Raw genomic sequence first — 54,610 nt, 5'->3', positions numbered from 1 at the left:
GGGCCTGATGCCCGATGAGAAGTGGGACGCCACTTTCAATGCCGGCTCCGGCAAGCAATCCGCTTCGCGCTGGCCGCTGGCCCTGGTGCTGGTTGCCACGCTGGCAGTAGGCGCTTTCGGCCTGATTGCCGCCATTTCCCGCCTCTTCGACCTGCTCTACACAGGCGGCGTCTACGGCTGATGTTTCGCAACGTCTTGTTTCAATTGTGTGTTCCGTTCGGAAATGTTTGACCTATACTCACAAACACCAAAGAACTTCCTGATGGAGAAATCATAATGAAAATTCGCAATCTGCTCCTGCCTGCACTGCTGGCAGTCGCCGCCACCGGCGCGCACGCCGAACCTAAGCGTCCGGTCTGCAATGAATGCGGCACCGTGACCAACGTTCGCATGATCGAGAAAGATGGCGAAGGCGGCGCAACCGGCCTGATCGCTGGCGGCATCGCCGGCGGCCTGCTGGGTCACCAGGTTGGCGGCGGCACCGGCAAGACGCTGGCAACCGTAGCCGGTGCAGCGGGCGGCGCATACGCCGGCAAGAAAATCGAAGGCAAGATGAACAAGGTCAAAGAGTGGCACGTGACCGTGAAATACGAAACCGGCAAAGTCGGCACCGTCATCCTGGGCCACGATCCTAACCTGCGTAACGGCGACCACGTGCGCCGCGAAAACGGTAACCTGAACCGTATCTAAACTTCATCCGGGCCGAGGCTGCGCGGCATCAGCTGCTGCAGCCAGGCCGTCACCGCCCGTACCCGCGGCGTCTCACGGTGTTTCGAATGGAAGACCACGAACACCGGCTTCTCCAGCATCAGATCCGACAGCTTCTTCAGCCCGTCATAGCGCGCCGCCAGATAATCCGGCAGCAGTGCGGTTCCTGCGCCTCCCAGCACCGCTTCCACTTGCACCAGCAAGCTGTTTGAGCGCACCGTTGCCTGCCGGTCATGGAAGGCACGTTGCAGTGTTTGCGTTTCCGGGAAGCGCGCACCGGTCGCATCGTAGCTGACCAGTGAGCCACCATGTGCAGCTGCTTCGCCTTCGCCCGCGCCGTATAGCGCATACCTCAGCGTACCGGCGCGTAGGGCAATCAACTGCTCATCTTCCGGCGGCGCCAGACGCACCGCCACGTCAGCTTGCTTGTGGCTGATGCTCAGCACCGCCGATGTCGCGACCAGGTCGACGCGCAGCGCCGGATATTCGCGCAGCAAGGCGCCCAGCGCTGGCGCAATCAGCTGCGCCGAAATCCCTTCCGGCGCAGTGACGCGTACCAGCCCATGCACAGCGTCGCGCGCATCGGCCCGCCCTGCCTGTCCGCGCCGGCCGCCAGCGCCGCCCGCGCCTCCGAGGCCGACCGCCTCCACCAGCTCGCCCATCTCCTGCGCAGTCGCCACGACCTCGCGCCCGCGCGGCGTGAGCACAATTCCGTCCTGATTCTCTTCGATCACTTGTGCGTCCAGCGCCAGTTCGAGACGCTGCAAGCGGCGAATGACCGTATTGCGCGTCAGCCCCAGGGCGCGCGCCGCCCCGCCCCACGAGCCTTCCCGCGCGAGAACAGCAAGCGTCAGCAGGTCATCCCAGGACAATGGCTTTTTTTTGACAGCGCTGGCAGTTTTCTTCTCTTGGTTTGCCACGGTGCGGCTTTCTAGAATGGGCCTCATCGACTAACAGGAGCAAGCTATGCAAGCAGCCGTCTACCGCCGCACCGGCCCCGCAGATGAGGTTTTGAGTATAGTTCAACTGGCCAGGTGCCGTCCCGGCCCCGGCGAGGTGCGCATTCGCGTGGCTTTCTCCGGCGTGAATCCATCGGACGTGAAAGCGCGCGGCGGCGTCAGCACAGCGGCGCTGAGCTTCGACTACGTGGTACCGCACAGCGATGGTAGCGGCATCGTCGATACGGTCGGCGAGGGCGTCAGCGAGTTCACGCCCGGCGCGCGCGTCTGGTTCTATCTCGCACAGTGGCAGCGCCAGCACGGCTCCGCTGCCGAATACATCTGCTTGCCCGCGTCGCAGGTCGTCGCGCTGCCGGATGGCATATCGCTCGAAGCAGGCGCCTCGATCGGCATCCCGCTGATGACGGCATGGTACGCAGTGCACGCCTACGGTAGCTTCGACGGCAAAACAGTGCTGGTCACCGGTGGCGCTGGTGCGGTTGGCTTCTACGCTATCCAGCTGGCACGCCGTGCGGGTGCACGCGTGATCGCCACCGTCAGCAGTGCCGGCAAGGCGGCCCTGGCACGCGAAGTAGGCGCCAGCCATGCGCTCGAATACGGCGACAGCGCAGCCCTGGCACAGCAAGTGCGCGAGCTGACCGGCGGTGCGGGCGTGGACGTCATCATCGAAGTCAACGCAGGCCACAACGCATCCATACACGCGGACCTGCTTGCACATGGCGGCCGGGTCATCATCTACGGTTCGCAGGCCGCCGAGATTCCCGTCAGCTACCGCGGCATGATGCGCGTGTTCGCCAGCCTGCACTTCTTCATTGTGTATTTCCTCACGCCCGACGAACGGCGCCGCATTGCGCTTGAGATCAATACCTTGCTCATCGCAGGCGGCTTACGTCATCTGCCGGCCGTCATCTTCCCGCTACACGACGTCGCCGCCGCCCATCAACATGTCGAAACGGGCCGCATCGGCAAAGCGCTTGTGCAGATCGCCGTGTGAACCTCCGGCGTGCCGCGCTTATGTGCGGCGCGCCAGCAGCAGGCCAACGCCTGCGCCAGCCAGCAGCCCCGCGCAACCGCGATTGAAAATGCGCTTGCCGCGCGGCCGGGCGAACCACTGGCGCAGGTGAATGCCCATCCAGGCATACATCACTAGCGCCACCGTCTCAAGCAGCAGGAACAGCGCACCCAGCACCGCGAACTGCGGCGCCATGGCACGGGAGGGATCGACGAATTGCGGCAGAAAAGCCGTGAAAATAAGGATCGCTTTCGGATTGCCGGCTGCGACCAGGAATTCCTGCCGCGCCAGCGGCCACCATCCGACCGATGCCTGAGTGGCAGCGCCCTCCTCGCCCGGCTGCGCGCGCCACAGCTGCCACGCCAGGTAGAACAGATAAATCGCGCCTACGGTCTTGATCCCGTAGAACAGCAGCTCGGACGTGTGCAGCACCACCGCCAGCCCAGCCGACGCCAGCGCAATCATGCCCATGAAGGCCAGCAGCCGCCCCACGCCGGCACTGCACGAGAGGCGGAAGCCATAGCGCGTCGCATTACTCACGGAGAGCAGGTTGTTCGGCCCCGGCGCCATATTCAGCGCGAAGCAGGCCGGTACGAACATCAACAAGGTCGGCATATCCAAGTTTGCCTCCGTGGCAGAGTGCATCAACGACTGGCTAGGGTAACATCCTTCAAACCCTGCTGCGCAATCTGCGGCGACATCATCTCGAAGTTCTTGATCGTGACAGCCCAACCCTGATCCGCGAATTCCACGCGCGCCCCGCTCTGCGTCATGAAAACGCCCTTGGACTGGGCGTACATGCGTTCGCGCTTGTGGCCACCCAACTGCACAAAGAAACTTTGCCTGCCTTGCTGCGTGAAGTAGATCCTGTCGCCTGTGCTCAGGTTATAGCCATGGTTGAAGTCTTCAAACTCGCCGGCACTCAGCCGGTAGTCGCCGGCTGCATATGCCGCACCTGTGCTGGCGAGGGTAAGCGCCGCCAGAGCGCTGAACAATACTTTTTTCATCATCTTTCCTTGTGGTTGCCTGGTCGCTCCCGCCACTGTTTATCGTGCGGGAGCAGCGGTAAGGTAGCCAATGAATCCGCATGCTTACAGCCGAATCTGACGAATCGCGGATTTGGAGGGTCCAATCGCAGGCAGACCCGATAAATGGCGGCGACTCCCTGCTACTATTCAGCCGGCGCCGCATTCCGTCGGCGCACCCACTGCAGGAGAACCGAAGTGCGAGACACGATCCCTCCCCAATTCCCCGCCGAATGGCAGCCGCTGGTCGACAAGGCGGCGCTTGCAATCCGCGCGCTGGCAGTCGATGGCGCCGCAAAAGAGAAATTCCTCAACGATCCACTGCTGCGGCCAATTACTCAGCGCGTGGCGCAGCGCTACGTCGCAGGACGCACCATCGAAGAGGCGCTGGAACGCGCCGCTTCCATCAACCGCGCAGGGCATAAGGCGTCGATCGAATACATGGGCGAGAGCGTGCGCGACGCAGCATTCGCAAACGCGGAGACTGAAGTCTTCCTGCGGCTGATCCGCGCAGCCGGCGAGCGCCAACTGGATTCCACAATTTCCTTTGACCTGTCGCACGTGGGCTCGCTGATTTCGCCTGAACTAAGCTACCAGAACACGCGCCGCATGGCACGCGCTGCGGCCGGGCATGGGCTGGAGCTGATTATCTCCATGGAAGCCTCCGACCGCGTGGACGACATTTTCGCGGTCTATCGCCGTCTGCACGAAGAGGATGGCCTGAACACCGTCGGCATCACCATGGCCGCCAAACTGCTTCGCAGCGTGGACGACTTGCCGAAACTGATGGCCCTGCCGGGACGAATCCGTTTGGTGAAAGGTGCTTTCTTCGAGTCCGAGGCGATTGCGTGGCCGCGCAACAGTCCGGAGCTGGCCGCAGTTTATTGCCGCTTTGCGAAAGATCTTCTGGCGAGCGGACACACATGCTCCATCGCGACGCACGATCGCAGTATTCAGGCGGAGCTGACCGGCTTCATCACGCAGCAAGGCATCCAGCAAGGTCACTACGAATTCGAATCGCTGATCGGACTCGGCACGGAGCAGGTCGCCAGCCTGCAAGCGCGGGGCTTTCCAACGCGCGAATATGCGGTATTCGGCGAGGACACTTTTCTCTACGTCCTGAACCGCATTTCCGAAGAACCGATACGCGTCTACCAGGCGATCATCGACGCAATGGGGGCTGCATGAGCGCCAGCCCGAGCATCGCACCGCGCGCGCCAACGAAGGCGCGCCGTGGCCTCGTCACTTGGCGAAACCTCATCGTCGCGGCAACGCTCGCGATCGGCGCCTCCGTCTCGCATGCACAGTCGGTGGCGTTCACGTTCGATGACGGCCCCAATCTGGAGGCGACGCCGCGCATGACGGCGCAGGAACGCAACGCGGCGATGTTGGCGGCGCTGGCCAAACATCACGTGCAAGCCGCATTGTTTGTCACTGCCGGCAACGGCGCCATCAAGCCGGAAGGCCTGGCGCTGGCGCAGGAGTGGGGCAAGGCGGGCCATGCGATCGGCAATCACACCATGACGCACCCGGACCTGCACAAAATCGCGCTGCAGCAGTATGAGCAGGAGATGCTCGATTGCGACAGGATCATCAGTGGCCTGCCCGGCTACCAGAAATGGTTCCGCTTCACTTTTCTGCGCGAAGGGAACACGCCGGAGAAGCGCGATGGCATGCGCAGCTTCCTGCAGGAGCATGGCTATCGCAATGCCTATGTGAGTCTCGATACCAGCGACTGGCGGCTGAATGAAAAGCTGGTTGAAACGCTGCGCGCAAATCCAAACGCTGACGTCAGCGCAATCCGCACAGCGTATCTCTCGCACGTGCGCCAGCGCGCCCTGGCCTACCGCGAGCTATCGCAAAAGCTCCAGGGCCGCGATATCGCACAGGTCATGCTGATGCACCACAACCTGATCAACGCGATGTGGCTAGATGATGTGATTACGCAGTTCGAGCAGATGGGCTGGAGTATCACAACTCCTGCCAAGGCATTCGCCGATCCAGTCTACCAGCTGCTGCCGGAACGTGCGGTTCCGGGACAGAGCTTGCTGCTGTCCATGGCGCGCACGCTGGGGTTGGGGAAATTTGAAGGGTGGGACAGGCTTGTTGATGATGGCGATTATGAGATCGCCGCTCTCGACAAAGCTAAGCCTTGAACCATGGGGTCAGGCGCGAACAAGTGAACAACGATACGGCCGTTGTCCACTTGTTCGCGCCTGACCCCGGCAAGCCTTAGAACTGGTCTTCCGGCAGGCCCAGGACGCCGGCGCTGCCGTCGACGATGGCGGTGCGCAGGCTGCTCGATTGCGACAGGATGTGGTCTGCGAAGAAGCGGGCGGTGGTGATTTTGGCTTTGTAGAAGCCTGCGTCGCCTTCGCCTGCGCCCAGCTTGCGCTGCGCGATCTGCGCGGCGCGAGCCATCTGCCAGCCGCCCAGCACGATGCCGGCCAGCTTCAGGTACAGCACGGAGCCGGAGAACACGGCCTTGATATCGCTCCTGGTGTTCTGCACCACGAAGTCCACCACGTCGGACAGGTCGTTCAGGCCCTGCTCCAGGTTCTTGCGGATCGCGGCGAAATCGGCGCCATCGCTCAGTTCAGCAGCGGTAGCACGCGCCTGAGCGATCAGGCCCTTGGCAATGGCGCCACCATCGCGCACGGTCTTGCGGCCAACCAGGTCATTCGCCTGGATCGCGGTGGTGCCTTCGTAGATGGTCAGGATCTTGGAATCGCGGTAGTGCTGTGCTGCGCCGGTTTCTTCGATGAAGCCCATGCCGCCATGCACCTGCACGCCATCGCGCGTCACGTTCTCGGACATCTCGGTGGACCAGCCTTTGATGATCGGCACCAGGTATTCGTAGATCGCCTGGTTCTGCTTGCGCACTTCCGCATCAGCGTGATGGTGAGCGTAGTCGTAGTGGGCCGCACCAACGTAAGCCAGCGCACGCGCGCCTTCGACCTGGGCGCGCATCGACATCAGCATGCGGCGCACGTCCGGGTGGTTGATGATGGTCACGCCAGTCGGGGAACCATTCAGGTCCTTCGACTGCACACGCTCCTTGGCGAAGGCCACAGCCTGCTGGTAAGCGCGTTCCGCCACGCCCACGCCCTGCATGCCGACGCCGAAGCGGGCTGCATTCATCATGATGAACATGTATTCCAGGCCGCGGTTCTCTTCGCCCACCAGGAAGCCGGTGGCGCCACCGTGATCGCCAAACTGCAGCACGGCGGTCGGGGAAGCCTTGATACCCAGCTTGTGTTCGATGGAGACGCAATGCACATCATTGCGCTCGCCCAGCGAACCGTCGGCATTGACCATGAACTTCGGCACGATGAACAGCGAGATACCCTTCACGCCTTCCGGTGCGTCCGGCGTACGCGCCAGCACCAGGTGGATGATGTTCTCGGCCATGTCATGCTCGCCGTAGGTGATGAAGATCTTGGTACCCGAAACCTTGTACGAACCGTCGCCCTGCGGCACAGCGCGCGAACGCACCGCGGCCAGGTCGGAACCGGCTTGCGGTTCGGTCAGGTTCATGGTGCCGGTCCATTGACCCGTCACCAGCTTTTCCAGATAGATCGCCTTCTGCTCGTCGCTGCCTGCGGTCAGCAGCGCTTCGATCGCGCCATCGGACAGCAGCGCCACCAGTGCGAAGGACAGGTTCGAGCCGTGCAGCATTTCCACGCACGGGGTGCCAACCAGCTTGGGCAGGCCCTGGCCGCCGAATTCGGTCGGATGCTGCAAGCCCTGCCAGCCCGCTTCAGCGAACTGCTTGAAGGCTTCCTTGAAACCCTTGGAGGTCGTTACCTTGCCATCAGCCCAGCTGCTTGGTTCTTTGTCGCCCGCGTGATTCAGCGGAGCGATCACGCCACTGACGAACTTCGCATTCTCTTCGAGCACGGCTTCCGCGGTTTCCGGCGTAGCGTCCTCGCAGCCCGGCAGCGCGTTCACGCCGGACAGGTTGGCCAGTTCGTTCATCACGAACAGCATGTCTTTCATTGGGGCTTGATAGCTCATGTGAGTCTCCAAAGCGGTGGGCCGCTCATATTTTTAAAACCAGGGGCAAAAAACGAGTGGCTGCCACAGGGTGGCAGCCACTTGGGTTACGACTGTGGTTATTAACCCAGTTCTTTGACCAGCTGCGGCACAACTTCAAACAGATCGCCAACGATGCCGTAGTCCGCCACGGAGAAGATCGGTGCTTCAGGATCTTTGTTGATGGCGACGATGGTCTTGGAGTCCTTCATACCAGCCAGGTGCTGGATCGCGCCGGAAATACCGACGGCAATGTACAGCGACGGCGCCACGATCTTGCCGGTCTGGCCAACCTGCCAGTCGTTCGGCACGAAGCCTGCGTCCACGGCAGCGCGCGATGCGCCCATTGCTGCGCCCAGCTTGTCGGCCAGCGGTTCCAGGATCTTGAAGTTGTCGCCCGAGCCCATGCCGCGGCCACCGGACACGATGATCTTGGCAGCGGTCAGTTCCGGACGATCGGACTTGGCCACTTCGCGGCTCACGAAAGCGGACTTGCCGGAATCGGCAACAGCAGCCACGCTTTCCACGCCAGCGGAACCGCCGGTAGCGGCAGCGTCAAAGCCGGTGGTACGCACGGTGATGACCTTCACTTTGTCGGACGATTGCACGTAGGCGATCGCGTTACCGGCGTAAATCGGACGCTCGAAGGTGTCAGGCGAATCGACCTTGGTGATTTCGGAGATCTGGGCTACGTCCAGCTTGGCGGCAACGCGCGGCAGGATGTTCTTGCCGTAGGCGGTAGCAGGAGCCAGGATGTGGGAGTAGGAACCAGCGATCGCCAGCACCTGCTCGGCGACGTTTTCAGCCAGGCCATCGGCGAAGTGGGCTGCGTCAGCGTGCAGCACCTTGGTGACGCCAGCGATCTTGGCGGCTGCTTCGGCAGCAGCACCGGCGTTGGCGCCGGCAACCAGCACGTGCACGTCGCCGCCGCATTGTGCGGCGGCGGTCACGGTGTGCAGGGTGGAGCCTTTCAGGCTAGCGTTGTCGTGTTCAGCGATTACGAGTGCGACCATTTTGAGAATCCTTTGAGTTAGCCTGAATTAGATGACTTTAGCTTCGGTGCGCAGCTTGGCAACCAGGGTTGCTGCGTCAGGCACCTTGATGCCAGCGGAACGCTTGGCAGGCTCGGCCACTTTGATGGTCTTCAGGCGCGGGGTCACGTCAACGCCCAGGTCTTCCGGCTTGACGGTATCCAGCGGCTTCTTCTTCGCCTTCATGATGTTCGGCAGGGTCACATAACGCGGCTCGTTCAGGCGCAGGTCGGTGGTGACGATGGCCGGCAGGGTCAGGGACAGCGTTTCCAGACCGCCGTCCACTTCGCGGGTCACGGTTGCCTTGCCGTTTTCCAGCACCACTTTGGACGCAAAGGTCGCTTGCGGCCAGCCCAGCAGCGCAGCCAGCATCTGGCCGGTCTGGTTGGAGTCATCGTCGATCGCCTGCTTGCCCAGAATGATCAGCTGCGGCTGCTCTTTGTCAGCCAGCGCCTTCAGCAGCTTGGCCACAGCCAGCGGCTCCAGTTCGGTCGCGGTCTCCACCAGAATGCCGCGGTCGGCGCCGATCGCCATTGCGGTGCGCAGGGTTTCCTGGCACTGGGTCACGCCGGCGGACACGGCCACGATCTCGGTCACTTTACCGGCTTCCTTCAGGCGGGTCGCCTCTTCCACGGCGATCTCGTCGAATGGGTTCATCGACATTTTGACGTTGGCGATATCCACGCCAGTGCCGTCGGATTTGACGCGCACTTTGACGTTGAAGTCGACGACGCGCTTGACAGGTACCAGGACTTTCATAGGTGTGCCTTTGAAAAAGTGATAAGTAATATAAGTGGGCTAGATTATATGAGAATTCAACTAGTCCGATCGAATAATAGCACGATCGTGCGTTTTTTAAACGTCATCCGGCGCCGAAAAATCAACAGCCGGAATTATAACTTGGGTTTTGCGCGTGACCTTATTTGCGCTGCATCAGGAAGGTGAACTCGGTGCCGTTCTGCACGTGGGACAGCAGGGCGTTACCGGTCTGTTTGGCGAACGCCTGGAAGTCGCGCACGGAACCCGGATCGGTTGCCACAATGCGCAGCACCTGGCCGCTTTCCAGCTCAGCCAGTGCCTTCTTCGCTTTCAGAATGGGCAGCGGGCAGTTCAGGCCCCTGGCGTCGAGGTCCTTGTGAAATTCCATGGTCTCGGGTTCAAGTAGTGTGTCGCTCATCAAATTCTCACTGGTTACTACCGATGTTCCGACATACTACTCCAAATTACGGCGCGTGACGCACTGCACCAAAATAGTTCGAACATCGTTGCAAAGTCACAACGGCCTTGCAATTAAAACAAGCCCCGCGCCCTTAGGTACGGGGCTTTACCGCCTTTAGATACGCTGCTCCACCCATGCTGCAACGCCACTCAGTGCGCTCGGCAGGCCGTCTGGATTGGTGCCGCCCGCCTGCGCCATATCAGGGCGTCCGCCGCCTTTGCCGCCCACTTGTTGTGCAACGAAGTTGACCAGCTCGCCTGCTTTAACCTTGCCGATGGAGTCAGCAGTCACACCGGCGATCAGGCTCACCTTGCCGTCGTTGACGGAGGCCAGCACGATGGCGGCGGACTTCAGTTTATCCTTCAGTTTATCCATGGTTTCGCGCAATGCAGTGACATCCGCACCTTCCATGGTGGCGGCCAGCACTTTCAGGCCTTTCACGTCGACGGCCTTGTTCACCAGCTCGTCGCCCTGGCCGGAAGCCAGCTTGGACTTCAATGCCGCCAGTTCTTTTTCCAGTGCTTTCACCTGGTCCTGCACGGCGCCGATCTTGACGGTCAGCTCTTCCGGGTTGGCTTTCAGTGCGGCAGCCGCTTCGTTCAGCTTGCGTGCCATGCCTTGTACCAGCGCCAGCGCGCCCTCGCCCGTCACGGCTTCCACGCGGCGGATACCCGCTGCCACACCGCCTTCGGAGACGATCTTGAACAGGCCGATATCGCCGGTGCGATGCACGTGTACGCCACCGCACAGCTCTTTGGAGGAGCCGATGTCCATCACGCGCACTTCGTCGCCGTACTTCTCGCCGAACAGCGCCATGGCGCCGTGCTTCACGGCGTCGTCGAAGGACATGTGGTGCGACTCGGTCGCTGCGTTAGCCAGGATCTCGGCGTTGACGATGGCTTCCACCTTGGCGATTTCCTCGGCGGTCATCGGCGCATTGTGGGAGAAGTCGAAACGCGCCTTGTCCGGATCGACCAGCGAGCCTTTCTGCGCCACGTGGCCGCCCAGCACTTCGCGCAGGGCTTTGTGCATCAGGTGAGTTGCCGAGTGGTTGCGGATGGTGCGGCCGCGCGAATGCTGGTCCACTTCCGCGCCGACCGCGTCGCCCACTTTCAGAGAACCTTGTTCAACCACGCCGTGGTGGCCGAACACGTCAGCCTGGATCTTCAGCGTGTCTTCCACGGTGAAGCGGCCGGTAGCGCCGGTGATGAGACCCTGGTCGCCCACCTGGCCGCCGGATTCGGCGTAGAACGGCGTGGTGTCCAGCACCATAATGCCCTGCTCGCCCGCTTTCAGTTCCTGCACCGGCGCGCCATTGGCGTACAGGGCAATCACTTTCGAGTTGTGCGCCAGCTGGTCATAGCCGACGAACTTGTTCTTTTCGCCGCTGTATTCAACATTGGCAGCCATCTTCTTGAACTTGCCGCCTTCGCGCGCTTTCTGCTTCTGCGCTTCCATCGCGACGGCGAAACCGGCTTCGTCCAGCGTCACTTCGCGTTCGCGGCAGATATCGGCGGTCAGGTCCAGCGGGAAGCCGTAGGTGTCGTACAGGGTGAAGGCGGTGGCGCCGTCCAGGTTTTTCGGGTCCTTGGCCAGCTGCGCTTCCAGGATCTTCATGCCGTTTTCCAGGGTCTCGCCGAAACGCTCTTCCTCGGCCTTCAGCACCTGGGCTACGCGGTCCTTGGCTTCCGCCAGTTCCGGATAGGCGGCGCCCATTTCATTGTTCAGGTCTTCCACCAGCTTGTAGAAGAAGGCTTTGCTCTGGCCCAGCTTATGGCCGTGGCGCAGCGCGCGGCGGATGATGCGGCGCAGGACATAGCCGTGGCCTTCCGGGCCAGGGATGATGCCGTCAACGATCATGAAGGAAGCAGCGCGGATGTGGTCAGCGATCACGCGCAGCGATTTGTTTTCCAGGTCGGTGGCGCCGGTTTCGCGCGCAGCCGCCTTGATCAGCGCCTGGAAGGAGTCGATCTCGTAGTTCGAGTGCACGTGCTGCAGCACGGCGGCCAGACGCTCCATGCCCATGCCGGTATCCACGCAAGGCTTCGGCAGCTTGTGCATCACGCCCGCTTCGTCGCGGTTGAACTGCATGAACACCAGGTTCCAGATTTCGATGAAGCGGTCGCCGTCTTCCTCCGGCGAGCCTGGAGGACCACCCCAGATGTCCGCGCCGTGGTCGTAGAAGATCTCGGTGCAAGGACCGCATGGGCCGGTGTCGGCCATCTGCCAGAAGTTGTCCGACGCGTAGCGCGAACCCTTGTTGTCGCCAATACGGATGATGCGCTCTTTCGGCACGCCGATTTCGTTCGCCCAGATATCGTAGGCTTCGTCGTCTTCGATGTAGACGGTCACGGTCAGCTTTTCAGCCGGCAGCTGGTAGACCTTGGTCAGCAGCTCCCACGCGTAATTGATCGCATCGCGCTTGAAATAGTCGCCAAAGCTGAAATTGCCCAGCATCTCGAAGAAGGTGTGGTGACGCGCGGTGTAACCCACGTTTTCCAGGTCATTGTGCTTGCCGCCGGCGCGCACGCAGCGCTGCACGGTGGTGGCGCGGGTGTACGGGCGGGTATCCTGGCCCAGGAACACATCCTTGAACTGCACCATGCCGGAGTTGGTCAACAGCAGGGTCGGGTCGTTGCCTGGCACCAGCGGGCTGGAACGGACAATCGTGTGACCTTTGGATTCGAAGAATTTCAGGAACTTTTCGCGAATTTCAGCAGATTTCATGTCGTATTGGATTAGGTTGCAAGCTGGTGCAAAGGGTTGATTATACGTGAAGCCCGAACCGAAAAGCAGGTGGCAGGCTCTAAGAGCCAGCCACCCGTTCCGCGCCCCGTGCCAGGGTGGCTGGCACCGCGTGCCTGCCACCAGGGGTCGCCTTGGGTTCTAAGCGAAAGTAGGAGGGATCAGATCAATGCGGTCCGTGCAGAATCCGTCCACGCCCCAGGCGAGGATTTCCCGCGCTCGTTCGGGATCGTTGACGGTATAGCAAAACAGGCCAAAGCCCGCTTCTTTGATCGCGCGGGCGGTCGCCAGCGTCAGATTTTTATGGTTGGTGTGGATCGCCACCGCATCCAGTTCGCCGGCGATATGCGCCCAGTTTTCCGGCAGCTGATCAAAAAGACAAGCCCGCGGCAGGTCCGGCGCAGCATCGCGTGCCGCGGCCAGTGCCGGCATGCTGAAAGAGGACAGCAGCGGCAGCCCGGCCGGATCGCCCGCCGCCACTTCCGCCGCGAAGCGCGCGCGCGTGGTGTGCGCCACCCAGCGGCCGGTGGCTTCGTCCATGCCATCGGTCGGCTTGATCTCGATATTCATCCAGATCCGCTGCGCCATGCAGTAATCGACAAATTCCAGGAACAGCGGCACCGGCTCGCCGCGGAACTCCGGCTTCAGCCAGCGGCCCGCGTCCTTCTTCGACAGCTCGGCCGCAGTGTGGTCCACCACCCTGCCCTCGCCGTAAATCGTGCGGCCAAATTCCGGGTCGTGCATGACCACGCCGATGCCGTCTTTCGACAGCATGACGTCAAATTCGACCGCATGGAAACCGTAGGCGAGGCCGGCGCGCAGGCCGGCAATGGTGTTTTCCGGCGCCAGCGTGCCGCCGCCACGGTGAGCGACAATTTTCGGATAAGGCCACATGGTTTGAAACACTACCACGGCTGAATCGGTTAAGCTAACGCTCCCTGAATTTAGTATGGAACAGACAACATGATGCCGAAGGCCCTTGGACATATTCGCGTACTGGATCTGAGCCGCGTGCTGGCCGGTCCGTGGTGCTCGCAGAACCTGGCGGACCTGGGCGCGGACGTGATCAAGATCGAGCGTCCCGGTGCGGGCGACGATACGCGCGCATGGGGTCCGCCATATGCCAAAGATGCTTCCGGCGCCGATACCACCGAGGCGGCTTACTACCTCTCCGCCAATCGCGGCAAGCGTTCGGTGACGGTCGATATCTCCAGGCCTGAGGGCCAGGCACTGATCCGCGAATTGGCCAGGCACGCCGATGTGGTGCTCGAAAACTACAAGGTCGGCCAACTGAAGAAATACGGCCTGGATTACGACTCGCTGAAGCAGGTCAAGCCGGACCTGGTCTACTGCTCGGTGACTGGTTTCGGCCAGGACGGTCCATACGCGCACCGCGCGGGCTATGACTTCCTGATCCAGGGCATGGGCGGCCTGATGTCCGTGACCGGCGAGCGCGATGATCTGCCGGGCGGTGGTCCGCAAAAAGCCGGCGTGGCGCTGACCGACCTGATGACGGGCATGTATTCCACCATCGCGATCCTGGCCGCCCTCACCCATCGCGACCGCACCGGCGAAGGCCAGTATATCGACATGGCACTGCTGGATGTGCAGGTGGCGATGCTGGCCAATATGGGCTCGAACTACCTTAACAGCGGCAAGCCGCCCAAGCGCTGGGGCAATGCGCACGCCAACATCGTGCCTTACCAGACCTTCGCCTGCTCGGATGGCTACATCATCGTCGCTACCGGCAATGATGGGCAGTATCAGAAGTTTGTTGAAGTGGGCGGGCGTGCGGACCTCGCAACGCACGAACGCTATGCGACCAACCCGCTGCGCGTGAAGAATCGCGATGAGCTGGTGCCGGTTCTGGCCGAGATGGTGAAGGCCAAACCGCGTGACTGGTGGATCGAGCAGCTGGAGGCGGTTGGCGTGCCGTGTGGCCCGATCAACGATCTGCACGACGTGTTCCAGAATCCGCAGGTACAGGCGCGCGGCATGGTCATTGAGACGCCACATCCGACGGCGGGCAAGGTCAAACTGGTGCGCAGCCCGATGCGCTTGTCCGCCAGCCCGGCGGAAACCGACGTCGCGCCACCGCTGCTGGGACAGCATACCGAGGAAGTGCTGCGCGATGTGCTGGGACGCAGCGAGTCCGATATCGCCACCTTGCGCGATAAAGGCGTCGTTTAATTCGGCGCTGCGTGGACGGCGGATCAATGATCCGCCCTACATCACAGGCGTTCGCCGACGCCATAGCGGACGCCGGATCGATCAATGCACTGCGACGTAGGGCGGGTCGTTCTGACCCGCCGTTGCTCAGTGAAGGTGCTGTTTGAAATCGAACAGCTCACTGTGCATATGATTCACCGCCGCCTTCAACTCCTGCGTCACCGGCAAACCGCTCGAACAGCAGCGGCGCGCGCGGGCGCCCAGCACTTCCATATCGGTCACCAATCGCGGCACATCGCCGAAGTCCTGGCTCGCCAGGATTTCGCAGATATCATCCGAGCGGCGATCCAGCTTTTGAATGTATTCGCGCAACTCGCCGGACAAATGGCGTTCGGCGGACAGTTGCTGCGCCGCCAGACTAACGGCCAGCTGCACATTGTTCAAACGGCTGCGGATCTCGTTGTCGTGCATCATGATCTCCTCCATTCGAAAACGGCACGGGCTGTGCCGATTCTTTTTGGAGTTGCGCGCGCTCGGGCCGGTTCCGCGTAGCAGCCGCGTGTTTGAGCTAGCTCAACGCTTGCAGACGCTAAGCGAGGTGGCTTGCAGGATTTCCCCTTCAGCCGACTGCACAAAGGCCACCAGCGCCAGCTTGTCCGGATTCGCGCCGCGCGGAATTGGCAGCGATTGCGCCACACGCACCGTGCTGCCGCCTGACACGGCCGTGGGTACCAGCCAGTCACGCACGACATGATCGTGATGCAGCAAGCGCCCCTTGTTCTCGCCTGCGACGACCTGGCTGCTGATGCCGTCCTCAGTCAGCGCGACGTGCAGCTTGGCCGCCCGTGCAGCACTGGCACGAACTTCAACCGGCAGCCCGCTACTGTCGGCCGCGCCAACTGTAATCGCGATCGCCGCTTGGGCCTGCTGGGCATTGATGCGCTCCACCGCTGCGGACATGCCGCCCGGCCAGCCGCGCAATTCGCGTCCGCCGACGAAGAGTTCCGGCGTGTAGATCGTGTGCGTGCGCGCCAGATCGCTCAGCCAGCGCTGGCGTTCCGTGAACAAGGCACGCGAGAAGGGATCTTTCCAGCCGAGGTAGTTCCAGTAGTCCACATGCAGCGACAGCGGAATGAGCTTCTCCGACGCCCGCAGCTCGCCCAGATACTTATCCGCCGGCGGACAGCTCTCACAGCCCTCCGACGTGTACAACTCCACCAGCGCCACCTTATGGGGTGGGCTCTGCACTGAACACACCCCAGCGACCACCGCTGCCGCCAACGCCATCGTGAATTCCATATCCGCCTCCCAAGTTGATAATACTTGGTCTGGCAAACACGGCAATCCTTACAAACTGGTCAACGGCGTTTAAGGCAGCGCACGTTCAGGTGGCCAGGGCGGCCGCGGGAGGCGTCGCAATGGGAGTCAGGTTGCGCAGGCGGAGGGCAATGAGCAAGGCTCCGGCCAGAAGGCAGCCAAGCAGGACGACAACGCCGTTCCAGCCGCGGTGCGCCCAGACCACTCCGCACAGCCAGCCGACCACGCTGGAACCCATGTAGTAGAAGAAGAGGTACAGCGCTGACGCCAGCGCCTGAGGTGCGCGGGCACGGCGGCCGACCCAGCTGCTGGCGATGGAGTGGGAAGCGAAGAAACCAAAGGTGTACAGCGCCATACCGCCCACGATCAGCACCAGCGAGCCGGAAAGCGTCAGCAGCAGCCCCGCAAACATCACCGACAACACCAGCCACAGCACGCCGCGGCGACCGAACTTGTCAGCCATACGGCCCGCCCACACTGAGCTGAAGATACCCAGCAGGTACAGCAGCGAAATGCCGCCCACCACGCTCTGACGCAGCGAGAATGGCGCGTCCAGCAAGCGGAAGCCGATGTAGTTGTAGGCGCTGATGAAGCAGCCCATCAGCAGGAAGGCCAAGGCAAACAGCCACGGCAAACCGTCATCGCCAAAGTGCTGGCGCATGCCGGACGTCAGCCCCGCCAGGCCTCCCTTGCCCGGACGGAAGCGGCGCGACACCGGCAAGCTGCGCCAGAATTCCATCGCCGACAACAGCCCCGCCATGCCCATCACACCCAGCGCCCAGCGCCAGTCCAGGAAATCGCTCAGTACGGAAGTAATCATCCGCCCCAGCATGCCGCCAAACGCGCTGCCGGAAATGTACAGCCCCATCGACAGGCCCAGCGAGGCCGGTTCGATCTCCTCGCTCAGGTAAGCCATGGCAATCGCCGGCATGCCGCCCAGGCCCAGGCCCAGCAGCGCGCGAATCACCAGCAATTGTCCGAAATTAGACGCAAAAGCGCTCAAGAGCGTCATTACCGCGCCAATGAACATTGCGGCGCCCATGATCGGCTTGCGGCCAAAGCGGTCGCTGACCACACTGGACACCAGCAGCGACACCGCCAGCGCCCCAGTCGAAATCGACAGCGCCAGACTGGCCTGCGCCGGCGTTAAAGAGAACTCATGCCCGAACAGCGGCAGCAGCGGTTGCACGCAATACAACAAGGCGAAAGTCGAAAAGCCGCCAAAGAAGAGCGCGCGGTTGGTGCGCTTGAATTCGGGGGAACCTGCGGAGATAGCTGGGGTGTTCATGGCAATCATCTTAGGATTGCTCATTAATACTGTCCAATATATATTTGAGGCGTTATTAATCGCTATAACAGATTACTAAGCAGATTACTGAGCAGATTACTGATGGAATTACGCCACCTGCGCTACTTCGTCGCCGTCGCCGAAGAACTCAGCTTCACGCGCGCCGCCGAGCGCCTGCACATTGGACAACCGCCGCTCAGCCAGCAGATCCAGGCGCTGGAAGCCGAAGTCGGCGCGCAGCTGTTCGAACGCAGCAAGCGCTGGGTGCGGCTTACTGAAGCGGGCAAGCTGTTCCTGGAAGATGCACGCCAGATCCTCGCACAATCGGAACGCGCGGTCGTCACGGCGCGGCGCGCGCAGCGTGGCGAAGCGGGCGAACTGCGCGTCGGCTTTACTTTCTCGACGCCGTTCACGCCGCTGTTTGCGAAAGCGATCAAGCGCTATCGCCAGCTGTATCCGCACGTGTCGCTGACCTTGCACGAGATGGCGACCTTGCACCAGCTGGAGGCCATCGAAACGCGCAAGATGGACCTGGGCTTTGTGCGCCCGCCTGAAGTGACGCTACCGGAAGCGCTCACGCTCACGCACCTGCGTGACGATCCGCTGCTGCTGGTGCTTCCTTCCGATTCGCCGCTGGCGCACAAGCGCAAGGTCAAGGTGAAAGACCTGGAGAAACTGCCGTTCGTGATGTATCCGAAAGACGCCGGCACCGGTATCTACTTTCAGATTTTCCGGCTATGCCGCGCGGCAGGCTTTGTGCCGCAGATTGCGATGGAGGCGGGAGAAGCGTCCACCATCATTGGGCTGGTGGCGGCGGGGATCGGAGTGTCGGTGCTGCCGAGTCCATTCCACAGCATTCATATGGAAGACGTGGTGTACCGGGCGCTGGATGATGAGGCGGCGGCCACTTCCCTGCTGCTGGCGCAGCGCAGGGAAGACAGCTCGCCGCTCGTCGAAGCGTTCGTAGCGCTGGCGCGCGACGAAGCAGATCAGTCGTAATCGGCTTCGAGTTCCGAGCCAGCGTAGTTTTCCAGCTCCGCGAACAGGGTCTTCATGGCCGAGCGGCCAGGGATCTTTTGCAGCACGGTGCAGGTGCGGCGATACAGATCGATGCGATGCATCAGCACCGGATGATGCTGCGCAGGCACCAGCGTCACCAGCTGCGCCCAGCCGGTTTCGAAGTCCGGCTTATCCTTGCGCACCGCTTTTACGAAGCGCTCGAATTCCTTCTGCCCGGTACGTGCAACGATGCGGCCCTTGCCTTCCGCTGCGAAGATGATGGCCAGCGCGATCACGCCTTCCGCGTTCAGGTCCTCGTCCTTGATCGGACCTTCCGTGTTGTGGCGACGCAGCCAGCTGGCAAGACGCACGATGCCCTGCACTTCATGGCGCTGCTGCAGCTGCGACTGGAACTTCGACACGCCATCCCAATTCGCATTCGGATCGGTGTAGCAGATATCGAAGAACAGATCGCGCAGGCGGCGCTGGGCGTACACCGGGTCGGCATCATATTCGCCGATCAGCGTATCTTCCGGCATCGCCGACAAATCCTTCAGTTGGCGGAAGCCTGCCTGGAAGGCTGCTTCGGGACCATGATCCACCAGGAAGTCCAGCGCAGCCTGATCGCTGTCCACCGTCAGCAGCTGCTCCAGGCCGAGCGACACGCCGCCCACAGTCAGATTGATCGCCTTCTGAATGCCTTCCGCCGTGCGGTTGTTGGTGAACTTGTCCGCGACGTTGGCCGTAATCGTGGCCAGTTCCTCGGCCAGAATCACCGCTGCGTCCGGACGCGGATCGCCCGGCAGCAGCTTGATGGCGCGCGTCAGGCGCGGCAGGTTTTCTTGTACGAGTGCCGGCAGCATCAGTTGAAGATCCCAGTGCCCATGGAGCGGCGCGCACGTTCCTTGCCGCTCGCGCTGCGCGTGGTCGGCACCTGCTTGCGCAGGCGGTACAGCAGCTCCTTGGTGCTGCGCTGCAGGTGTTCAGGTTCTTCGTCCGGGTCGTCGCTGAACTCCGCGTCGGCCAGATCGGCGCTGTGGCGGAATTCCGGGAACAGTTCGAACAGCGCGCGGTCCCAGCCGTCTTCATTGGCTTGCGCCAGCGCGACAGCGATCGGCACGATATCGTTGTCGGCTGCGGTCTGGCCGGTCAGATAGGCGCCCTTCGAAATCACTTCTCCCGCCACTTCCAGCACATCGCGCGGCGCCATCGAGAACAGGATGGCAAACGCCGTGCAGCCCCAGTCGGTGGCCGAAGCTTCCTTCAGCAATTCGACGCGGCGCTCCTCATCTTCGGTACCGAACACGACGCCGTGGATGTGCGCGAACAGCGATTCGGCGATGCGCTCCGGATCGTCTTCGATCATATCGTCGGACCAGGTCGCGGCCAGGTAGGCCAGGCTTTCCGCCCACTGCTTCGGCGGCACCAGCAGCGTGGCCAGCGACAGCTTGCCACCGTCGAAGCCGGACATATGCAGCGCCGTCACATGCGGCGGAATATTCTGCAGCACTTCCACCACGGCCAGGTCACCGTGCTGTTCGGCGGCTTCGGCAAAGGCTTTCTCGGCATGCTCCAGCGAGCCTGCCAGTACGAGTTCGGTGACCTGCTTGCTGATTGCTGGCAGATTTTTATCGGACATCGCTTACTCCTCTCCCTGGTCAAAGATCTGGGCGAAATCGTCGCTCGCGCTTTCGTCGCGGTACTCGTCTTCGTCATCACCCTCGTCGCCCTCGGCCAGCTGGTCGAGGGAGGTATCGTCTTCATCCCACATGCGCGGATGCTTGTGCAGGAAGGCGGTGATGATGGCCTGGCGACCCAGGTCCGGGTAATTCTCTTCAATGGCTTCCAGCATCTTGGCCGGCGTGCCGTCCGGGCACGTTGCAGCGCCAAACACACGGGCCGGATCGCCGTATTCGAAGTCTTCAGCATCCTTCAGCACGGCCTTGGGATCATGGAACTCGATCACGTCGACCAGCGCGAAGGCCATCATGTTCAGGTCCTCGATGCCGCTGCCGCTGGCGTATTCGGCCATCAGCGTGTCCAGCATCTTCTTGTAATTCTTCTGATCGGGCGGATCGCCGAGGATGCCCTCGATCTGGCCGGCCAGCTCGCGCGCCTGGTAGGCGAACTCGTGGTGTACTTTGCTCATTACTGCTTGATTCCTTTGTTACGCAGCGGGCACGGAAACGCCGTGCAGGCTGAAGACCGAACGCCACTGGCTGTAAGCCTCGGCTTCGGGGTCGACAATGATGCGATGGTGCAGGCTCTGGTTGTACTCTTCGCGCCTGGCCGGGTCGGACAGCACCTCGTAGGCCTTCACGATGGCCTTGAAGCGCGCGTCGGCGCCGGGCTCCTGGTTGCGGTCCGGGTGGAAACGCATGGCCAGCGATCGGTAAACCTTCTTGATTTCCTCGTCCGAGGCATTGGGCGCGACACCGAGCACATTATATAAATTTTCCATAAGGAAACTCCGGAGTCGATTTTTAAACGTGCAAAGACGAATTATCCTATATAAAGGCACGGCCGTCCCATCATCGCCCCGGTCGTACGGTAAAATGGTGGACATTCGACTCTTTTTCCACCGTTTTCTTCCATGAGCAACGACAAAAACAGCACCGCAACGGCGCCAGCGCCGAATTTTCTGCGCAATATCGTTGAAAGTGACCTGACAACCGGTGCCCACGACCGTCCGGGCCTGCCATCCGTCATCACCCGCTTCCCGCCGGAGCCAAATGGCTACCTGCACGTCGGCCACGCCAAGTCCATCTACACCAACTTCGGTCTGGCGCGCGATTTCGGCGGCCGCTGCCACCTGCGCTTCGACGACACCAATCCGGAAAAGGAAGAACAGGAATACGTCGACTCCATCATCGACAGCGTGCGCTGGCTGGGCTTCGACTGGGAATACAAAGGCCCGGTAGGCGCCGGCGACCACCTGTACTACGCGTCGGACTACTTCGACAAGCTGTACGAGATGGCCGAGTACCTGATCAAGGTGGGCAAGGCCTACGTCGACAGCCAGAGCGCGGCCGACATGTCCGCCAACCGCGGCAACTTCAGCACGCCCGGCACCAACTCGGCCTTCCGCAACCGTTCCGTGGACGAGAACCTGCAACTGTTCCGCGACATGAAGGCGGGCAAGTTCAAGGATGGTGAGCACGTCCTGCGCGCCAAGATCAGCGAAGACGCCATGGCCTCGCCGAACATGAATATGCGCGACCCGGCGATCTACCGCATCCGCCACGCACATCACCACCGCACGGGCGACAAGTGGTGCATCTATCCGATGTACGACTACACCCACCCGATTTCGGACGCGCTGGAAAACATCACGCATTCCATCTGCACGCTGGAATTCCAGGATCACCGCCCGTTCTACGACTGGCTGCTGGCCACGCTGGCGGAAGGCGGCTTCTTCGAACAGCCGGTGCCGAAGCAGTACGAATTCGCGCGCCTGAACCTGACCTACATCGTCACCTCCAAGCGCAAGCTGCGCCAGATGGTGGAAGAAGGCATCGTGGACGGCTGGGACGATCCGCGCCTGCCAACCATGGCCGGCATGCGCCGCCGCGGCTTCACGCCGGAAGGCATTCAACTGATGTGCGAGCGCACCGGTGTGACCAAGTCCGATGGCTGGATCGACTTCGGCGTGCTGGAAGGGGCCGTGCGCGAAGACCTGGACCCGAAAGCGCCGCGCGCGATCGCCGTGCTGCGTCCGCTGAAACTGATCGTCGAGAATTTCCCTGAAGGCGAATCGGTGGAGTGCACCTCCCCTGTTCACCCGCACCATCCGGAACTCGGTCACCGCACCTTCCCGTTCACGCGCGAACTGTGGATTGAAGAAGAAGACTTCATGGAAGTGCCGACCAAGGGCTACTTCCGCTTCACGCCGCCAATCGACGGCAATCCGGGCAGCCGCGTGCGCCTGAAGTACGGCTACGTGGTGGAATGCACCGGCTACGACAAGGATGCCAACGGCAAGGTCACCGCCGTGCGCGTGAAGTATTTCGAGGACTCCAGGTCCGGCACGCCGGGCGCCGACAACTACAAGGTGAAAGGCAATATCACCTGGGTCAGCGTGGCTGCCGCGCTGGAAGCGGAAGTGCGCCTGTATGACCGTCTGTTCACCGAAGAAAAGCCTGATTCGGGCGGCCGCGATTTCAAGGAATTCCTGAATCCGAAAGCGCTGGAAAAGGTAAAAGCCTATCTGGAGCCAGGCCTGAAAGACGCCACTCCGGAGCAGCGCTACCAGTTCGAACGCCATGGCTACTTTGTCGCCGACCGCGTCGATTCGCAGCCGGGAAAACCCGTGTTTAACCGTATCGTTACACTGAAGGACAGCTGGGCGAAGTAAATGTAATCGTCCCTGTCTAGAACAAGAAAAGCCGCCTTCGGGCGGCTTTTTCTTTACTTGCTTTGATTTCAATCAATATGGCATAAATGCAACGAATACCTTATTGCATGCATTACGGAAAGTAAATATATTCAACCAACTTTCCCTCAAGGTATTCCTCTTRCCCACCAATCTGCTCAACCGTTTGTACTCGCCCCGCAAGCCAACCTGGTGGACCGGTTTGCTGCTGTCGTTTTGCGTGGGTTTGGGGTTTTACGTCATGTCCAGCAACACGGTGGACTACGAGGCGAACGAGCGCTTCCGCCATCTGGCCCGTAACGCGCAGTTCAACATCGATTCCAGCATCAAGGCCTATACCGAAGTCCTGCGCGGTACGGCCAGCTATTTTCAGGCATCCGGCAGCGTGACACGCGAAAGCTTCCGCCGCTACGTACAGGGACTGGATCTGGCACACAATTTCCCGGCCGTCGACAGCATCAACTATGCGCAGTATTTCACCGACGAGCAGCGCGCCGCCGTCGAAGAACAGATGCGCAAACTGGGCGAAACGGACGACGGCTACCCGGCTTACCGCATCCGGCCCGCGGGCCACCGTCCCGAATATGCCGTGTTGACCATGATCGAGCCGCTGGACGGCTTTGCCGATCGCTTCGGCCTCGATATCGCCGCCCGCCCCAGCGTGGCGCAATCCGTTTTCAACGCCCGCGACAAAGGCACCATGAGCGGCTCCTTCGAGCCTATCCCGCTGCGCGCCCGTCCGGACGACGTGGGCATGGCCATGCGCATTCCGATCTATCGCCACCAGCGACAGCCTTTCACCACAGTCGAAGAACGCCGCGCCGCCAATATCGGATCGGTCGGACTGGGTTTCAGCGTGCAGCGCCTGGTCAAGAATGCACTGGGCGACATGCCGGACCATCAGGTGCACGTGGTGCTGTACGACGGCGGACTGGCCAGCGCGCCGCTATCGGCGGATCACCCTGGGAAGCTGCTGTACGACAGCCAGCCCGGCACTAGGGCAAATCCCGACGACCAAAGTTTCATTCTGTCGCTGCCGGTCCAGTTCAACGCGCGCTTGTGGCAGGCGCATTTCAGCGTGCCCAGATACTCGCTGTACTCCCGCTCCAATGTGTATCTGCCAGGCGTGGCAGGCGCCGTGGGCTTCGGCGCGAGCATGCTGATTTACGCCCTGTTCATGATTCTCGCCTCCTCGCGCCGCCGCGCCGTGCGCATGGCGCGCGCCATGACGCGCGAGCTGCGCGACAGCCAGTCCAAGCTGCAGCTGTCGCACCAGCGCCTGCGCATGCTGGCGGCGCACACCGACCAGATTAAGGAAGAGGAACGCAAGCGCATCGCCCGCGAGATCCACGACGACCTGGGACAGAACCTGCTGGTGCTGCGCATCGAGGTCGACATTCTCGTCACGCGCACTGCCCTGCGCCACCCGCGCCTGCATGCACGGGCCGTGTCCACACTGCGCCAGATCGATAACACCATCCGCAGCGTGCGCACCATCATCAACGATCTGCGCCCCAATGTGCTGGACCTGGGACTGGGCGCCGCGGTCGAGTGGCAGGTGGCGCAATTCCGCCAGCGCTCCGGCATTGTGTGCGAACTGGTCGAGGATGGTGCCGACATTGCTGCGGACGACCGCTGCGCGATCGCCTTCTTCCGCGTGCTGCAGGAGTCGCTCAGCAACATCTACCAGCATGCCCACGCCAGCCTGGTGCGCGTCGAATTGCGCCAGACTGCAGGCATGTTGCGCATGACGATTACCGACAATGGTATCGGGATCAACCCCGGCAGCCGCAACAAGACTGGTTCCTTTGGCCTGGTGGGCATCGAAGAGCGCATCAACCTGCTCGGCGGACATTGCTCCATCTGCGGCAATCCGGACAGCGGCACCACGGTCACGGTAGCGGTGCCGGTCGGTTATCGTCACGCCAACGCACTGAGCTTAACGGCATGAACGTAACTCAACATTAATGCCCATGTAACAATTCATCGCGCCAAACTACTGATTTAAAAGGAACATTTATGTGTTGTATCGTGCGCTCATCAACGAATTGTTACTTGTATTCTAGCGGTCGCTGTCTATACTTGAGCTAGTTGATCTACATCAACGTTGCGTTCCCAAACTTCTGAACGTCCCTGATGCCAGGCAAGTAGCGCTCCAGCCCCCAGACGGCATCTTTAACTCTTCAACTTCATTTGAGATAAAGGGATTTCACTCATGATTTCTTCTGAAAGCTTCAAGGCTATTGCCGATCTGGATCTGGAACCGATCAAAGTCAAACTGATGCACGAGGAATCCGGCGAGGGCTGGTCGCTGGAAAAAGTCAACGCGATCGAATTCGAATACCGCCGATTCCTGTACCTCATGAAGATGTTCCCGAACGAGCAGACTGCACCGCTGATGGACGTGGATATCTTCTGGCACTATCACATCCTGGACACCATGAAGTACGCGGTGGACTGCGAGAATGTGTTCGGTTATTTCCTGCACCATTTCCCGTATATCGGCCTGCGCGGTGAAGATGACGAAGAAGCACACGAGCGCGTCGGCAATCGCATGAAGGAGCTGTATGAGGAAACCTTCGGCGAAGATTACCTGCGTTCGGAAGTGGCCTACTCCGGCCGCGTCGCAGCGCCGGACTTCAGCGCCAAAACGGCTTACTCGGGCCGAGTGAGCGTGGCTTATTCGGGCCGCGTAGCTGGCGAGCAGATCGCCTACTCGGGCCGCGTTGCGGGCGCCCAGACCGCGTACTCGGGCCGTGTCGCTGGCGAGCAAGTGGCATATTCCGGCCGCGTTGCCGCCGAAGCGAAGACTGCCTACTCCGGCCGCGTCGCTGGCGAAAAAGTGGCCTACTCTGGCCGCGTGGCTACCGAAGCGAAGACTGCCTACTCCGGCCGCGTCGCTGGCGAAAAAGTGGCCTACTCTGGCCGCGTGGCTGCCGAAGCAAAAACTGCCTACTCCGGCCGTGTCGCTGGTGAACAAGTCGCTTACTCCGGCCGCGTAGCCGCCGAAGCGAAAACTGCCTACTCCGGCCGTGTCGCCGGCGAACAAGTGGCCTATTCTGGCCGCGTGGCTGCCGAAAAGACCGCCTACTCGGGCCGCGTGGCTGCACAAACCGCTTACTCCGGCCGCGTGTCGGCCGAAGCGAAGACTGCCTATTCCGGCCGCGTCGGCACCCAGGCAGCTGAAGCGGAAACCACAAAATTCTATGCAGAGCGTCCGCGCCTGACTACTGCATAAATTCAGCCGTCCTGAAAACGGCAACGGCCGCCACCTGGCAACAGGTGCGGCCGTTTTTTTACGTCCAATGGAACGCTTAGTGCGCCATCATTTCGCGCAGTTCGCGGATGCTGAAATCGCTGATTTCGTGCATGCGGATCAGGATGGTAGCGCCGATTGGCAGCGTATTGTGACGGATCTTCGAGATCACAGGCGGCGCAACTTCCAGCGCGCGCGACAGAGCAGCATCATTCTTCAGCTGCAGTTTCTCGATAATCGCGTCGAGAACGCGGTTAGGGTTGTAGGACGTGGAGGCGGTGATTTCTTTCAGGGACGACATGATCTCAGTTCTTCTCTAAATGTCGCCAAAAAGCGACAGAAATTTCACAAAATATTCAGCGGTAATTTACTAAAAAATCGCCAAAAACCATCGTCGTTGACGCTTTTTAGTGCACATGACCGATATCATACATGTTTTTGTTGCTTTCGGCTTAACGCCGCGCAACTTTCGTTAGAATTCGATAGATTCTATCGCGAAATCTTGTGGTAGGAAATTTTCATGCATAAGAAAGGCTTGTTTAACGTGGATCACGCGGCCCAAAAGGCAGGCAAATCCAGGTTAAGGCCATGAGGGCGCCCAGCTGAAACAGGGCCGATGGCAGGAAGATCGCGGCGGGCAAAGCCCCCGCCGCAGGTTCGTGTTCAACGCGCCAGTCAAGGCGGCGGCGGATTTCGTCCGGCGGCGGCGGCGGCAAATGCGCGCGCCCGCGCTGAAGCAGATAGGCACGAACCTGTTCTTTGGTGGGATGGGTGGCGTTCATTGCGCTCTCCTTCCTTGTGCTGGGCTCACGATAGCCCCAGATTTCAGGCCGTCCATTGAGCGAGATCAATAGGGCGACCGTCTCCACATGCAAGTGTGCGCGAGAAAGCTTACATCCGGCTTTCGCTGAGTAAAAAAGCAACAGTCGGATACCGCAAATGCACACCCAGTTCACGCTTTATACGGCCATTCGACAGGCGGCGCGACTCCGACATGAATGACAGTAAAGTCGGCGACACCGCCTTTGCCAATTCAGCCCGCGGCAAACGCGGCGGACGCGGCAGGCCGTGGGCATCTGCCACGGCATCGAAATAGTCGCCCATCTTCATATCGCTGTCATCGACCGCATGGTAGACCCGGCATGGCTGGCCGCGCAGCAGCGCAGCCGCCACAATGCGCGCCAGGTCGTCCGCATGAATGTGATTGGTGTAGACGTCATCCTCGCTGCGCAAGGCTGGCGTGCCCTCTTCCAGCCGCTTGATCGGCAGCCGGTCGCCCGCGTAAATGCCCGGCACGCGCAGGATCGACAGCCGCCCTGCCGAGCGCCGCGCCCACCGGCGCAACACCTGTTCCGCATCCACCCGGCGCTGCGCGCGGGCATTGCGGGGCGCCACGGTACGGGTTTCATCCACGAAGGCGCCTTGCAAGTCGCCATACACCCCTGTGGTGCTCACATAAACCACGCGCGCCCGGTCAGGTAAAATGGCGGTCACATTGCGGGTACGGCGGTCGATCTGACCCTCGGTTTGGGGCGGCGCCAGATGCACGACCGATTGTGCCAGTCCCGCGAGACGGCTCAGTGAAGCAGGCTGGTCAAGATTTGCCAGCAGGGGCACGGCCCCGGCGGCACGCAGTTCGGCAAAGCGCTCGCGCTGGCTGGTGACGGCAAACACGCGGTACTGATCGCGCACCAGAGGCAGCAGACGCATACCCACATCGCCGCAGCCGATAATGAGCAGGCGCGGCTTGTTGAATTTTTTACTGATATCCATTTTTGAGATTGTATGTCTTTCCAAATTACTGTTCAGCCTAGTGGCCACCAATTCAGCTGTGAAGAAGACGAAACCGTATTGGCGGCGGCCATCCGCGCAGGCGTAGGCCTGCCGTATGGCTGCAAGAACGGCGCTTGCAGCTCCTGCAAGGGCAAAGTGCTGGAAGGTTCTGTCAGCCACAAGGCGCACCAGCGCCGCGCGCTGAGCGAGGAAGAGGAAGCGGCTGGCCAGTCCCTGTTCTGCTGCGCGGTGCCGCACTCCGACCTGGTGGTGCAGATCCGCGAAGTGGCGGGCAGCAGCGATTTCCCGATCAAGAAGATGCCGTCGCGCGTGACCACGCTGGAGAAGCTGGCGCCGGACGTCATCGTAATGACCCTGCAGCTGCCAGCCAACGAAACGCTGCAATACCGCGCCGGCCAGTACGTCGAGTTCATGCTGCGCGATAACAAGCGCCGCAGCTACAGTATCGCCAACGCGCCGGAGCAAGGTCCTCTGACCCTGCACATCCGCCATATGCCGGGCGGCCTGTTCACCGACCAGGTCTTCACCACCATGAAAGAGCGCGACATCCTGCGCTTTGAAGGTCCGCTGGGCACTTTCTTCGTGCGTGAGGATAACGAGAAGCCGATGGTGCTGCTGGCCTCCGGTACGGGCTTCGCACCGATCAAGGCTATCGTGGAGCATATGCGCGCCAAGGAATCCAAGCGCGAGATGACCTTGTACTGGGGCGGCCGCCGTCCGCAAGACTTGTACATGGACGCCCTGTGCCGCCAGTGGGCGGAAGAGATGCCGAACTTCAAATACGTGCCGGTGGTATCGGATGCGCTGGAAGAAGAGCACTGGTCCGGCCGCCGCGGTTACGTTCACCAGGCCGTGATGCAGGACTTGCCGGATATGTCGGGCTACCAGGTCTACGCCTGCGGCGCACCGATCGTGGTGGAATCGGCCAAGCGCGACTTCGTCAAGGAGTGCCAGCTGCCGGAAGACGAGTTCTATGCAGACGCGTTCACCACCGAAGCCGACCTTCTGAAGCCCTAAACCCCGGGGTCAGACCCCAAGGGTCAGACCCTTGCCTGCGACCACCGCGTTCCTGGGTCGGCCCTTGGGCCTGGCCCGCCTTTCGGGTTCAATATGTCATCCAACGGTTTCTCAGTCCTCCGCCACCGCAACTTCTCTTTCTACCTCGCCGCCCGTATTGCAGGCACGCTCGCCGTGCAGATGCAAAGCGTCGCTATCGGCTGGCAGGTTTATGCGCAAACGCATAATCTCTTCTACCTCGGCATGATCGGCCTCGCGCAGTTCCTGCCTTTCCTGCTGCTGATTCTGATCGCCGGCCACGCCGCTGACCGCTACAACCGCCGCAACATCATCACCTGCTGCGTCGGCGCGCAACTGGCGTGCGGACTGCTGCTGTTTGCGTACACGCACAGCGGCATGGCTGCCGTTTGGCCTGTATTCGCCATCCTGGTGCTCTTTGGTAGCGCTCGCGCGTTCATGAGTCCTGCTACGCAAGCGGTTCTGGTGAATATGGTGCCGACGGAAGACTTCAGCCGCGCCGTGGCCTTGAGCAGCTCCAGCTTCCAGGTCGCTGTGATTCTCGGCCCGACGCTGGGCGGCCTGCTGTACGTCTATGGTCCCGCAACGGTTTATACCGTTTCCTCGACACTGCTGATCTGCGCCGTGATCCTGATGCTGTTGACGAAGCCAGCACCGCAAGCCACGCGCAACGAGCCGGCCACCTGGCACAGCGTGCTGGAAGGCTTACGCTTCGTGTTCTCGCGCCCCATCGTGCTGGGTGCGATTTCGCTCGACCTGTTTGCCGTGCTGTTCGGCGGCGCGACCGCCCTGCTGCCGGCGCTGGCGCACGATGTGCTGCACATCGGCCCGACCGGCCTTGGCCTGCTGCGTACCGCGCCGGGCGCCGGCGCGGCACTGTGCTCGATTGCGCTCGCGTTCTGGCCCATTACGCGCAGCGTTGGCAAATGGATGTTCGGCGGCGTTGCGGTATTCGGCGTCTGCACCGTGATCCTCGGCTCCACCAGCAACTTCGTGGTGGCGCTGGTCGTGCTGCTGCTGATGGGCGCGGGCGATATGATCAGCGTGTACGTGCGCCACCTGCTGGTGCAGTTCGAAACGCCGGACGCGATCCGGGGACGCGTGAGCGCGGTGAACTCGGTATTCATCGGTGCATCGAACGAGCTGGGTGAATTCGAATCGGGCCTGACTGCAGGCTGGTTCGGCCTGACGCGCGCCGTGATCTTCGGCGGTCTCGCCACGCTGGTGGTCACGGGCCTGTGGACGCGCTTCTTCCCGGTGCTCACACACATGGACAAGTTCCCGCACCACGACAAGTAGTATCATGGGCGGCAATGAAAAAACCCGCCCACTACTTCATTCGCAGCCGTCCCCACCTAAGCCTGGCCGTCGTGCTGGGCGGTGCGGCGAGCCTGCTCCTTCCCGACAGCTGGTCCTACCTCACACGCGCGCTGACCGCGTGGAATATCGGCGTCTGGTTCTACCTGATTACGATGGCGTGGATGATGATGCGCGCCGATCACCACACCGTAAAGCGCATGGCCGCGCGGCAGGACGAGAAAGGCGCCGTCATCCTCGCCAGCCTGACCGTCGCCATCGTCATGAGCGCCGCCGCCATCACCACGGAGCTGGTGGCGATGCACGACCTGCCCGCGGCAACGCGCGGCCTGCATTACATCTTCGTGATGGCGACCCTGCTCGGCTCATGGTTCCTGCTCGGCGTGCTGTTCTGCGTGCACTACGCCCACCTGTACTATCAGGCCGACCAGCAAAAACCGCTGCAAGTACCCGGCAGCGAACAGCCGGATTACTGGGACTTCCTGTACTTCTCTTTTACGATCGCCGTGGCCGCGCAAACATCCGATGTCTGCGTGCAATCGAGCGATTTGCGCAAGCTGGTGCTGGGCCAGTCGGTGCTGAGCTTCTTCTTCAATCTGCTGATATTGGGGCTCTTCGTCAATATTGCAGCCTCTTTGCTGAATACCTGAGAAAGGAGTAGGATGGAATCGCGTGAGAACGCGCTTTGATGAACAAACGGGAGCAGCATATGCAAATCAATGTGAACACCGATAAAACCATCGAACGTCATGCCGGCCTTGACGACCACGTACACCAAGTGGTGCAAGCCGCGCTTCACCGGTTCGGCGAACACATCAGCCGCGTCGAAGTCCACCTCAGCGAAAACAATGCGAAGAAATCTGCAGACGGCGATATCCGCTGCATGATGGAAGCGCGTGTGAATGGCTACCAGCCTATCGCCGTCAGCGACCACGATGCCACCCTGCATCAATCCATCAATGGCGCGGCGGATAAACTGCAGCGCGCAATCGACAGCGCACTGGGACGCCTGCAAGACAGCAAGCGCCACGCCGCCCAGCCTGAGTTCACTACTACTGAGGAGTAATTAATGTCCTGAGGTACTGCACGCCGCGCAGTGCGCGGCTGCCGTACCAGGACATCATCTCGCCGTCCACCAGCTGTACCGGTTTGCCGATCTGCTTTTCGAGCGCGTCTGCGTGCTCCTCGTTGAAGCGATACGGTTCCGTCGACAGCAGCACCTGATCAATCTGCCCCACCAATGCATCCGACCATTTGAAGCTCGGATAACGTGCGTCGCCCAGTTCGGGAATCGTCCAGCCAATCAGCGCCAGCATGTGCGCAATGTACGTCTCGCGCGAAACAGTCATCCACGGGTCCTGCCAGATGCAGTAGAGCACGCGCTGCGGCGCGCCTTTTGGCGCTGCTTCCAGCGCGGCGAGTTCACGTGCGAATGCTGCGCACCAATCGTCTGCCTTCTGCCGGGCGCAGAACACGCCGCCCATCAGCTGGGCCAGCGCGATATTGTCGCGCGGCGTGATGGGATGCGTGACCACGATGTTCGGCACAAATTCCGCTAGCTTGTCGACGGTTGGCTTCTCGTTCTCGTCGATGTTCACCACCAGGTGGGTCGGCGCCAGCTTGCGGATCTTCTCGATGTTAACGTCCTTGGTGCCGCCCACTTTCGGGATCGTGCGTACAAGCTGTTCCGGATGGATGCAAAAGCCGGTGCGGCCGACAAGTTGCGGCGCCAGGCCCAGGTCGCACAGCAGCTCGGTAATGGAAGGCACCAGCGAGACGATGCGCGCATCAGGCGCGGCAGCGTGTTGCTGGCCAAGGACGTCAGTAAAAGTCATAGTGCAAGGAAACAAACATTCATGGCGTTATTGAAACACACTCGACAGCGAGTGCGCTATCATTGTCTCCTGTCCACCCCGCAGTACGGAAGTCCATCTTGAAACTGATCAGCAACTTCGGCGCCTCTTCCCATACGATCCGCGACCTGCAGCTCTTCCGCGACACGGACGAAGCCGAGGTCTTGCCCCTGCTGGCGGGCTGCCCTGTCATGCAGGTCGAGGAAGGCGAAACCGTATCCGATCCGCAGCGCGCGCGGCTCTACATCGTGCTGCGCGGCGCGCTCACGGTCGCTGCCGACACGCGCACCGGCATGAACGATGGCACCGTCAGCAAGGTCCTGCCGGGTGAAAGCGTGGGCGAGCAGTCGGTGCTGGACGAGGAAGCCAGTCTGCAGCACATCACCGCGCTGGAGCCCAGCGAACTGTTGCTGCTGGAAGCGGATCTGGTGTGGCAGTTGATCGATTCCTGCAATGGCGTGGCGCGCAATCTGCTGCGCATGCTGTCCTTCCGCATCCGCGCCGCCAATGCCCAGTTGCGGCGGCGCCAGAAACTGGGGGAGTTCTATCGCCAGCTGTCGATGGTGGATGGCCTCACCAGTCTTTACAACCGCGCCTGGCTCAACGACCTGCTGCCCAGCCTGATCGCCACGGCGCACGACACGCAATCGCCGCTGTCGCTGATCATGCTGGATATCGACCACTTCAAGCGCTTCAACGATTCGCACGGGCACTTGCAGGGCGATCAGGCGCTTCGCACCGCTGCGGGCGTGCTGAGCGGCGCGCTGCGTCCCACGGATTATGCGGTGCGCTACGGTGGCGAGGAGATGATGGTGGTGCTGCCGGATACGCCGGAGAATGTCGCTATTTCCGTTGCCGAGCGCCTGTGCGAACGCATGCAGAGGGCGATCGTGTTCCGCGACATGCGCTTGCCGCTGCCGCATATCACGGCCTCATTTGGGGTGGCGAGCCTGGAGAACGGGCAGGACGATCATGCGCTGATCGCCAATGCGGACGCAGCGCTCTACCGCGCCAAGGAAGCCGGCCGCAACCGCGTCGCGGTCCACGGCGGCCCATGACGGACCCCGCGACCGCAGTGCGCGTAGGGCGGGTCATTGACCCGCCGGCTTTATGCATTGTCGGTTGACGGTGTCTGCGCTTTGGCGAAATCGTCGAAGCCCTTCATGACCAGGTCATAGGTCTTGTCGATATTCGACGCGATATCCCCGCCCAGCACATTCAAGCCTTTGAGAATATCGCGCGCCTCGCTGAAGCCTTTTTCCACGCCGCTCTTGATGGTATCCATGAACTTGCTGAGCGCTTCGTCGCCTTCCATGCCGGGGTGCTGGTCCTTGAACGCGCTGAAGAAAGCGGTTGTCATCGACACAATACGCCCCGCCGTGCCATCCGGCGTATTGTCCTGCCCCATGGCGTTTTGAATCGCATCCGGTCCGAAATCGGATTGCAGCTGCTCGTTGATGCTATTGATCGCCGACTTGTACACCAGCGACAGCGGATCGCTGGAAGAATTCAGGGAGATCGAGGCCGATTGCTGCAAGATCGACACATTCAGCTGCATCTTCGCCTTTTGCGCCGTGTTGACCTGGGTATCCGTATTGGTCTGAGCGGGCGTCGTGCGCGTATTGAGGGAAACTGGATTTGACACAATAACCTCCTTGCCTCAGCATTCGGTAACGAGAATTCTTCACCGCACCATGAGTAACCACACCTTCCTTTGGCACGACTATGAAACCTTTGGCGCCGTTCCGCGCCGCGACCGTCCAGCCCAGTTCGCCGCCATCCGCACCGACGCGGAACTGAACGAAATTGGCGAGCCGATCATGCTGTTCTGTCAGCCCGCCAACGACTTCCTGCCGGACCCGGTCGCCTGCCTGATCACCGGCATCACGCCCCAGCAGTGCCTGGAGCAAGGTGTGCCCGAACATCAGTTTGCGGCCACCATCGAGAAAGCCTTTTCCGAGCCCGGCACCATTGGCGTCGGTTACAACACGATCCGCTTCGACGATGAAGTCACGCGCTTCCTTTTCTGGCGCAACCTGATCGATCCTTACGCCCGCGAATGGCAAAACCAGTGCGGCCGCTGGGACTTGCTGGACGTGGTACGGATGACTTACGCCCTGCGCCCCGAAGGCATCGAGTGGCCTACCCATGATAACGGCAAACCAAGCTTCAAGCTTGAACACCTGACCAAGGCTAACGGTCTGGTGCACGAAGCGGCGCACGATGCGCTGTCGGACGTGCGCGCCACCATTGCGCTGGCCCGCCTGATCCGCCAGAAAAATCCGCGTCTGTTCGATTTCTGCCTGGCGCTGCACAAGAAAGAACGCGTGGCCGACGAGATCGGCATGCACGTGGCGCCGGCGCTGCGCCAGCCTTTCCTGCACGTATCCGGCATGTTCCCGGCCGAGCGCGGCTGCCTGGCCCTGGTGTGGCCGCTGGCGGGACATCCGACCAACAAGAACGAGCTGCTGGTGTGGGATTGCACTTACGATCCGCGCGAGCTGTTCGAGCTGGATGCCGACACCATCCGCACCCGCCTGTTCACCCGTGCCGAAGCGCTGCCTGAAGGCATGACGCGCTTGCCGATCAAGAGCATTCACCTCAACAAGTCGCCAATGCTGGTGTCCAACCTAAAGACGCTGCGTCCGGAAATGGCGCAGCGCTGGGGCATCGATCTGGAACTGGGACACGAATACGCGCGCTATGCCGCCGCGGGACGCGATATGACGGCGATCTGGGAAGAAGTGTTCCATCGTCCTGCCGGCGAGCCGGCGGATGTGGATGAGGACCTGTACGGCGGCTTTGTCGGCAATGGCGACCGCCGTTTGCTGGAATCGCTGCGCCGCGAGCCACCGGCCAAGCTGGCTACGGCTTCGCCGCATTTCTCGGATGAGCGTTTAGGCGAGCTGCTGTTCCGCTACCGCGCACGCAATTTCCCGCAAACGCTCACAGAAGAGGAAATGCAGCACTGGGAAGAGCATCGCGCCGCACGCCTGTACGATGGCGCGGGCGGTGCGCGCACGGTGGATGATCTGTTTGCAGAGATCGACCAGCTGCAAGGGGAAGCCGACGAGCGCGGTGAACAAATCCTGGCCGCGCTGTACGACTACGTCGAAATGATCGCGCCGGAGCGCTACTAAGGGCACGGCGGGTCGAATGACCCGCCCTACCAGGCTTCGAAACGACGCGTAGGGCGGATCATCGATCCGCCGCTCGCAGCACTATCGGTACTGGTTGATTGCGTCGCGAGTTTCCTGTGCGACGCGGCGCGCGGCAGCGGCAAAATCCTCACCCGCCTGCTGCGGCGCGTACAAAATCGCGCGGGACGAGTTAATCATCATCCCCGTGCCATTGGCCGTGCGGCCCGACTTCACGGTCGCTTCCACATCGCCGCCCTGCGCGCCGACGCCCGGCACCAGCAGCGGCATATCGCCCACAATCGCGCGTACCTGCGCCAGCTCTTCCGGGAAGGTCGCGCCGACGACCAGCGCACACTGGCCGTTCGCATTCCATTTTTCGGCCACCAGACGCGCCACGTGCTGATACAGCGGCTTGCCATCCACCTGCAGGAACTGCAGATCCGAACCACCCGGATTCGAGGTGCGGCACAGCACGATCACGCCGCGGTCCGTCCATTCCATATAAGGCTCAACCGAGTCGGAACCCATGTAAGGGCTGACGGTCACGGCATCCGCGCCGTAGCGATCGTAAGCTTCGCGTGCGTACTGCTTGGCGGTGGCGCCGATGTCGCCGCGCTTGGAGTCCAGGATCAGTGGGATGTGCGGGTAGTTCTCACGCGCATAAGCGCAGATCTCTTCCAGCTGGCGCTCGGCGCTGAGTGCCGCGAAGTAGGCGATCTGCGGCTTGAAGGCGCAGGCCAGATCGGCAGTGGCGTCGATGATCTCGGTGCAGAACTTGTAAATTCCGTTCGGATCGTTCTGGAACTGGGCAGGCAGGCGGGCCATGTCGGGATCGAGTCCGACACACAGCAGCGAATGATTGGTTTCCCAGGCGGCGGTCAGTTTTTGGATGAATGTCATGGCTAGCCCTTTAATTTTTTTACGCAAACCCTACATTATAGCTTGCACGCTATGTGCCTCACCGCACACCGGCGAACCCTGCTTTGCGTGTATATTCCGATAATAAAACTTCGGGAGCGACCATGCGTATCTTTCAGTGGCTTGTGGCAGCCCTGCTGGCGGTAGCACTGTCGGGTTGCGGCTATAACGAATTCCAGGGCAAGGACGAATCGGTGAAGGCCGCCTGGGGCGAGGTGGTCAATCAGTACCAGCGCCGGGCCGACCTGATTCCCAATCTCGTCAACACGGTCAAAGGCTATGCCACGCACGAGCGCGAAACGCTGGAGGCGGTGACCAAGGCGCGCGCCCAGGCCACCAGCATTCAGGTGACGCCGGAAGTGCTGAACAATCCCGCGGCTTTCCAGAAGTTCCAGCAGGCGCAAGGCGAACTGACGTCGGCCCTGTCGCGGCTCATGGCCGTGTCGGAGCGCTATCCGGACCTGAAGGCGGATACCAGCTTCCGCGATCTGCAGTCCCAGCTTGAGGGCACGGAAAATCGCATCACGGTGGCACGGCAGCGCTATATTGCAGCGGTCCAGGACTACAACACCTTCGCGCGGCGCTTCCCCAATAATCTGACGGCCAAGATGTTCGGTTACGACATCAAGCCGAGCTTCCAGGTTGAGAATGAGAAGTCCATCTCGACTGCACCGACTGTGGACTTCGGCAAGAAGTAAGGAGTTTTCGTCATGGCGACTTCGCCCTCTCCTCCTGACCGCGATCCATCCGATGCGCGCGCGAGCTGGCGTGCGCGAGGGGGAGGCAAGGCTGAGGAGCGCGAAGCCGAGGCACTGACCGATCCCCTGCTGGATCGCAGCAGTTCACGCCGCGACCGCAACGCCTGGCGGCGCTCGCGGCGCGCGCAGGTGCTGGCGTCCTTACGCGGCGGCGGCCCCTTGCGCTCGCCGATTGCACGGATGATGCTGGCGATTGTGGTTGTACTGTTTCTGCTGCTGGCCGTGTCTCTTGCCCGCGCTGCCGTTGGTTCGGACGGCTTCGTCGCCGTGCCGCCCTACTCCGCACGCGTTACCGACCAGATAGGCATGCTGACCACCCAGCAGCGCAGCGCGCTGGAGGGTGTGCTGGCCGATTACGAAGCGCGCTCGGGCAGCCAGATTGCGGTGCTGCTGGTATCCAGCACTGCGCCGGAGGCGATTGAGCAGTACAGCATCCGCGTGGCCGAGGCCTGGAAGCTGGGGCGCAAGGGTATTGCTGATGGCGTGCTGCTGCTGGTCGCCAAGGACAATCCTTCGTCCTTGCGCCGCTTGCGTATTGAGTCGGGTCGCGGCGTGCAGGGCTCCCTGACCGACGCACAATCCAAACGCGTTTTGCAGGATGTGATTGCGCCGCATTTCCGCCAGAGCGACTGGTATGGCGGGCTTGTAGCAGGCGTCAGCGCGATTCAGACCTTGATCGACAAGGAACACTTGCCAGCGCCTGCGGGCGCCGCCAACCGCGCCGGCGCGCCGGCAGGCGCGTCGTCCGGGGCGCCATCCACCGCAGGCGCCGCTGACGTGGACGCAACGCCCGGCGCGAGCGGTACCGCTGGCCTCGGCCGCATGGCCGACGCCGCCGGCGCCGGCGCGATCGGAGGCGCCACCCCACCACCACGCGCAGCCGCAGGCAGCAACGAAGCGCCCCGCGCCAGCCGCAACCACGCCAGCCCGGCGCAAAGTGGCGGCGGTGGGTTTGGCTGGCTGGTGCCGCTGGTGATCATCGGCGCCGGCTTCTTCCTGCTGCGCGGGCGCGGGCGGTCGAGCAGTCTGGGGCGTGGAGGATGGGGCAGCAATGCGAGCGGCGTGCTGATTGGCGCAGCGCTGGGGAATGCGCTAGGTAACGCAGGCCGCAGCTGGGGCCAGGGCGGCGGCGGTTTTGGCGGTGGGGGTTTCGGTGGAGGCGGCGGCGGTTTCAGTGGCGGTGGCGGCGGCACATTTGACGGCGGTGGCGCCTCGGGAGACTGGTAATGGGCGCGATGCCGAACACGATGACAGGACGAATCCGGCGCGCGCTGCGCCACACCTTCACCAGCACCAGCCTGGGCAAGCGCGCCTTTCCGCCGGACACGCTGAAGGCGATCCAGCAAGCCATCACGCAAGGCGAGCAACGCCACCGCGCTGAAGTAAGGTTGATCGTAGAAGCCGCGCTGAGCGCCAGCCATGCCTTCCACAATCTGGCCAACCGCGAGCGCGCGCGTATGCTGTTCGCGCAATACGGCGTGTGGGACACCGAGGAAAACTGCGGTGTCCTGATCTACGTGAACATCGCCGAACGTGCCGTCGACATCGTGGCCGACCGCCATGTCGGCCGTCTGATCGCGGACACCGAATGGCAAACCATCTGCAGCACCATGACTCAGGGCTTCGCGCAAGGCGAATTCCACAACAGCACCCTGTCCGCGCTGGAGCAGTTGAACACCCTGCTCGCCCGCCACTACCCTGCCGGCGGTTCAAGGCCCAACCAGTTGCCCGATGAAGCCGTGATCCTGTGAGATAAAATTGCGTTCTCACTAATCACGCAATGGCGGATCAATGATCCGCCCTACGACCATCGTAGGGCGGGTCATTGACCCGCCGTACAACGGACATGAAATTACATAATAAAATCGCCATCGTCACCGGCGCCACCCAAGGTATCGGCCTCGCCTGCGCCAAGCGCCTGATCGCGGAAGGCGCCAAGGTGATGCTGGTGGACATCAAGCCGGAAGGCCAGCAAGCCGCTGAAGCGCTGGGCGACCAGGCACGCTTCTTCGCTGCCGACGTCAGCCACAAAGCCGACGTGGACGCAATGGTCGCCGCCACCGTCAAGGAATTCGGCCGCGTCGACATCCTCATCAACAACGCCGGCGTCACCCACAAAGCTAGCTTCCTGGACCTCACCGAAGAAGACTTCGACCGCGTGCTGGGCATCAACCTGAAATCCATGTTCCTGTGCAGCCAGGCCGCCGCGCGCGAAATGGTCAGGCAGCAAAGCGGCTGCATTATCAATATGTCAAGCGTGAACTCGGAACTGGCGATTCCCGACCAGGTGCCATATGTGGTGTCCAAAGGCGGCATCAACCAGCTGACCAAGGTCATGTCACTCAACCTGGCGCCGTATGGCATCCGCGTCAACGGCATTGGCCCGGGCACCATTCTGACCGAACTGGCCAAGCAGGCAGTGCTGGCCAGCCCGGAAGCGCGCCACACCATCCTGTCACGCACTCCTTTGGGGCGTTGCGGCGAGCCGGAAGAGGTGGCATCGATCGCCGCCTTCCTCGCCAGCGACGACGCCAGCTACATGACGGGCCAGACGCTATTCGTCGATGGCGGCCGTATGGCCCTCAACTACACGGTTCCCGTCAAAGAGTGAGATATACGAAATATTTATTTCCCATATGGAAAACAGAAATTAGACATATATTCTGCAATGCACCATAATTGCACATGTCTCCACTATTCTCCTCCAAGAAAATAGTTTAAGCCCGCTAAAACAGCGGGCTTTTTTTTATCTGTGCACCACAGCAGTGCACTGGTTTCAGCTCTTCCGTTGCATAATGCTAACGAAACGGGCTTCGGAGAACGTGGTGAACTCTGTGCTGAACCGGATGAAATTGTGGCAGCGCTTTCTGCTGCTCGGCCTGATCGGCGTGATGCTGCTCGTTCCGCCCACCTGGCTCTTCCTGCGCGAGAATCACAAAGCCATTGCCCAGTCCGCCACCGAGCAAGCCGGCCTGAAACCCGGCGAACAGGCCTTGCGCCTGCTCCAGATGATCCAGCAGCACCGCGGCCTTTCCGCCGCCTTCATCGGCGGCAGCCAGCTGGCGGACCAGCGTGCCGCCAAACAGGCCGAAGTCGAGCGCGTGCTGACCGATATGGCCGGCCTGCTGCGGCGAGGGAAGTCCGCCAATATGTTCGGCCAGATTCGCGAGGATTGGAACAGTCTGGCGCATGACGTTTCCGCGCGCAGCATCACCACCCTGCAAAGCTACCAGCGCCACACTGCGCAATGCGAATTCATTCTGCTGTTCATCGAGCAGCTGGCCGATGAATACGGGCTCTCGCTCGATCCCGAACCGGACAGCTACTACCTGATGCGCGCCATCTACTTTGATCTGCCGCGCGCTGCCGAAGACCTGGGCGAGATGCGCGCCCGTGGTGCCGGCTATCTCGCCGCCGGCCATATCGATATCGAAGGCCGCGCCATCATGTACAGCCTGATCATGAAAGCACTGGCTTCGGGCGCGGCCGCTGAGCGCACCTTCGGCAAGGCGTATGCGGCCGGTCCTTCCCTGCGCAAGAACCTGGACGACGATGTCAGCACCGCCATCCAGATGGGTAAGGACGCCGCCGAGCTGGCGCGTACACGCATCGCCACCACCGACAAGCCCGATCTGCCGGCGCCGGAGTACCTCGCTTTCGCCACACGCGCCATCGACTCGCAGTTCGCCGCCGCGCACGAATCCATGCGCGATCTGCGCGCCAGCATCGATAAGCGCCTCGTCGCACAGCACTCCACGCGCTACCGCCTGGCCGCCAGCATCGCCCTGCTGGCAGCGCTGGCCGCCATTGCCGGGTGGACCATCAGTCATCATCTGATCAAGCAAATCGGCGGCGAGCCACGCGACGTCAGCAACGCCCTGACACACATCGCCAACGGCGACCTGACGCAGCGCATTTCATTGCATCGTAAGGACAGCGACAGCCTCACATTCGCACTGCATGCGATGGCTGAACGGCTGGCACAGACAGTTGGCGAAGTGCGCAAGGCAGCGGACGAATTGTCGGTGGCTGCCGCGCAAGCGAATGCCACGGCACAGGGCTTGAGCCAGAGTTCCAACGAGCAGGCATCGAGCGTGGAAGAAACCAGCGCATCGGTGGAAGAAATGACGGCCTCCATCGCGCAGAATTCCGACAACGCCCGCGTAACCGGCGACACGGCTACGCGCGTCGCGAACTATGCCGAAGATGGCGGCGAGGCGGTCGCGCAAACGCTGACCGCCATGCGCCGCATCGCGCGTGAGATCGTCATCATCGACGACATCGCCTATCAAACCAATCTGCTGGCACTCAACGCCGCCATTGAAGCAGCGCGCGCAGGAGAGCATGGCAAAGGCTTCGCCGTGGTGGCCGCCGAAGTGCGCAAGCTGGCCGAGCGCAGTCAGGTCGCCGCGCAGGAGATTGGCGAAGTGGCGCAGAACAGCGTGGCCGTGGCCGAGCGCGCCGGCTCCCTGTTGAAGGAAATTGTGCCGGGCATTCGCCGGACTGCCGATCTGGTACAGGAAATCAGCGCCGCTTCGCGCGAGCAAAGCGCTGGCGCCGGCCAGATCAGCCAGGCCATGAATGAACTGAGCCAGGCCACCCAGCGCAATGCCGCAGCGGCCGAAGAGCTGGCAGCAACCGCGGAAGAATTGAACAGCCAGTCCGAAATCCTGCTTGCCACAGTCGCGTTTTTTAAAGTGTGATGCGCTTGCGCTGTGTCATGAAGCCGTAATACATGCTGCCTATACTGGCCACATCTGCTGCACATGCAACCGATATGCACGGTGGCAGAAGTGGTGCGCCGGAGCCCATCCGGCGCACCCGATTCCGTGGTACATTCCCCCGCATGTTGAATTTCCTCTACCAGCTCCTGCTGACGCCATCCCACGCCCGCCTGCGCTATTGGAGCGCCATCGTATTGTTCCTGCTGATCGTGATCATCGGATCGATTCCAGGAGCGCGCGCGGAGGTCGGCGTGTGGGCCACTGGCCTGGTGCTGCATGGCTGCGCTTATGCAGGCCTGGCTTTCCTGATTTTTACCGGCTGCAGCGGCACGCCGGCGCAGCGCGCAGTAAAAGCCGTGCTGCATATTGCCGTAATGGGTGCGCTGGATGAATTCGTGCAGAGCTTCTGGACCTACCGCCACGCGGACATCCACGACTGGATGATCGATTGCACGGCCGCGCTGCTAACCTCCGGCTTCATGTGGCTGCTCTGGACCACGCGCCGGGTTCGGACCGCCTGAACCGGTCGCGAGATCCGTATCGCGCCGCATATCCAGCAGCTGTTCCGATCCTGACGAGCCCGTGTAAGGCCTGGCGAAATACATGGCGGTCGCGTGCGTCTACTTCCTTGCCGAGTGTTGCTTCCGTTAATTCGGAGATGACTGTCTCAGTCCTGCGTTCCTGCATGTCGGGCCCCAAAGATTTCTTGAAGGCCAATTATCTCTTGGCGTTTTGCCGACAGTTTGATGTGGATCAAAGGGCCTTCCGCGCGTGCGCCCTTCATTCGTCGAGCGTCCTACACTCTACTCTCCCGCAATGGAGGTAGAAATGAAGACGACAATGATGATTCTCTGCCTGGCGCTGGCAGCATGTGCCGAAACGGGCATGAACAGCGGCAGCAGCTACAACACGGCTGCTACCGCATCACCGGCGGACCAGTGGAATGGCGAAGTGGTCTTGATCGAACCGGCAACGGACATCAGCATGGCAGCCGGCGGCGCCAGCGGTGCAATGGCAGCAGGCTCGTCGGGCTCATCGCCGACCAAAGCCTATCGCGTCACACTGCGCAAGGATGACGGCACGACCGAGATCCATACCGTCAACGGCATGCCCAGCTATAAACCGGGCGACCGGGTGAGCTACCGCAACGGCCAGATTGCGCCGATGCAGTAAAGCTTAGTACAGCTGCTCGACTTCGTAGCCGCGCTGCTTCAACAGCGCAGGCACACCCTTGCTGCCGACCAGATGCAGCAGGCCGATGCCGACAAACGGCGTGCCGCCGCTGTCCATCATGGCGCCGATGTGGTCCGCCATCTCAGGGTTGCGTTTGCCCAGCAGCGTGCGGTCCATGAAGGTGGCGGACACCGAATCGCCCGTGGTCAGTTCATGTGCCAGTTCAGCGATGCGCGGTGCATCGGCCGTGCCCCAGGCTTCAATCAGGCCGGCGGATTTTTTCAGCGCCTTGCCGTTATAGATCTCGGCGATGTTCTCCAGCAAATACGCTTCCTGCTGGGCGTCGCTCAGCGTGGCGAACAAGCTCAGTTGATAATCGGCCGTCTCCAGTTCGCGCAGCGGTTTCTTTTCGCGCGCAGCCGCTTGCAGCAGGTAGCCTTCCACACCATTGCTGCGCTGGAAACCGCTCTTCTCGATTTCCTGGCCGACCAGGATATTCGCCACCAGCCACGGGCGGTATTGTTCAATATCCTTCATCGACAAGCCGGCGCGGGCCAGCGCACGGTCCAGCGTTTTCAGCGCCGCAGGCGACAGATGATCGCGGATGGTTTGTCCAGCCGGATAGTAGCCATATTTCGCCAACGCTTTCTGGAAGGGTGCGGCGGCGCGCACGTCCAGCTCCAGCACCAGCGCGCTGGAATTGGCCAGAGCGCTGGTCACTTCCGGCGGCAAGGGGAAAAAGTTTTGCTTACCCACGTGGATGGTGCCGAACAGATAACCGGTCTTGCCATCATGGCTGACGCGGAACAGCGCACCGCGGCGCGGGGTTTCTTGGGAAGCCGAGACGAAGTCGGCCATGCCGGAGGAAGGCCCCGGCGGAATACTCATGTCCATAGCGTGGGCGGTCCAGGGAAGGACGACGGAGAGCAGAAAGGCAAGTTTGCGCAGCATGCAAGTCTCAGCGATACGTGATGCCTGAGATGCAGCCAGGCATGGGCTGAGGACTTCCGTTGCGGAAGTCCTTATTGCCCATGGTAAATCAAATGCAGATGAGATGAAACCGCTTTTTTGCGGTCAGGAAAAATCAGCGTGCCAGTTCGACAAGGACTGCTGTGTACATTTCAAGATTCAGCAGGAGCTGTTTCTCCGTGATGAACTCGTGCTCGGAGTGGCCCGAATACACTTTGCCCGGCATGGTCGGACCGAAGCTCACTGCACTCGGGAACAGACGCGAATTGGTGCCGCCGCCAATGGCAATCGGCTTCGCATCCTTGATGCCGGTGAAGTGGGAAAACACGTTCAGCAGCACAGGGATTTGCGGCGCATTGTCCTGTACCCAAGGCTCGCCGATCTGCGTGTTGACCGTCGCGGTCACGCCACGTTTTTTCGACCAATCATCAAAGGCAGACTTTACCTGCTGGTCCAGTTCCGCACTGGTCTTGCCGCGCGGGCGGCGCAGATTGATGCCGAGGACGAGGTTTTTGTCCGCATCCATCTTCAGCGTGGTCGGCGCCACCGTCATCTTGCCCATGAACTCATCTTCATAAGCGATCTTGCCGAAGCGCTCACCATACAAGCCGGTACCCACTATCTCGGCCACGAAGTCCACCATATTGCCGGCTTGCGTACCGGACCAGTCGCGCACGGCCAGCGCATCGGCCAGCATGGCGATGGCGTTCACGCCTTCCCATGGTTTCGAGGAGTGCGCGGCATAGCCTTTGCCGGTGACCGTCAGGCGCTTGCCTTCCCAGGCGAATTGATAGGTCATGCCTTTCTGCTTTTCCGCCTTGGCGCGGATCTGTGCTTCCAGCTCCGGCGTGGCGTTGTCGATGGTGGCGCGTGCATCTTCCGGAATCTGGCTGGCGAAGAAGCCACCGGTGTAGGAAACCATTTGCGGCGCGCTTGCATCGCCAGCCGGTTTCGCATCCGGCGGCATCGTCACGCCGACCAGGCCCCAGCCCTTCTCCGCCATCACCACAGGGTATTCCGCATCGAGGGTGATATTCACCTGCGGCGGCGTGTGCGTTTTCAGCCAGGCTTCCAGCGGTTCCCAGTTGGATTCTTCCGCCATATAGACATACAGCTCGATACGCTTCTTCAGCTTCACCTTGCGGTCCTTGATCGCCTTCATCGCATACAGCGCGGTAGCGATGGGGCCTTTGTCGTCTTCCGTGCCGCGCGCCAGCAGCAAGCCTGGCTCGCTGGTGCGATCCAGCTTGAACGGCGACTGCTTCCACTTGGATGGATCGACCGGCTGCACGTCGCCGTGCGTGACCACGCCGACGCGGTCATCGCCTTTGCCGTAGCCGATGACGACGATGTAGCCATCATCGCGGTAATCGAAGCCAAGGCGGTCAGCTTCCTCTTTCAGGAATTTTTTGAAACCCAGATGCTGCGGGTTCTTGTCGAAGTCGACTTTCGGGTCGGCCACGGTATTGAAGCTGACCATGGTGGCCAGGCTGTCCACGATCTGCTTGCTGTAAGTGCTGCGAGCGTAGCGGGCGGTGGAGGTGGCAGCGTCGCTAAGTGCTGCGGCGTGGGAGGCGGTGCTTACGAGGAGCGATACGAGAGCAAGTTTCTTCAGCATTTTCACTATTGGTAGTTGGTGATGATCTTGTTGATGACACCTTCTTGCAGCAGCTGCGTGATGGCGGCATCGGCTTCGGTAAGAGATACGTGCCCCTTGTGGGAAAGCGCGCATCGCGTCAGGTACTGCTTGATGAACAGCGGAGGATGGGTGCGGATCTGCTCTCCCAGCTTCAGCTGATAATCGTAATGCGATTTGATCGTTGCTGCATACTGCACCCGCCCTGCCGCCAGCTTGCGCAGATTGATCAGGTTTGTCGGCGCATCGTCACGCAGAAAGCCGGCACCCAGCACGTGTTCAAATTCCGGATAGCGATAACCCAGCACGGTGCCAACGCGGCGCCCCGCCAGTTCTTCCAGGCTATGCGTCGGCGGCGCCGACAAAGCCGTCAGCAGCAGCTCGGCCTGCGGGAAGAAAGGCTGGGTCCATTGATACCGGCCCGGCAACCATTCCGGCAGATAGAGGCACAGCATATCGCCCTGCCCCGAATCGAGCGCCATCGCGATGCGCTTGCGCGGCAGGACCATCAGCTCCAGCTTGCGCCCCATCTTTTGCGCCAGTGCTTCGGCCAGATCCTTGGTAATGCCCCGCACCAGCTGCCCCCTGCGAAAATCTGCCAGCGGCATCTCGGTGCTGGTATCGACCAGCACGATCAGCGGCTCGGCATGGACGGAACCTGCTGCCAGCATGGCAAGCAATATTGTTCGCAAGGCATTCATGAATAGATAGTAACTCAATCCCCTGATCTCTTCAGGGCCTTCCTTGAAACAGTGAGTAGACGCCCTGACATGGCGGCCATGACTTCCTTCTCTATCCTCGACCTCTCGCCCATCGCACAAGACAGCGATGCCCGCACTTCGCTGCGCAACTCGACCGACCTCGCCCAGCACGGCGAGCGCTGGGGCTTCAATCGCTACTGGGTGGCGGAGCACCACGGCATGCCGGGCATCGCCAGTGCGGCGACGTCGGTAGTGATGGCTCACATCGCGGCCAATACCTCGACCATCCGCGTTGGAGCCGGCGGCATCATGCTGCCGAATCATTCGCCGCTGGTGATCGCCGAACAATTCGGTACGCTGGAAGCGCTGCATCCGGGACGTATCGATCTGGGCCTGGGCCGCGCGCCCGGCTCCGACCAGACCACGGCGCGCGCGCTGCGCCGCAACCTGATGGCCAGCGCGGAAGAGTTCCCTCAGGACGTACTGGAGCTGCAAGATTACATGTCCGACCACCCGCGCCAGCGCGTACTGGCGACGCCGGGCCGTGGCGCCAAAGTGCCGCTGTGGATTCTGGGGTCCAGTACCTTCGGCGCGCAATTGGCCGCGCAACTTGGCCTGCCCTTCGCTTTCGCTTCCCACTTCGCGCCGCAGATGATGATGCAGGCGCTGCATCTGTACCGCACTAATTTCCAGCCCTCGGCGCAGCTGCAAAAACCCTACGTCATGCTGGGTTATAACGTATTCGCGGCCAACAGCGATGACGAAGCGCAGCTGCTGGCGACATCGGCGCAGCAGGCGTTTGTCAATCTGCGCAGCGGCCGCCCAAGCCAATTGCCGCCGCCGCTCAAGGACTACCGAAACCAGATCGGCCCATCCGAAAACGCGATGCTCGATTCGGTGCTATCCTGTTCGGCCATTGGTTCGCCGGACACGGTGCGCAGCCAGCTGCGCGGCTTCATCGCCAGCACAGGTGCGGACGAACTGATGATCACGTCACAGATGTACGAGCACAAGGCCCGCCTGCGTTCGTACGAGATCGTGGCGGACATCCTTCGCGAGCTTAAATGAAAGAAGAACACACAATTACCCGCGGCATGGTCATGCTGTTGGCCACTGCCGCAGGCCTGATCGTCGCCAACCTGTATTACGCACAACCCCTGGTGGGTCCAATCAGCCGCGCTACCGGACTCGATCCGGGTGCGGCCGGCGTGATTGTCACGCTGACGCAGATCGGCTACTGCCTTGGCCTGCTGTTCATCGTCCCTCTCGGCGACCTGCTGGAAAACCGCAAGCTGATCGTCACCCTGCTGCTGGCGACTGCGCTCAGTCTCGTCGCTGCCGCATCCACCAGCAGCGCCCTGCTGTTCCTCGCCGCCGCCTTCGCCATCGGCCTGACCGCCGTTGCCGCGCAAGTGCTGGTGCCCATTGCTGCCCACATGTCCTCGCCCGAACGGCGCGGGCAAACGGTGGGCACTGTCATGAGCGGTCTGCTGCTCGGAATCATGCTGGCGCGTCCGGTCTCCAGTCTGGTCGCCGACGCACTGGGCTGGCATGCCATCTTCGTGATTTCGGCCGTACTGACGGCGCTTCTGGCTTTGGTGCTGAGCAAACGGCTGCCGCTGCGCCAGCCGCATGGCACCATGCGTTACGGTGAACTGCTGCGCTCCATGTGGCATCTGCTGGCGACCACACCCATCCTGCGCCGCCGCGCGGCTTACCAGGCTTGCACCTTCGGCGCCTTCAGCCTGTTCTGGACCACCACGCCGCTGATTCTCTCCAGCCCCAAATTCGGCCTGTCGCAAACCGGCATCGCGATCTTTGCATTGGTCGGCGTGGCAGGAGCCATCGCCTCGCCGATCGCAGGCCGCCGCGCGGACCAGGGGAAATCCCGTTCGACCACTGCGATGGCGCTGGCAGCCGCCATGCTGGCATTCGCCGTGCCCTTGCTGGTGACGGGCAGCCGCGAATTGGAACTGGGCCTGCTGGTTGCTGCTGCGGTGGTGCTGGACATGGGCGTTTCCGCCAACCTGGTGGTGGGCCAGCGCGCCATCTTCACGCTGGGTGCTGAAGTGCGCAGCCGCCTGAACGGACTGTATATCGCCATCTTCTTCCTCGGCGGCGCGCTCGGGTCTTCACTGGGTGCGTGGATGTTCTCCAACTATGGCTGGCAAGGCGTGATGTTAACCGGCTTGCTGTTCCCGGCCGCTGCGTTTATCCTGTACCTGACGGAGTTCACCGAACAACGCGCCATAGCGTGAGGCTTATATGCCCTGGTTCAGGCCAGATCAATCACCGCAATTATTTGGACAGCTGCTGGTCCAGAATCACCTCGTGACCGAGGACCAGCTGGCGCGCGCCATCGCGCAGCAGCGCAGCACGGGCCAGCGCCTGGGCGACATCCTCACCGAATGGCATCTGCTCACGCAGCAGAATGTGCAGGAAATGCTGCGCAAGCAGCGCCACCTGCGCATGGCGGCCGCCTTTATTGGCGCCCTGCTCGCACCACTCGAATTCTATGCAACCGAAGCCAGCGCGGAGCCGGTCGCCATCGCGGCGCAGCCGGTGGACGATGCAAAACTGAGCGGCGTTACCGGTCAGGGCCTGCGCGGCGATATGGCGCGCGAAGTGCGCCAGCAGCTGCATCGGAACGGCGTGGAAGTGGTGGGTGATCTCGCCACACTGCTTGATCCCGTACTGGTTATCGTGGAATCGGACTTCACTCCGGATATGGCGCTGGTCGAGCCGGGCCGCGCTTCGGCCATGAGCAACGCCGATGGCACCATTTCTTTAAGCCTGCCTTTTACGGCGGGCGAACTCAGTGTGCGGAATGTGCGCGTCCAGGGCAACAACACGACGATGCAGGCCATCGACCTCACCACCACCGTCACCTACGTCAAGCACTGATTTCTTAGTGCGCCCACATCCTGACCTGGCCGGTCATGTGCACATCCCCACTGACATTGAAGCTGCCAAGGCTGTTGGTGACTGCCGCATTGGGATCATTCTGCACGCTCATCGATTCGAAGCCAAAGTTCGTGTAGTGCACCGTGCCCGGCAAGGTCAGCGCCACGTAGTCGCCGCCGTCCGGTTTCTGGTGCACGTCGATGCTCACGGTGGACATGTCGATCACGCCGCGCACATTGCGCAGCACGACGTAGTGCGATTGCGCGCCATCGTTGAAGCCCAGTGACAGGCGGCTGTCGCTGACGGCGCCCACCAGCGAAGGATCGTTGATCACGATGTGGGCGGCGAAGCTGATGCCGTCGCGCGCATTGACCTTCTCCAGTTCCTTGTCGTCCAGCGCCCGCAGCGGCGGTGCGGCGTGTACGGCGCCGGTCAGCAGCAGTGCAAAGGCGAACAGGCGCTTCATTGGCGGAACTTGATATCGAGGTACTGGATCTGGATCGAGCCGATGCGCGATGAGCCCAGATCCGTGGTGCCCGTCGCCGGGCTGGTGAAGGAAATCTTGTCGATCTGGATGCCGCCGGTTGCGGCCTGGCCGCTGCCGTACCTGGCGTCCGGCCAGTCGATGCCGATGTGCAGACGCGGACCATTTTCGTCGGCCACCGCGTTGATCACGGCCGGCTGCGAAGCCACATCCGCAATCTTCCATGGCGCGCCGGTGAAGTTGCCGTCCGCATCGACCTCGCCGATGTGAATGCCTTGCAGCGCGATTTGTTCGCCAGCGTTGTCGCGGCCTGCCGGACGCAGTGCGAACTGGCCGATGTCCATGCGCAGGCCAAGGCCGAAGGCGACACCATCGCTCACACGCGGCGTGGAGAATTGCCAGCCGCCGCCCTGGAACACCACGTCGTTGAAGACGAAGCTGCCGGCGTTGCGCGTGATGCCATCGGCCTCCACACCGAGGTCATAGGCGAACTGCCATTTTTGCGAAGCGTCGGTATTGGTAGGCAGGGAAAAGCGGATCACATCCGCCAGGCCTGCCGCGCCGGAGATGACATCAAGCCGGTAGGGATCGGAAAATTCGACCGGGCTGTCGCTGCGCGCAGCGCTGAAGTTTTCCTTCCAGATGCTGTAGCCCGGCGATGCAGTGAAAGTCGCGCGCGCCGTGCCGTTCATGGAGAAACCGGACAAATCAAAACTCACGCCATCGCCGCCGCGCACCGCCGACAGCGTCTCGTCGCTCAGCGGCTTCAAGCCTTTGGCGCAAGCAGGCGCGCAGGCGAGGCAGAGGACGAGAGCAGCGATTCGCATCAGCGCACCGGTGGCAGATTAGGAGGCGTGATGCCGTTGGTGCTGATGGCTTGCAGCTTGTCACGCCAGTTCATCCAGATTCCTGCCTGCGCCATATCGGGCAGCTGCGTGGTGCCGGATGGCGCCTGGAATTGCACGCCCGTCTTCAGCACCGAAATCCAGAAGTCGCGGCTTGGACCGCTGGCGTCGCCGGCGTGTACGCCGCCCAGTTGCGCCAGGCTGAGACAGGAACCGGTGCAGCTGCCATCCCAGCGCTTGCCGCCGCCGGTGGTGTCGGTGTGCGAGTCGAGCGTGACCGCGGAACCGTCGGCGGCAGTGCCGTTGACCAGCATGGAACCGGACAGGGTATTCAGCTTCAGGCCGACATCGCCACTGATGGCGTCAAAGCCGAAGCGCATGCCCACTACTTCGCGCGGCGTGGACGGATCGGTCCCGGCGCGATACACGAATTCGAAATACGGATTGGAGATCTGCACCGTACGCTGGGCGGCCGTGCCATCGCTGCGGCCAAACTGCAGCAGGGGCATGTCGATATCCGCGCCCGATTTGGAGGCGTAGGTGTAATCCCCCAGGCGCATATTGCGGAAGTTGGCGTTCAGCGTCACGTCCGCATCGAGCGCGACACGCGTGAAGTCGAAATCGCCGAGACGGCTATTGCTGATGGCGATGAGGCCCTGGCCGCGCGTGCGCGACAGTTCCTCATCGCTCATCGGCTTCAGCTGCGCATAGGCCGAGGTGCAGAAAAAGACGGCCGCCGTAGCGGCCAAACCGAGACGAATGCTCATGGGTAAAAAGAGAAAGCGGCCGGTGTGCCGGCCGCCGGGTTCAGATTAATGAGCCCAGATCCACACGGTGGTGCCGCGCAGGTCCAGCTGGTTCATAGCCATCGAACCGTAGGATGCGGTGCTGCCGCCCATTTTGATGGAGTCAACGGAGATGTTCAGCAGCTTGCCGGCAGCAACTTGCACGTCAGCCGGGATAGCGATCTGCACCACGTCGCCGCCCGATACCGGGTTGTAGAAGGTGCCTGGGTTGGTCACGCCAGCAGCGCCGGCAGCAGCCAGGAAGGAGTTCTTCGACAGGATGTCGATGGAAGCAGCGATCAGGCCGTTGACCTTGATGCCGTTGAAGCTGACGCTACCACCACCCATGCCTTGTGCATCCAGAGCGTCGGTGTCGGTGTAGACGAAGGAATCCATCTTGATGTTCAGGTTTGCAGCGATGGACACACCGTCCTGGCCGGTAACAGCGCTCAGCTCGGCATCTTTGATCGGGGTCATGGCCGAAGCGGACAGGGCCAGGGTGGACAGGGCAACGGCAACAGCAGCGGTAATGCGTTTCATAGGTGTATCTCCGTAGGTTTTTGGTTGATTTGTTCGTCCTCCGCGTCCCCTTATGCCATACCGCCCGGTAAGATCGGTGCAGCGAGACGCCTTCTTAATATTTTTTCAATATTAATTAAATTTATGATAGGTTTTCGCGCCCGGCTGGGTCTAGCTTTTCGCATTGACCGATCAAGCCAAATAGTTGGCCTTGCGAGCCATCAAGAGTGAAAAGCGTGTTGCATCAAAGTTGCGACGTCGGTTGTTTGCCACACTGCCCGCGGTCCCGTCCGTTTCTCGTATCTCCTTGTTCCATAAGGAAGAAAACCCGCGCGCACATGCGCACGCGTGATAGCACTTGTTGAGTAAAGCGCAATAGAGTTGTGCCTCTAATTATTTTGCTGCCGTGCTCGTGGCAATCATGCGTTAATCCTTACAAAAAATATAAGTACGAACGCTCGCTTTTTAAAAGCACGGTCGTTCGATAAAAATAAATAGACGAGACGGAGACATCCATGGGAGACATCCTTTTTCGCGCGCGCGCAGCGCGTGTGGGCCCTGCTATCCCTACGCAAGGGAGGGCGCCATGCTGATGCTGCTGATGGGCGTCATTGCGGCCCTGATCGGCGGCGCTGGCGTGTTGTCGCGCCACGACGTGGCGGACCGCCCCAAAGACCAGTACGAGATCCCACAAAGCCTGGTGGGCGGCGGCGCCTATGCCTCGGAAGTCACGATCGAGCCCTACTCTGAGCTCAAGTACAAACACATCGTGCGCCAGGCTTACGACTTCAGCTGCGGTTCCGCTGCGCTGGTCACCATCCTCACTTACCACCTCGGCCTGAAGGTCACCGAGCAGCAGGCCATGGAAGGCATGCTGGAAAAAGGCGAGAAGGAAAAGATCATCGAGCGCCGCGGCTTCTCGCTGCTGGACATGAAACGCTACACGGCTGCGCTGGGCGTCACCGGCGCCGGCTACAAAGCCGAAATCAAGGACCTGCTGGAGCTGACCGAGCCGGGCATCGTCCCCATCACTTATGGCGGCGCCAAACACTTCGTGGTGCTGCGTGGCGTACGTAACGGCATCGTCTACATCGCCGATCCGTCGGCCGGGAACATCGTGTTCTCGGTGGAGGACTTCTCCAAGTGGTGGGACAACAACACTCTCTTCATCCTCTCGCTTCCAGAGGACAAGAAGCCGCCGGCGCTGCTCGCGTTGACGGACAAGGAATTGGGCGTGGTCGATATGGACCGCGTGACCAACCAGGGACGGCTTGACGCCCTCAATCACGCCACCCTGCAGCTTGAACGTGCCGTCAACTCCGGCGTTTCCGGCACGTGGATGCATCGTCAATAAGTCAGCATAAGGAACCTAAGTATGAAATTGAGCAAACTGCCTGTCTTTCTTGCTTCAGCCCTGCTGGTGCACACGATGAACGCAGGGGCCCAGGAGAGCCAGACAACCACGCCCGTCAGCGCGGACGCCGCGCGCGAAGCACTCGCCAAGAAAGAGGGTGAAGGCGACCAGACCGCGCTGCTGAAGGAAACCCTGACCGCAGTCGACAAGCAATACTCCCTGATCCGCAAAGGAAAAATCCAGTACACCTATGACCTGAACTACAGCTATATCGGCCAGGAGAAAATCGTTACCGACTTCACCACCAGCGGCCTGACGCTGTTCGACATCGAGAACGTCAACTCCCACATCATCACCAATACCTTCTCCGCCGATTACGGCGTGATGGACAATCTGACCGCCAACGTCACCCTGCCCCTCATCACCAAGTATGCGGAAACCAAGGGCCACAGCGGCGTATCGAATTCGGTGGGCGACATCTCGCTGGGTGCGCGCTTCCAGCCGTTTGAAGCGCGCCGCGATACCGCCGGCCTGACCTTCACCGGCAACCTGCGCCTGCCGAGCGGCCGCAGTCCGTTCAAGATCATCGCCGGCAGCGGCGAGGCGACCGGCAGCGGCGTGGCTGCGCTGTCGCTGGGCCTGAACGTGAACCGCATCGTCGATCCGGTTGCGCTGTTCGGCTCCGTCAACGTGACCGGCTATGCGCCTGCCACGGGCCTGAACCAGGTGAACGGCACCCGCGTACTGAATCGCGTGCAGCCGGGTCCGACGTTCGGCTTCGGCGTCGGCTTTGCATATGCGCTGTCGTATGGCATTACCACCACCGTGTCCTTCCAGGAAGCCGTATCGGCGGGCGCCAAGCTGCGCTTTGAAGATGGCCTGAACGTGACGACCAGCACCCAGACGTCCGGTGTGCTGAGCATGGGTCTGGGCTATCGCGTCTCGCCCAAGACCACGCTCAACTTCTCGGTCGGCATTGGCCTGACTCCGGACTCGCCCAATCTGTCGCTTGGCATGAACGTGCCGCTGGCCTTCTGACGGAACGGCCATGCAAGCCAAGGTCCGCAAGACGGCGCTCGCCGCCGCTCTCTGCTGCGTTTTCCCTGCGCATGCCGCGCTGCTGGAAAACCTCACCACCAGCGTCACCGCAATGGCGCTGGGGAATGCCGTCACGGCCGACCCGCCCGGCATTGAATCGGTCCACTTCAATCCCGCCGGTCTGGCGCGGTTGCAAGGCGACTGGCGCATCGATTCCGCGTTTGCGGCGTCGATCCGCGCTTCGGCCAGTTTCCATCAGCCCGATGGTTTCGATATCGGCGGCTGGACGCAGGACCCGCTGGCCAATACCAGCACCGGTCCGCTGCGCCAGCGCATGTACATCCCGGCCTACGGCATGCCGGGCTGGCGCCTGCCGGGCGTGGTGATTCCGACGCTGGGCTTCGCATTCAACAAGCCGGGCTCGCCGTGGACTTTCGCTACCAATACCTATATGGCCCAGGCCTACAGTGTTGACCGCACCACGGACCCGAACGATCCCGGGCGTTTCGACGGCCGCCAGGTCCAGGT

General features: G+C 61.5%; 58 protein-coding genes (2 of these 58 cut by a window edge). 29 read left to right on the top strand and 29 right to left on the bottom strand.

Features of this window, described 5'->3' with window-relative positions; all coding sequences use genetic code 11:
* Positions 1-181, top strand: partial view of an NINE protein gene (locus AB4Z19_RS16410; RefSeq protein ID WP_442023739.1) — the end only. The gene continues 236 nt to the left of window position 1, outside the view; the window shows 181 of its 417 coding nt (coding positions 237-417); its start codon lies off the left edge, out of view; its stop codon occupies positions 179-181.
* A 95-nt stretch (positions 182-276) separates the two neighbouring features.
* Positions 277-690: a glycine zipper 2TM domain-containing protein gene (locus tag AB4Z19_RS16405; RefSeq protein ID WP_442023737.1), complete on the top strand. Its 414-nt coding sequence runs from the start codon at positions 277-279 to the stop codon at positions 688-690.
* Here AB4Z19_RS16405 and AB4Z19_RS16400 read toward each other — a convergent pair.
* A complete protein-coding gene (locus AB4Z19_RS16400) occupies positions 687-1,628 on the bottom strand; it encodes a LysR family transcriptional regulator (RefSeq protein WP_442035623.1) in 942 nt (313 codons plus the stop codon). The two genes, AB4Z19_RS16405 and AB4Z19_RS16400, sit on opposite strands and share 4 nt — an antisense overlap.
* A 46-nt stretch (positions 1,629-1,674) precedes the next feature.
* On the opposite strand from AB4Z19_RS16400, the gene AB4Z19_RS16395 reads away from it, so the two are divergent.
* Positions 1,675-2,661 (top strand): NADPH:quinone reductase, encoded by a 987-nt coding sequence (locus tag AB4Z19_RS16395; RefSeq protein ID WP_442035622.1) that lies wholly within the window; start codon positions 1,675-1,677, stop codon positions 2,659-2,661.
* An 18-nt stretch (positions 2,662-2,679) separates the two neighbouring features.
* On the opposite strand, the gene AB4Z19_RS16390 is transcribed toward AB4Z19_RS16395, so the two are convergent.
* Positions 2,680-3,300 carry a LysE family translocator gene (locus AB4Z19_RS16390; protein WP_442023731.1) on the bottom strand — a complete coding sequence of 207 codons (621 nt, stop codon included), beginning with the start codon at positions 3,298-3,300 and terminating at the stop codon, positions 2,680-2,682.
* Positions 3,301-3,323: 23 nt separating this feature from the next.
* Positions 3,324-3,689, bottom strand: a complete 366-nt coding sequence (locus AB4Z19_RS16385) for a hypothetical protein (protein ID WP_442023729.1) — start codon at positions 3,687-3,689, stop codon at positions 3,324-3,326.
* A 213-nt stretch (positions 3,690-3,902) separates the two neighbouring features.
* Between AB4Z19_RS16385 and AB4Z19_RS16380 the strand changes: the two genes are divergently transcribed.
* On the top strand, positions 3,903-4,892 hold the full coding sequence (locus AB4Z19_RS16380; protein WP_442035621.1) for a proline dehydrogenase family protein: 990 nt from the start codon (positions 3,903-3,905) through the stop codon (positions 4,890-4,892).
* Entirely contained in the window at positions 4,889-5,860 is a 972-nt protein-coding gene (locus tag AB4Z19_RS16375) for a polysaccharide deacetylase family protein (protein WP_442023725.1), read from the top strand. The genes AB4Z19_RS16380 and AB4Z19_RS16375 overlap by 4 nt, the downstream gene beginning before the upstream one ends.
* 76 nt (positions 5,861-5,936) lie before the next feature.
* On the opposite strand, the gene AB4Z19_RS16370 is transcribed toward AB4Z19_RS16375, so the two are convergent.
* The 6 genes from AB4Z19_RS16370 to ugpQ form a co-directional block, all read right to left on the bottom strand.
* Positions 5,937-7,721 (bottom strand): acyl-CoA dehydrogenase, encoded by a 1,785-nt coding sequence (locus AB4Z19_RS16370; protein WP_442035620.1) that lies wholly within the window; start codon positions 7,719-7,721, stop codon positions 5,937-5,939.
* Positions 7,722-7,822: 101 nt separating this feature from the next.
* Positions 7,823-8,752, bottom strand: a complete 930-nt coding sequence (locus tag AB4Z19_RS16365; RefSeq protein WP_442025109.1) for an electron transfer flavoprotein subunit alpha/FixB family protein — start codon at positions 8,750-8,752, stop codon at positions 7,823-7,825.
* Positions 8,753-8,779: 27 nt separating this feature from the next.
* Positions 8,780-9,529, bottom strand: coding sequence for an electron transfer flavoprotein subunit beta/FixA family protein (locus tag AB4Z19_RS16360; protein ID WP_442025111.1), 750 nt, complete (start codon positions 9,527-9,529; stop codon positions 8,780-8,782).
* A gap of 160 nt (positions 9,530-9,689) precedes the next feature.
* Positions 9,690-9,947: a sulfurtransferase TusA family protein gene (locus AB4Z19_RS16355; RefSeq protein ID WP_442035619.1), complete on the bottom strand. Its 258-nt coding sequence runs from the start codon at positions 9,945-9,947 to the stop codon at positions 9,690-9,692.
* A 156-nt stretch (positions 9,948-10,103) separates the two neighbouring features.
* The gene (gene alaS, locus AB4Z19_RS16350; RefSeq protein WP_442025115.1) at positions 10,104-12,716 is read right to left on the bottom strand and encodes an alanine--tRNA ligase; all 2,613 of its coding nucleotides are present in this window, start codon (positions 12,714-12,716) and stop codon (positions 10,104-10,106) included.
* Positions 12,717-12,875: 159 nt separating this feature from the next.
* Positions 12,876-13,628, bottom strand: a complete 753-nt coding sequence (gene ugpQ, locus AB4Z19_RS16345; protein WP_442025123.1) for a glycerophosphodiester phosphodiesterase — start codon at positions 13,626-13,628, stop codon at positions 12,876-12,878.
* A 69-nt stretch (positions 13,629-13,697) separates the two neighbouring features.
* Between ugpQ and AB4Z19_RS16340 the strand changes: the two genes are divergently transcribed.
* Positions 13,698-14,924: a CaiB/BaiF CoA transferase family protein gene (locus tag AB4Z19_RS16340; RefSeq protein ID WP_442025117.1), complete on the top strand. Its 1,227-nt coding sequence runs from the start codon at positions 13,698-13,700 to the stop codon at positions 14,922-14,924.
* Between the two features lie 126 nt (positions 14,925-15,050).
* Here AB4Z19_RS16340 and AB4Z19_RS16335 read toward each other — a convergent pair whose 3' ends face one another.
* The 3 genes from AB4Z19_RS16335 to AB4Z19_RS16325 all read right to left on the bottom strand — a co-directional run bounded on the left by AB4Z19_RS16335 (position 15,051) and on the right by AB4Z19_RS16325 (position 17,532).
* Positions 15,051-15,377 (bottom strand): hypothetical protein, encoded by a 327-nt coding sequence (locus AB4Z19_RS16335; RefSeq protein ID WP_442025119.1) that lies wholly within the window; start codon positions 15,375-15,377, stop codon positions 15,051-15,053.
* 99 nt (positions 15,378-15,476) lie between these two features.
* Positions 15,477-16,202 (bottom strand): DUF1223 domain-containing protein, encoded by a 726-nt coding sequence (locus AB4Z19_RS16330; RefSeq protein ID WP_442025121.1) that lies wholly within the window; start codon positions 16,200-16,202, stop codon positions 15,477-15,479.
* An 85-nt stretch (positions 16,203-16,287) separates the two neighbouring features.
* Positions 16,288-17,532, bottom strand: a complete 1,245-nt coding sequence (locus tag AB4Z19_RS16325) for an MFS transporter (protein ID WP_442035618.1) — start codon at positions 17,530-17,532, stop codon at positions 16,288-16,290.
* A 78-nt stretch (positions 17,533-17,610) separates the two neighbouring features.
* Between AB4Z19_RS16325 and AB4Z19_RS16320 the strand changes: the two genes are divergently transcribed.
* Positions 17,611-18,507, top strand: coding sequence for a LysR family transcriptional regulator (locus AB4Z19_RS16320; protein ID WP_442035617.1), 897 nt, complete (start codon positions 17,611-17,613; stop codon positions 18,505-18,507).
* Here AB4Z19_RS16320 and AB4Z19_RS16315 read toward each other — a convergent pair.
* The 4 genes from AB4Z19_RS16315 to AB4Z19_RS16300 are packed head-to-tail and all read right to left on the bottom strand — an operon-like array spanning position 18,498 to position 20,968.
* Positions 18,498-19,370 (bottom strand): hypothetical protein, encoded by an 873-nt coding sequence (locus AB4Z19_RS16315; RefSeq protein WP_442035616.1) that lies wholly within the window; start codon positions 19,368-19,370, stop codon positions 18,498-18,500. The genes AB4Z19_RS16320 and AB4Z19_RS16315 overlap by 10 nt on opposite strands.
* Complete coding sequence (locus AB4Z19_RS16310; protein WP_442035615.1) at positions 19,370-20,146, bottom strand: hypothetical protein; 777 nt, start codon at positions 20,144-20,146, stop codon at positions 19,370-19,372. Before AB4Z19_RS16310 ends, AB4Z19_RS16315 begins: the two co-directional genes overlap by 1 nt.
* 3 nt (positions 20,147-20,149) lie before the next feature.
* Positions 20,150-20,656: a hypothetical protein gene (locus tag AB4Z19_RS16305; RefSeq protein ID WP_442028842.1), complete on the bottom strand. Its 507-nt coding sequence runs from the start codon at positions 20,654-20,656 to the stop codon at positions 20,150-20,152.
* 18 nt (positions 20,657-20,674) lie between these two features.
* Complete coding sequence (locus tag AB4Z19_RS16300) at positions 20,675-20,968, bottom strand: DnaJ domain-containing protein (RefSeq protein ID WP_442028843.1); 294 nt, start codon at positions 20,966-20,968, stop codon at positions 20,675-20,677.
* 132 nt (positions 20,969-21,100) lie between these two features.
* Here AB4Z19_RS16300 and AB4Z19_RS16295 point away from each other — a divergent pair, with 132 nt between their 5' ends.
* The 3 genes from AB4Z19_RS16295 to AB4Z19_RS16285 all read left to right on the top strand — a co-directional run bounded on the left by AB4Z19_RS16295 (position 21,101) and on the right by AB4Z19_RS16285 (position 26,117).
* Complete coding sequence (locus tag AB4Z19_RS16295) at positions 21,101-22,861, top strand: glutamine--tRNA ligase/YqeY domain fusion protein (protein ID WP_442035614.1); 1,761 nt, start codon at positions 21,101-21,103, stop codon at positions 22,859-22,861.
* Positions 22,862-23,120: 259 nt separating this feature from the next.
* On the top strand, positions 23,121-24,830 hold the full coding sequence (locus AB4Z19_RS16290) for a CHASE domain-containing protein (protein ID WP_442035613.1): 1,710 nt from the start codon (positions 23,121-23,123) through the stop codon (positions 24,828-24,830).
* 264 nt (positions 24,831-25,094) lie between these two features.
* Complete coding sequence (locus tag AB4Z19_RS16285; protein ID WP_442035612.1) at positions 25,095-26,117, top strand: glycine-rich domain-containing protein; 1,023 nt, start codon at positions 25,095-25,097, stop codon at positions 26,115-26,117.
* Between the two features lie 76 nt (positions 26,118-26,193).
* Here the strand turns inward: AB4Z19_RS16285 and AB4Z19_RS16280 are convergent, their stop codons facing one another.
* The 3 genes from AB4Z19_RS16280 to AB4Z19_RS16270 all read right to left on the bottom strand — a co-directional run bounded on the left by AB4Z19_RS16280 (position 26,194) and on the right by AB4Z19_RS16270 (position 27,908).
* Positions 26,194-26,436 (bottom strand): hypothetical protein, encoded by a 243-nt coding sequence (locus AB4Z19_RS16280; protein WP_442027960.1) that lies wholly within the window; start codon positions 26,434-26,436, stop codon positions 26,194-26,196.
* Positions 26,437-26,674: 238 nt separating this feature from the next.
* A complete protein-coding gene (locus AB4Z19_RS16275; RefSeq protein WP_442027958.1) occupies positions 26,675-26,917 on the bottom strand; it encodes a hypothetical protein in 243 nt (80 codons plus the stop codon).
* Positions 26,918-27,026: 109 nt separating this feature from the next.
* On the bottom strand, positions 27,027-27,908 hold the full coding sequence (locus tag AB4Z19_RS16270) for an SDR family oxidoreductase (protein ID WP_442027956.1): 882 nt from the start codon (positions 27,906-27,908) through the stop codon (positions 27,027-27,029).
* Positions 27,909-27,920: 12 nt separating this feature from the next.
* Here AB4Z19_RS16270 and AB4Z19_RS16265 point away from each other — a divergent pair, with 12 nt between their 5' ends.
* From AB4Z19_RS16265 to AB4Z19_RS16250, 4 genes are all read left to right on the top strand, one after another.
* On the top strand, positions 27,921-28,946 hold the full coding sequence (locus tag AB4Z19_RS16265; RefSeq protein WP_442027954.1) for a CDP-6-deoxy-delta-3,4-glucoseen reductase: 1,026 nt from the start codon (positions 27,921-27,923) through the stop codon (positions 28,944-28,946).
* Between the two features lie 93 nt (positions 28,947-29,039).
* A complete protein-coding gene (locus AB4Z19_RS16260) occupies positions 29,040-30,263 on the top strand; it encodes an MFS transporter (protein ID WP_442027952.1) in 1,224 nt (407 codons plus the stop codon).
* Between the two features lie 14 nt (positions 30,264-30,277).
* Positions 30,278-30,931 carry a DUF1345 domain-containing protein gene (locus AB4Z19_RS16255; RefSeq protein WP_442035611.1) on the top strand — a complete coding sequence of 218 codons (654 nt, stop codon included), beginning with the start codon at positions 30,278-30,280 and terminating at the stop codon, positions 30,929-30,931.
* A 59-nt stretch (positions 30,932-30,990) separates the two neighbouring features.
* Positions 30,991-31,347 (top strand): HPF/RaiA family ribosome-associated protein, encoded by a 357-nt coding sequence (locus AB4Z19_RS16250; RefSeq protein WP_442030210.1) that lies wholly within the window; start codon positions 30,991-30,993, stop codon positions 31,345-31,347.
* Here AB4Z19_RS16250 and AB4Z19_RS16245 read toward each other — a convergent pair.
* On the bottom strand, positions 31,334-32,116 hold the full coding sequence (locus AB4Z19_RS16245) for a helical backbone metal receptor (protein WP_442030208.1): 783 nt from the start codon (positions 32,114-32,116) through the stop codon (positions 31,334-31,336). The genes AB4Z19_RS16250 and AB4Z19_RS16245 overlap by 14 nt on opposite strands.
* 98 nt (positions 32,117-32,214) lie before the next feature.
* Between AB4Z19_RS16245 and AB4Z19_RS16240 the strand changes: the two genes are divergently transcribed.
* Positions 32,215-33,192 carry a diguanylate cyclase gene (locus AB4Z19_RS16240; protein WP_442027492.1) on the top strand — a complete coding sequence of 326 codons (978 nt, stop codon included), beginning with the start codon at positions 32,215-32,217 and terminating at the stop codon, positions 33,190-33,192.
* 50 nt (positions 33,193-33,242) lie between these two features.
* Here the strand turns inward: AB4Z19_RS16240 and AB4Z19_RS16235 are convergent, their stop codons facing one another.
* Entirely contained in the window at positions 33,243-33,779 is a 537-nt protein-coding gene (locus AB4Z19_RS16235) for a DUF5610 domain-containing protein (RefSeq protein ID WP_442027491.1), read from the bottom strand.
* A 49-nt stretch (positions 33,780-33,828) separates the two neighbouring features.
* On the opposite strand from AB4Z19_RS16235, the gene sbcB reads away from it, so the two are divergent.
* On the top strand, positions 33,829-35,274 hold the full coding sequence (gene sbcB / locus AB4Z19_RS16230) for an exodeoxyribonuclease I (RefSeq protein WP_442035610.1): 1,446 nt from the start codon (positions 33,829-33,831) through the stop codon (positions 35,272-35,274).
* A gap of 81 nt (positions 35,275-35,355) precedes the next feature.
* Here the strand turns inward: sbcB and pyrF are convergent, their stop codons facing one another.
* Entirely contained in the window at positions 35,356-36,174 is an 819-nt protein-coding gene (gene pyrF, locus AB4Z19_RS16225; protein WP_442027488.1) for an orotidine-5'-phosphate decarboxylase, read from the bottom strand.
* 122 nt (positions 36,175-36,296) lie between these two features.
* Between pyrF and AB4Z19_RS16220 the strand changes: the two genes are divergently transcribed.
* From AB4Z19_RS16220 to AB4Z19_RS16190, 7 genes are all read left to right on the top strand, one after another.
* Positions 36,297-36,890, top strand: coding sequence for a LemA family protein (locus tag AB4Z19_RS16220; RefSeq protein ID WP_442027486.1), 594 nt, complete (start codon positions 36,297-36,299; stop codon positions 36,888-36,890).
* 243 nt (positions 36,891-37,133) lie between these two features.
* The gene (locus AB4Z19_RS16215; RefSeq protein ID WP_442035662.1) at positions 37,134-38,177 is read left to right on the top strand and encodes a TPM domain-containing protein; all 1,044 of its coding nucleotides are present in this window, start codon (positions 37,134-37,136) and stop codon (positions 38,175-38,177) included.
* Positions 38,177-38,701: a TPM domain-containing protein gene (locus AB4Z19_RS16210; RefSeq protein WP_442035609.1), complete on the top strand. Its 525-nt coding sequence runs from the start codon at positions 38,177-38,179 to the stop codon at positions 38,699-38,701. Before AB4Z19_RS16215 ends, AB4Z19_RS16210 begins: the two co-directional genes overlap by 1 nt.
* A gap of 95 nt (positions 38,702-38,796) precedes the next feature.
* Positions 38,797-39,561, top strand: a complete 765-nt coding sequence (locus AB4Z19_RS16205) for an SDR family NAD(P)-dependent oxidoreductase (protein ID WP_442028266.1) — start codon at positions 38,797-38,799, stop codon at positions 39,559-39,561.
* Positions 39,562-39,775: 214 nt separating this feature from the next.
* Positions 39,776-41,653 carry a methyl-accepting chemotaxis protein gene (locus AB4Z19_RS16200; RefSeq protein ID WP_442035608.1) on the top strand — a complete coding sequence of 626 codons (1,878 nt, stop codon included), beginning with the start codon at positions 39,776-39,778 and terminating at the stop codon, positions 41,651-41,653.
* A 143-nt stretch (positions 41,654-41,796) separates the two neighbouring features.
* Positions 41,797-42,195 (top strand): VanZ family protein, encoded by a 399-nt coding sequence (locus tag AB4Z19_RS16195; RefSeq protein ID WP_442028268.1) that lies wholly within the window; start codon positions 41,797-41,799, stop codon positions 42,193-42,195.
* 307 nt (positions 42,196-42,502) lie between these two features.
* Positions 42,503-42,847 (top strand): hypothetical protein, encoded by a 345-nt coding sequence (locus AB4Z19_RS16190; protein WP_442035607.1) that lies wholly within the window; start codon positions 42,503-42,505, stop codon positions 42,845-42,847.
* Positions 42,848-42,850: 3 nt separating this feature from the next.
* Here AB4Z19_RS16190 and AB4Z19_RS16185 read toward each other — a convergent pair whose 3' ends face one another.
* The 3 genes from AB4Z19_RS16185 to AB4Z19_RS16175 all read right to left on the bottom strand — a co-directional run bounded on the left by AB4Z19_RS16185 (position 42,851) and on the right by AB4Z19_RS16175 (position 46,153).
* Positions 42,851-43,798, bottom strand: a complete 948-nt coding sequence (locus AB4Z19_RS16185; protein WP_442035606.1) for a TraB/GumN family protein — start codon at positions 43,796-43,798, stop codon at positions 42,851-42,853.
* 133 nt (positions 43,799-43,931) lie between these two features.
* Positions 43,932-45,434, bottom strand: coding sequence for a dipeptidase (locus AB4Z19_RS16180; protein ID WP_442035605.1), 1,503 nt, complete (start codon positions 45,432-45,434; stop codon positions 43,932-43,934).
* A 5-nt stretch (positions 45,435-45,439) separates the two neighbouring features.
* Positions 45,440-46,153, bottom strand: coding sequence for a substrate-binding periplasmic protein (locus AB4Z19_RS16175; RefSeq protein WP_442035604.1), 714 nt, complete (start codon positions 46,151-46,153; stop codon positions 45,440-45,442).
* A 78-nt stretch (positions 46,154-46,231) separates the two neighbouring features.
* On the opposite strand from AB4Z19_RS16175, the gene AB4Z19_RS16170 reads away from it, so the two are divergent.
* From AB4Z19_RS16170 to AB4Z19_RS16160, 3 genes are all read left to right on the top strand, one after another.
* The gene (locus tag AB4Z19_RS16170; RefSeq protein ID WP_442028978.1) at positions 46,232-47,221 is read left to right on the top strand and encodes an LLM class flavin-dependent oxidoreductase; all 990 of its coding nucleotides are present in this window, start codon (positions 46,232-46,234) and stop codon (positions 47,219-47,221) included.
* Positions 47,218-48,411, top strand: coding sequence for an MFS transporter (locus tag AB4Z19_RS16165; RefSeq protein ID WP_442035603.1), 1,194 nt, complete (start codon positions 47,218-47,220; stop codon positions 48,409-48,411). Before AB4Z19_RS16170 ends, AB4Z19_RS16165 begins: the two co-directional genes overlap by 4 nt.
* A 73-nt stretch (positions 48,412-48,484) precedes the next feature.
* Positions 48,485-49,057, top strand: coding sequence for a hypothetical protein (locus tag AB4Z19_RS16160; RefSeq protein ID WP_442027018.1), 573 nt, complete (start codon positions 48,485-48,487; stop codon positions 49,055-49,057).
* A gap of 4 nt (positions 49,058-49,061) precedes the next feature.
* Here AB4Z19_RS16160 and AB4Z19_RS16155 read toward each other — a convergent pair whose 3' ends face one another.
* From AB4Z19_RS16155 to AB4Z19_RS16140, 4 genes are read right to left on the bottom strand one after another with little or no spacing between them, the layout of a single operon-like run.
* Positions 49,062-49,523: a hypothetical protein gene (locus AB4Z19_RS16155; RefSeq protein ID WP_442027020.1), complete on the bottom strand. Its 462-nt coding sequence runs from the start codon at positions 49,521-49,523 to the stop codon at positions 49,062-49,064.
* On the bottom strand, positions 49,520-50,368 hold the full coding sequence (locus AB4Z19_RS16150) for a hypothetical protein (protein WP_442027022.1): 849 nt from the start codon (positions 50,366-50,368) through the stop codon (positions 49,520-49,522). The genes AB4Z19_RS16155 and AB4Z19_RS16150 overlap by 4 nt, the downstream gene beginning before the upstream one ends.
* Positions 50,368-51,153, bottom strand: a complete 786-nt coding sequence (locus AB4Z19_RS16145) for a hypothetical protein (protein WP_442027023.1) — start codon at positions 51,151-51,153, stop codon at positions 50,368-50,370. The genes AB4Z19_RS16150 and AB4Z19_RS16145 overlap by 1 nt, the downstream gene beginning before the upstream one ends.
* 45 nt (positions 51,154-51,198) lie before the next feature.
* Positions 51,199-51,711 carry a DUF6160 family protein gene (locus AB4Z19_RS16140; protein WP_442027025.1) on the bottom strand — a complete coding sequence of 171 codons (513 nt, stop codon included), beginning with the start codon at positions 51,709-51,711 and terminating at the stop codon, positions 51,199-51,201.
* A 565-nt stretch (positions 51,712-52,276) separates the two neighbouring features.
* Between AB4Z19_RS16140 and AB4Z19_RS16135 the strand changes: the two genes are divergently transcribed.
* The 3 genes in view from AB4Z19_RS16135 to AB4Z19_RS16125 are tightly spaced (at most 21 nt apart) and all read left to right on the top strand, a layout consistent with a single transcriptional unit that may run on beyond the window.
* Positions 52,277-53,044, top strand: coding sequence for a C39 family peptidase (locus tag AB4Z19_RS16135; RefSeq protein WP_442027027.1), 768 nt, complete (start codon positions 52,277-52,279; stop codon positions 53,042-53,044).
* Positions 53,045-53,065: 21 nt separating this feature from the next.
* Positions 53,066-54,082, top strand: a complete 1,017-nt coding sequence (locus AB4Z19_RS16130; RefSeq protein ID WP_442035602.1) for a transporter — start codon at positions 53,066-53,068, stop codon at positions 54,080-54,082.
* Positions 54,083-54,092: 10 nt separating this feature from the next.
* Positions 54,093-54,610: the 5' portion of an OmpP1/FadL family transporter gene (locus AB4Z19_RS16125; protein ID WP_442029017.1), read on the top strand. 1,084 nt of this gene lie beyond the right edge of the window; only the first 518 of its 1,602 coding nucleotides appear in the window; the start codon lies at positions 54,093-54,095; the stop codon falls past the right edge of the window.

Origin of the sequence: Pseudoduganella sp. RAF19, assembly GCF_052114165.1 — a bacterium.
GTDB lineage: Bacteria > Pseudomonadota > Gammaproteobacteria > Burkholderiales > Burkholderiaceae_D > Rugamonas.
The sequence above is the reverse complement of the archived record's forward strand: the minus strand, read 5'-3'. Positions and strand labels throughout refer to the sequence as shown.

Bases quoted from the DNA above. Each gene is read 5' to 3' on its own strand.
- AB4Z19_RS16405 (WP_442023737.1), top strand. From the start codon at position 277: ATGAAAATTCGCAATCTGCTCCTGCCTGCACTGCTGGCAGTCGCCGCC.
- AB4Z19_RS16395 (WP_442035622.1), top strand. From the start codon at position 1,675: ATGCAAGCAGCCGTCTACCGCCGCACCGGCCCCGCAGATGAGGTTTTG.
- AB4Z19_RS16385 (WP_442023729.1), bottom strand. From the start codon at position 3,689: ATGATGAAAAAAGTATTGTTCAGCGCTCTGGCGGCGCTTACCCTCGCC.
- AB4Z19_RS16375 (WP_442023725.1), top strand. From the start codon at position 4,889: ATGAGCGCCAGCCCGAGCATCGCACCGCGCGCGCCAACGAAGGCGCGC.
- AB4Z19_RS16370 (WP_442035620.1), bottom strand. From the start codon at position 7,721: ATGAGCTATCAAGCCCCAATGAAAGACATGCTGTTCGTGATGAACGAA.
- AB4Z19_RS16365 (WP_442025109.1), bottom strand. From the start codon at position 8,752: ATGGTCGCACTCGTAATCGCTGAACACGACAACGCTAGCCTGAAAGGC.
- AB4Z19_RS16360 (WP_442025111.1), bottom strand. From the start codon at position 9,529: ATGAAAGTCCTGGTACCTGTCAAGCGCGTCGTCGACTTCAACGTCAAA.
- AB4Z19_RS16355 (WP_442035619.1), bottom strand. From the start codon at position 9,947: ATGAGCGACACACTACTTGAACCCGAGACCATGGAATTTCACAAGGAC.
- alaS (WP_442025115.1), bottom strand. From the start codon at position 12,716: ATGAAATCTGCTGAAATTCGCGAAAAGTTCCTGAAATTCTTCGAATCC.
- ugpQ (WP_442025123.1), bottom strand. From the start codon at position 13,628: ATGTGGCCTTATCCGAAAATTGTCGCTCACCGTGGCGGCGGCACGCTG.
- AB4Z19_RS16340 (WP_442025117.1), top strand. From the start codon at position 13,698: ATGATGCCGAAGGCCCTTGGACATATTCGCGTACTGGATCTGAGCCGC.
- AB4Z19_RS16335 (WP_442025119.1), bottom strand. From the start codon at position 15,377: ATGATGCACGACAACGAGATCCGCAGCCGTTTGAACAATGTGCAGCTG.
- AB4Z19_RS16330 (WP_442025121.1), bottom strand. From the start codon at position 16,202: ATGGAATTCACGATGGCGTTGGCGGCAGCGGTGGTCGCTGGGGTGTGT.
- AB4Z19_RS16325 (WP_442035618.1), bottom strand. From the start codon at position 17,532: ATGAGCAATCCTAAGATGATTGCCATGAACACCCCAGCTATCTCCGCA.
- AB4Z19_RS16320 (WP_442035617.1), top strand. From the start codon at position 17,611: ATGGAATTACGCCACCTGCGCTACTTCGTCGCCGTCGCCGAAGAACTC.
- AB4Z19_RS16315 (WP_442035616.1), bottom strand. From the start codon at position 19,370: ATGCTGCCGGCACTCGTACAAGAAAACCTGCCGCGCCTGACGCGCGCC.
- AB4Z19_RS16310 (WP_442035615.1), bottom strand. From the start codon at position 20,146: ATGTCCGATAAAAATCTGCCAGCAATCAGCAAGCAGGTCACCGAACTC.
- AB4Z19_RS16305 (WP_442028842.1), bottom strand. From the start codon at position 20,656: ATGAGCAAAGTACACCACGAGTTCGCCTACCAGGCGCGCGAGCTGGCC.
- AB4Z19_RS16300 (WP_442028843.1), bottom strand. From the start codon at position 20,968: ATGGAAAATTTATATAATGTGCTCGGTGTCGCGCCCAATGCCTCGGAC.
- AB4Z19_RS16295 (WP_442035614.1), top strand. From the start codon at position 21,101: ATGAGCAACGACAAAAACAGCACCGCAACGGCGCCAGCGCCGAATTTT.
- AB4Z19_RS16290 (WP_442035613.1), top strand. From the start codon at position 23,121: ATGTCCAGCAACACGGTGGACTACGAGGCGAACGAGCGCTTCCGCCAT.
- AB4Z19_RS16285 (WP_442035612.1), top strand. From the start codon at position 25,095: ATGATTTCTTCTGAAAGCTTCAAGGCTATTGCCGATCTGGATCTGGAA.
- AB4Z19_RS16280 (WP_442027960.1), bottom strand. From the start codon at position 26,436: ATGTCGTCCCTGAAAGAAATCACCGCCTCCACGTCCTACAACCCTAAC.
- AB4Z19_RS16275 (WP_442027958.1), bottom strand. From the start codon at position 26,917: ATGAACGCCACCCATCCCACCAAAGAACAGGTTCGTGCCTATCTGCTT.
- AB4Z19_RS16270 (WP_442027956.1), bottom strand. From the start codon at position 27,908: ATGGATATCAGTAAAAAATTCAACAAGCCGCGCCTGCTCATTATCGGC.
- AB4Z19_RS16265 (WP_442027954.1), top strand. From the start codon at position 27,921: ATGTCTTTCCAAATTACTGTTCAGCCTAGTGGCCACCAATTCAGCTGT.
- AB4Z19_RS16260 (WP_442027952.1), top strand. From the start codon at position 29,040: ATGTCATCCAACGGTTTCTCAGTCCTCCGCCACCGCAACTTCTCTTTC.
- AB4Z19_RS16255 (WP_442035611.1), top strand. From the start codon at position 30,278: ATGAAAAAACCCGCCCACTACTTCATTCGCAGCCGTCCCCACCTAAGC.
- AB4Z19_RS16250 (WP_442030210.1), top strand. From the start codon at position 30,991: ATGCAAATCAATGTGAACACCGATAAAACCATCGAACGTCATGCCGGC.
- AB4Z19_RS16245 (WP_442030208.1), bottom strand. From the start codon at position 32,116: ATGACTTTTACTGACGTCCTTGGCCAGCAACACGCTGCCGCGCCTGAT.
- sbcB (WP_442035610.1), top strand. From the start codon at position 33,829: ATGAGTAACCACACCTTCCTTTGGCACGACTATGAAACCTTTGGCGCC.
- pyrF (WP_442027488.1), bottom strand. From the start codon at position 36,174: ATGACATTCATCCAAAAACTGACCGCCGCCTGGGAAACCAATCATTCG.
- AB4Z19_RS16220 (WP_442027486.1), top strand. From the start codon at position 36,297: ATGCGTATCTTTCAGTGGCTTGTGGCAGCCCTGCTGGCGGTAGCACTG.
- AB4Z19_RS16215 (WP_442035662.1), top strand. From the start codon at position 37,134: ATGCTGGCGATTGTGGTTGTACTGTTTCTGCTGCTGGCCGTGTCTCTT.
- AB4Z19_RS16210 (WP_442035609.1), top strand. From the start codon at position 38,177: ATGGGCGCGATGCCGAACACGATGACAGGACGAATCCGGCGCGCGCTG.
- AB4Z19_RS16205 (WP_442028266.1), top strand. From the start codon at position 38,797: ATGAAATTACATAATAAAATCGCCATCGTCACCGGCGCCACCCAAGGT.
- AB4Z19_RS16195 (WP_442028268.1), top strand. From the start codon at position 41,797: ATGTTGAATTTCCTCTACCAGCTCCTGCTGACGCCATCCCACGCCCGC.
- AB4Z19_RS16190 (WP_442035607.1), top strand. From the start codon at position 42,503: ATGAAGACGACAATGATGATTCTCTGCCTGGCGCTGGCAGCATGTGCC.
- AB4Z19_RS16185 (WP_442035606.1), bottom strand. From the start codon at position 43,798: ATGCTGCGCAAACTTGCCTTTCTGCTCTCCGTCGTCCTTCCCTGGACC.
- AB4Z19_RS16180 (WP_442035605.1), bottom strand. From the start codon at position 45,434: ATGCTGAAGAAACTTGCTCTCGTATCGCTCCTCGTAAGCACCGCCTCC.
- AB4Z19_RS16175 (WP_442035604.1), bottom strand. From the start codon at position 46,153: ATGAATGCCTTGCGAACAATATTGCTTGCCATGCTGGCAGCAGGTTCC.
- AB4Z19_RS16170 (WP_442028978.1), top strand. From the start codon at position 46,232: ATGACTTCCTTCTCTATCCTCGACCTCTCGCCCATCGCACAAGACAGC.
- AB4Z19_RS16165 (WP_442035603.1), top strand. From the start codon at position 47,218: ATGAAAGAAGAACACACAATTACCCGCGGCATGGTCATGCTGTTGGCC.
- AB4Z19_RS16155 (WP_442027020.1), bottom strand. From the start codon at position 49,523: ATGAAGCGCCTGTTCGCCTTTGCACTGCTGCTGACCGGCGCCGTACAC.
- AB4Z19_RS16150 (WP_442027022.1), bottom strand. From the start codon at position 50,368: ATGCGAATCGCTGCTCTCGTCCTCTGCCTCGCCTGCGCGCCTGCTTGC.
- AB4Z19_RS16145 (WP_442027023.1), bottom strand. From the start codon at position 51,153: ATGAGCATTCGTCTCGGTTTGGCCGCTACGGCGGCCGTCTTTTTCTGC.
- AB4Z19_RS16140 (WP_442027025.1), bottom strand. From the start codon at position 51,711: ATGAAACGCATTACCGCTGCTGTTGCCGTTGCCCTGTCCACCCTGGCC.
- AB4Z19_RS16135 (WP_442027027.1), top strand. From the start codon at position 52,277: ATGCTGATGCTGCTGATGGGCGTCATTGCGGCCCTGATCGGCGGCGCT.
- AB4Z19_RS16130 (WP_442035602.1), top strand. From the start codon at position 53,066: ATGAAATTGAGCAAACTGCCTGTCTTTCTTGCTTCAGCCCTGCTGGTG.